We start from the raw sequence: 44804 nt of genomic DNA on the forward strand, positions 1-44804 counted from the left end.
CTCGGCACCGTCACCTTCGCCGCCGGCCAGACCTCGCGCACCATCCAGATCCGGGTCTGGGGTGACACCGTCCTCGAGCACAACGAGACGCTGTCGCTCGAGCTCTACAATCCGACCAACGGCGCCAGGCTCGCGGGCGGGGTCGCCACCCTTCGGGCCGTCGGCGGGATCATCGAGGATGACGGCAACCTGCCGGGCACCTCCGGCAACGACACCATCCTCGGCACGCCCTTCGCGGACTCGCTCTCGGGCCTTGCCGGCAATGACGTGCTCGAAGGCAATGACGGGCACGATACCCTGAGCGGTGGCTCCGGCAACGATGTCCTGCGCGGTGGCGACGGCATCGATACGCTCGACGGCGGCGACGGCTCGGACCAGATCGCCGGCGGTCGCGCGCCCGACCGGATCGATGGCGGAGCCGGCACGGACTATGCCAGCTACGCCTCGTCCAGCGCGGGCGTCTCGGTGAATCTGCTGACCGGGCGCGGCAGCAGCGGCGATGCCCAGGGGGACGTGCTTGCCGGCATCGAAAACCTGCTTGGCTCCTCCTTCGCCGACGTGCTGACCGGCAATGCGGGCGTGAACGGCCTGGACGGCGGCGCCGGGGCGGACCAGATGGCTGGCGGCGCCGGCAACGACACCTATGTCGTCGACAATGCCGGGGACGTCGTGACCGAGGCCGCCGGCGCCGGCGCCGACACGGTGCAGGCATCGATCAGCTGGTCGATCGGCACCAACCTGGAGAACCTGATCCTGATCGGCGCAGCCGCGCTCAACGGCAATGGCAACTCCGTGGCGAACAGCCTCACCGGCAACGCCGCGGCCAACATCCTGAATGGCGGCGCCGGGGCGGACCAGATGGCCGGCGGCGCCGGCAACGACACCTATGTCGTCGACAATGCCGGGGATGTCGTGACCGAGGCGGCGGGCGCCGGCACCGACACCGTGCAGGCATCGGTCAGCTGGACCCTGGGCGCCAACCTCGAAAACCTGATCCTGACCGGTGCGGCCGCGATCAACGGCACCGGCAACGGGCTGGCCAACAGCCTCAGCGGCAACGCCGCGGCCAATATCCTCAATGGCGGCGCCGGGGCGGACCAGATGGCCGGCGGCGCCGGCAACGACACCTATGTCGTCGACAATGCCGGGGACGTCGCGACCGAGGCGGCAGGCGCCGGCACCGACACGGCGCAGGCAGCGATCACCTGGAGTCTGGGCGCGAACCTGGAGAATTTGACGCTGCTCGGCAGCGGCGCGATCAACGGCACCGGCAATGCGCTGGCCAATGTGATCACAGGCAACAGCGGGGCCAACGTGCTGCGGGGCGGTGCGGGGGCCGATGTGCTGAACGGCGGCGGCGGCTCGGACACCGCCAGCTACTATGTCGCGACCGTCGGCGTGGTCGTCGACCTCGCGGCCGGAACCGGATCGGGCGGCGATGCCCAGGGTGACGTCCTGGTGTCGATCGAGAACGTCAATGGTAGCCTGGCCAACGACACCATCATCGGCAATGCCGGCGCCAACGTCCTGAACGGGTGGGCCGGCCGGGACGTTCTGACCGGCGGGGGCGGGGCGGACCGTTTCGTGCTGTCGTCGGCGTCGTACAGCCCGGCGGCGACCGCCACCCGCGACATCATCACCGATTTCACCCGGGCTCAAGGCGACCGGATCGATCTGTCGGCCATCGATGCGAACACGGCGGCCGCAGGCGACCAGGCCTTCGTGTTCATCGGCTCGGCGCTGTACTCGGCTGCGGGGCAGCTGCGCTTCGCCCAGGTGGGTGGGCAGACGGTCGTGGCGGGCGATCTCAACGGTGACGGCGCCTCGGACTTCCATATCGCGTTGAACGGCACGATCGCCCTGCTGGCCGCAGACTTCGTGCTGTAGCGCCGCGTGGCCCGGGCCGTCGGCTGTCGGGGAAGGCGCCGCCCCTACCCCGGCCGGGCGATCCGGTACAGCACATGCGGCCGCAGCGGGTCGCCGGGCGGGACGGTGACGTCCTCGAAATCGGCGATAGGGGCCAGGCCCAGCCGCTCCAGGGCGCGGCGCGACGGGGTGTTGATCGCCGAGGTGTAGCCGATCACCGCCGGCAGGCCGAACCGCGTCCAGGCGGCGTCGAGGCGGGCCCGGCCGATCTCGGTGGCGTAGCCCTGGCGCCAGAAGGCGCGGCCGAGGATCCAGCCGATCTCGGCCGGATGCTGCCCCGGCACCTCGGGGCCCGGGCGCGACAGCCCGCCGCCGCCGACCAGCGCGCCGTCGGCCTTGCGCTCGACCGCGACGAAGCCGAAGCCGTCCTCCGCCAGTCCGGCCGCCGCCTCGTCGATCAGGGCGTCGGTCTCGGCCGGCGTCAGCACGCTCGGGTGATAGTAGCAGCGGACCTCCGGATCGGCGTTGATCGCGGCAAAGGCCGCCCGGTCGCGGTCCTCCCAGGGACGCAGCAGCAGCCGGGGCGTTTCGAGTCGCATGATCCGATGCTCCGGCCGGCTGGAGACCAGGGCGGTCTCTTACTCCAGCATGCCGAGGGCCTGCTTGTAGAGATCGAGCAGCTCTTCCTGCTCGCGGCGGTCGTCCTGCTCCATCTTCCGCAGGCGGATGATCTGGCGGATGATCTTGGCGTCGAAGCCGGTGCCCTTGGCTTCGGCATAGACATCCTTGATGTCGCCCGCGATTCCCGCCTTTTCCTCCTCGAGCCGCTCGATCCGCTCGATGAACGACTTCAGGCGATCCGCGGCGATACCACCGACATCCGACATGGCTGGTCCTCAACAGGGTCTTTCAGGGCGCGGGACCATAAAGCGGCCGGGCCGGGCCGGCAAGCGGCCTGTCCCGGCCCAGCCCCGGCGCGGGACTCCGGCCGGCGGGGGGTGCGATTCCCCGCTCCGATTCGGGGGCCTGGCCAATCGCCCCGAGGTGGTCTCGTGTTGCCTCTCCCGCCTGGCGGGAGAGGCAAAAGGAAACGACCGTCAATGCTTGTTCGCCGCCTCAAACCCCTTCTTCTGGCCGGCCGAGGCTTCCTTCTGGTGCTTGGCCTTCCAGCTGTCATAGGGCTCGCCATAGACGACCTCGCGCGCCTCGGCATCCGGCAGCGGAATGCCGCGCTGCTCCGCCGCCTCGCGGTACCAGCGCGACAGGCAGTTGCGGCAGAAGCCGGCCAGGTTCATCAGGTCGATGTTCTGCACGTCGGTGCGCTGGCGCAGATGCTCGACCAGGGTGCGGAAGGCGGCGGCCTCCAGCTCGGTGCGGGTCTTGGCGTCGATTTCGGTCTTGGGGGACTCGGTCATGGCGGTGTCCACGGGTTCCGGAACTCGGGATGTGGGGTGTCAGGAGGCGGGCTGCAGCCCCTCCTTGGTCTCCAGGATCAGCCGGTCGACCACGCGGCGCAGCGCCTCGGCCTCGTCGGCACCCTGGGCCAGGGCCTGGTAATAGGCGGCGAGCTGGCGGTGGGCCGAGGTGCCTTGCGCCAGGATATTGCGCGCATGGGCGATCTCCGCCTCGCAGCCCAGCGCCGCCGCATCCTCCGCGACCATCGCCAGTACCTCCTCCAGCAGGTCGGCATAGGGTACCAGCTTGCCCTTGCCCCAGTCGATCAGCCCTTCCTCGAAGCCGTAGCGCATGGCGCGCCAGCGGTTCTCCTCGATCAGCACGCTGCGATAGCGGCGCCAGGCGATGTTCTGGGCCCGCAGGCGCCACAGCATGCGCAGCAGGCACTGATAGAGGGCGGCGACGGTCAGCCCGTCCTCGACCCGGGTGCAGACGTCGGTGACCCGCATCTCCAGGGTCGGGAAGCGGGCGGAAGGGCGGATGTCCCACCAGATCTTGCTGCCATCCTCGATCACCCCGGCCTGGACCAGCGCCGCCAGCGCCGCCTCGTATTCGCCGTAGCTCTGGAACTCCTCCGGCATGCCGGTGCGCGGCAGCTCGGAGAACACGGCCAGGCGGTAGGATTTCAGCTTGGTGTCGGTGCCCTGCCAGAATGGCGAGGAGGTGGTCAGCGACAGCAGATGCGGCAGGAAGTAGCGGATCTGCCGCATCAGGTCGATGCGCAGATTCGGGTCCTCGATCCCGGCATGGACATGGGTGCCGCAGATCAGAAGGCGCCGCACCGGCACGCCGAGATCGCGCGCCAGCTGGTCGTAGCGGCTGCGGTCGGTGTGCTTCTGCGGCCGCCAGGTGCCGAAGGGGTGGGTCGAGGCCGCGATCAGCGCCAGGCCGTGCCGCTCCGCCTCCTCCACCACCGACCGGCGCAGCCGGGTCAGCTCGGTCCGCGCCTCGGCGATGCTGCGGCAGACCGGGGTGCCGACCTCGACCTGGCAGCGGAAGAACTCGCGGGCGACGGCGCCCTCATGCCGGTTCTCCAGCGCCTCGACCAGCTCGGGCGGCGGGTCGGGCACCAGGTCGCGGCTGACCGGGTCGACCAGCAGGTACTCTTCCTCGATGCCGAGGGTCAGCGCGGGTTCGGTCATGCGACGGCCTGCAGCGGCTGGTACAGGGCCTGGTCGGCCAGGATCGGGGCGAAGATGTCGGCCATCCGGTCGGCCCAGGCCGCGGCCGCGGCGTCGGCGGCGATCAGGTCCTGCCGCATCTCGATCAGCACATGCGGCAGGCCGCGCGGCTCGGCGTGGTGGTGGATGGTGTAGCCATGCTCGTTGCGGCCGGAATAGGGCTGGTTGTCGCCGACCGTGATCTCCGGGTCGCGGCGCAGCGCCTCCATCAGCGGCAGCGGGATACGGCCGTCGTCGCGCCACAGCACCCCGACCTGCCAGGGCCGGGCGAAGCCGCGCATCACCGGCGTGAAGCTGTGCAGCGACAAGAGCGCCGGGGCCGGGCAGCGCGCCGCGATCCGGTCCAGCTGTTCGGCGATGGCGTCGTGATAGGGGTGGAAGAAGGCGTCGGCCCGGGCCGCCTCGTCCTCCCGGCTCAGTCTGGCGTTGCCCGGCACGATCACGCCGTCGCTGATGGCGCAGATCGAGGTCGGGTCATCGATCTGCCGGTTCGGGTCGAGGATCAGCCGCGAATAGCGGTGCAGCAGCAGCGGCGCGTCCAGCCGCCCGGCCAGGCGGCGGGAGAAGGCCTCGATGCCGATGTCGTAGGCGACATGGCGGTCGAGCGCCCCGGCCTCCACCCCCAGCGTGCCGAGGGACTTGGGGAAAGCCCGGCCGGCATGGTCCGCGACCAGCAGGGCGCAGGCCCTGCCGTCGGGGTTCACCAGCTCGAAGGGCGGCGGGTCGTCGGGTCCGAGGAGCGTCATCCCGGGCAGCCTAGCAGGGCGCCGTGGGGCTGTGGAGAGCGGCGCGACGCAACGCCAGGGTGCACGGCGGCGAATTGTCGGACATCATAGGACCTATCAACGCCATTCGAGGTAAGCCGATGACCCCCCTCCCCGTCTTCCCGGATCTCGCCGGCAAGGTCGTCCTGATTACCGGCGCCAGCACCGGCATCGGTGCCGCCGCAGCCCGCGCCTTCGGCCAGAACAGGGCCAGGGTGGCGGTGAACTACAACTCCAGCCGCGAAGCCGCCGAGGCCGTGGTCGCCGACATCAAGGCCGCCGGCGGCGAGGCGATCCTGGCCGCGGGCGACGTGACGAAGCCGGAGACGGCGCAGGCTCTGGTCGAGCAGACAGTGGCCGCCTTCGGCCGGCTGGACGTGCTGATCAACAACGCCGGTGCGCTGGTCAAGCGCACCCCGATCGCGGACTACACCGACGACTTCGTCGACGCGGTGCTGGACGTCAATGTCCGCCACGTCATCCGCTTCATGCGCGAGGGCTCGGCCCAGATGCGCAGGCAGGGCGGCGGCGGGTCGATCATCAATCTCAGCTCGATCGCCGCGCGGCATGGCGGCGGCCCCGGCTCGGTGATCTACGCCGCCGCCAAGGGCTTCGTCGCCGTCGCCACCCGCGGCTGGGCCAAGGAGCTGGCGAAGGATCGGATCCGGGTCAACGCGGTCTCGCCCGGCGTCATCACCACCCCGTTCCATGAGCGCTTCTCGACCCCGGAGCAGCTGGCGGCGATGCAGGCGACGATCCCGATGAACCGGCTGGGCGCGTCCGAGGACTGCGCCGCCGCCTTCCTCTACCTCGCCTCCGAAGCCGCCAGCGGCTACGTCACCGGCCAGATGGTCGAGATCAACGGCGGCCAGTACATGCCGTAGCTACTTCCAGTCGGCGGTGCTGCTCTCGCCGTTCAGGAAGGGCAGCACCGTCGCCGGCAGCTGCGGCGACAGGAAGATGTCGTAATGGGTCACGCCGGGCAGGATGGCCAGGCGGTTCTGCGACATGTGCTCGCGCTGCCAGCCGGCGTCGCGCAGCCCGCCGCCGAGCAGCTGGTAGAACGTCACCACATGCTCCGGCCGGTACATGTCGCTGTCGCCGAAGACCAGCATCACCGGCATGGTCAGCTTCGGCACATCCGCCGAAAAGTCATAGGGCTTGCGCATCAGCGCGCCCATGGCGTCGAGCAGCCGCGGGAAGTCGTCCGGCTTCGGCGCCACCGCGACATATGATTTGTACATCGGCGTGCCCTTCATCATCTCGGCCATGCCGGCGCCGACCGCGGCCTGCTGCGGCAGCATCTCCGGATAGAAGCCGTCCTGGGCGTAGCCGGCCGAGACCAGGGCCAGCCGGCGCACCATCTCCGGATGCTGCACCGCCAGCTGGAAGCCGACGCCGCCGCCCAGCGAATAGCCCAGCACATCCGCCTTCGCGACGCCGAGCTGGCGCAGGATCGTGGCCATGTCGGCGCCCATCGCCACCAGGTCGATCGGCCGGTCGCCCAGCGGCGTGCGGCCATGGCCCTGCAGGTCGACGGCGATGACCTGGCGCTTCTCCGTCAGCGCCGGCAGCAGCGGCGCGAACATGTCGATCGAGCCGAGCCCGCCATGCAGCAGCAGCAACGGCTCGCCCTGGCCGCGGACCTCGTAATAGTAGCTGATGCCGCCGGCCTCGGCATGGCCGCTGCGGACCGCCTGGGTCTGGGCGGCGGCGGGCACGGCGATCAGAGTCGCGGCCGCGAGAACCCCGGTCAGGATCGTCTTCAACATGTCGGGCTCCATCCCTGGCTGGCGGGTTGCTGTCCGCCATGATGCGCTGGCCCAAGGACGCCGCCGCCCGGGCAGCCCCGACATCCCGCCTCAAAAAAGTTCAGGGCGTCTCGTAGACGAAGATCCGCGAGGTGCCGTCCTCCGGCATCGCGGTCAGCCGCAGGCCGCTCCGCGTCGCCTCGACCAGCACCGGGTTGCGGGTCATGGCCGTGCCGTCCTCGGTCCACAGCAGCACCGGCACCTGGAAGGTCGGCCGGCCGGTGGCGAGGTCGACGATCTCGATCCCGCCCAGGCCGAAGACCGGCGCATCCGGCGTGCGGCGGAACTCGGTGATGCCGGTGCAGATGGCGCGGCCGACCGGCAGATAGGCGCAGTCCTGGTAGTCGAGATAGTGCTCGGGATTCAGCGTGACCGCAGGCGGGGTGGAGGCGTCGATCCTGCCCTCGGCATCCAGGCGCCAGGTGTAGAAGCGGCGCGAGCCCCAGCTGACGCCGTGCAGCGTGTTGTGGTCGGTGTCGTGCACCAGGCCGCCGATATGATCGTCGACGCGGCCGACCGCGACCGCCTCCAGCGTCTGCGGATCGACCCGGTACAGGATCGAGCGGCTGTTCGGCCGGTATTCGGCCACCGGCACCCACAACCAGCGCCCGTCATAGTCGATGCCGCCGGGATGGTAGATCGAGCCCTCGCCGAGCGTGACATGGCCGATCTGCCGGCCCTGGGCGTCGAGCTTGAACAGATGTCCGGTGCCCTGGCCGGTGTCGCGGTCCATGCCGTCCTGCGGCTGGGCATAGCGCTTGGTCGGCACGGTGATCTCGACCGAGGAGGCGAAGATCGCGTCGCCGGCCCGGGCGAAGCCCTGCGGGTGATAGGTGTCGAACGGCACCGGAATGGTCTCGACCAAGCGCCACCGGGTCGAGCGCGACAGCCCCTCGATCCGCTGGCCCAGATCGTCCGGTGCTGCGACGGCGGCACCGGCGGCGACGGTCAGGGCGATGGCGAGTCCGGCACGGCGAAGCATGGCGATTCCCCTCGAATGGCGGCGCGCGCATCCTGCCGCCGCGCCGTGACGGTTTGATGATGGTCCCGCGCGGCGCGCCGGTCTCCCCTGCGCGCCCCGCCATGGCCCGGGAAGGGTGGGGCAGACTAAGCTCCGGCCACCATGAGCGACGCCGTTCTGTCCCCCTCCCCTGCCCAGCGCCTGGCGCTGCCCGCCCTGATCCTGGGCGGGCTGGCGATCGGCAGCTCGCCGATCTTCGTGCGGCTGTCGGAGGTGGGACCGATCGCGACGGCGGTCTGGCGCGTGGCCCTGGCGCTGCCGATCCTGTTCCTGTGGTACCGGGCCGAGCGCGCCAAGGGCGAAGCGGCGCGGCCGCAGAGCCTGGCCGATTGCGCCGCCCTGGCCCTGCCCGGCCTGTTCATCGCCGCCGACCTGGTGGCCTGGCACTGGGCGCTGGCCATCACCTCGGTCGCCAACGCGACGCTGCTGGCCAATCTGGCGCCGATCTTCGTCACCCTCGGCGCCTTCGTCCTGTTCCGCACGCCGATCCGCCCGGTCTTCGCGACGGGGCTTGCGGTGGCCATCGCCGGGGTGGTGGTGCTGAAGCGCGGCGGCTTCGGCGACGGCGCGCTGGCCGGCGACGCCCTGGCCGCCCTCGCCGCCGTGTTCTACGGCGGCTACATCCTGGCGGTCGGCCGGCTGCGCGACCGCTTCTCCGTCGCGACCATCATGCTGTGGACCAGCGCCATCGCCGCCGCGGCGACGCTGCCGCTGGCGCTGCTGATGGAACCCACCCTCCTGCCGCCGACGCTGTACGGCTGGGCCATCCTGATCGGCCTGTCCTGGGTCTCGCAGGTCGCCGGGCAGAGCCTGATCACCTATGCGCTGGCCTGGCTGCCGCCGGCCTTCTCCTCCCTCACCCTGCTGATCCAGCCGGTCGCGGCCGCGGCCCTGGCCTGGATCGTCCTGTCCGAGCCGCTGGGGCCGGCCCAGGGGCTGGGCGGCGCCCTGGTGCTGGCCGGTATCCTGATGGCCCGGAAGGCCTGACCGCCATGGCCGAGACCCGCCTCACCTTGAGCCTGCTGCCGGAAACGCTGGCCGTGGCCCGGCTGCCGGCGGGGGCGGCGCTGCCGGGCTGGGTCGACTGGTCCGATCCCTTCGTCACCGTCAGCCGCACCCGCGACGAGCTGTCGGTGGTGTGCCTCGAGGCGCGGGTGCCGGCGGAGGCGCAGGCCGAGCGCGGCTGGCGCGGCTTCAAGGTCGAGGGTCCGCTCGACTTCGCCCTGACCGGCATCCTGGCCCGACTCGCGGCGCCTTTGGCCGAAGCCGGCATCAGCATCTTCGCGATCTCGACCTACGACACCGACTACCTGCTGGTCCGGACGGCCGACCTGGAGGCCGCGACGGCGGTGCTGCAGCGGGAAAACACGGTGCGTGTCTGACCCGCAACACCGGCCCTGAAGCCGCGCATTTCCGCGCGGATCGGGCGGTCGACGAAATATTAAGTCCGCGTAATATCCGAATCTCCGCGCACATTCGACGTTGGCGAAGGGCCGCGGATGTGATTTCTTCCCGCCCGTCGGCGCGGCGGGTTTGGGGATCGTCGTGCCCGGGCCCTGCGCCGACACGTGATCCGGGAGTCCAGCCATGCCCAAGAAGCGCCCGTCGTTCCGCCGCACGCGCCAGACCAAGATCGTCGCCACGCTGGGCCCCGCCACCAGCTCGGCCGAGGCGATCCGCAAGCTGTTCGAGGCGGGCGTCGACGTCTTCCGCCTGAACTTCAGCCACGGCAAGCAGGAGGACCACGCCGCCCGGCTGGCCCTGATCCGCGAGGTCGAGCGCGACTTCGACCATCCGATCGCGGTGATGGCCGACCTGCAGGGGCCGAAGCTGCGCCTCGGCACCTTCGCCGAGGGCCCGGTGAAGCTGACCGAGGGCCAGAGCTTCCGCCTGTCGCTGCAGCCGCGCACCGGTGACGCCACCGGCGTCACCCTGCCGCATCCCGAGATCTTCGCCGTCCTCGAGCCCGGGCAGATCCTGCTGCTGGACGACGGCAAGGTGCGCCTCAAGGTCGTCGATTGCGGCCCGGACTTCGCCGACACCGTGGTCGAGGCCGGGTCGCGCCTGTCCGACCGCAAGGGCGTCAACGTGCCGAATGCGGTGCTGCCGCTGTCGCCCCTGACCGCCAAGGACCGCGAGGATCTGCGCTTCGCCCTCGACATCGACGTCGATTGGGTGGCGCTGTCCTTCGTGCAGCGGCCGGAGGACGTCGCCGAGGCCCGCAAGCTGATCGCCGGCCGAGCCCAGGTGATCGTGAAGCTGGAGAAGCCGGCGGCGATCCAGCATCTGGACGAGCTGGTCGAGCTGACCGACGCGGTGATGGTCGCCCGCGGCGACCTCGGCGTCGAGATGCCGGCGGAGGACGTGCCGTCGCTGCAGAAGCGGATCATCCGCGCCTCGCGCCAGGCCGGCAAGCCGGTGATCGTGGCGACCCAGATGCTGGAGAGCATGATCATGGCCCCGACCCCGACCCGGGCCGAGGCCTCCGACGTCGCCACCGCCGTGTTCGACGGCGCCGATGCGGTGATGCTGTCGGCCGAGACCGCTTCGGGCGAATACCCGATCGAGGCGGTGACGATGATGGACCGGATCGCCCGGCGGGTGGAGACGGACCCGATCTACCGCACCATCCTCGACGCGGTGCATTACGACCCGGAGAGCACTGCGGCCGACGCCATCACCGCGGCGGCGCGGCAGGTGGCGCACACCATCGGCGCGGTGGCGATCGCGACCTACACCACCTCGGGCTCGACCACGCTGCGCGCGGCGCGCGAGCGGCCGGAGGTGCCGATCCTGTGCCTGACCTCGAACCTGCAGACCGCCCGCCGCATGGGGCTGTGCTGGGGCGTGCATGCGGTGCACACCGAGGATGTCAACAACTTCACCGAGATGGTCGGCAAGGCTTGCCGCCTGGCCAGGCATGACGGCTTCGGCGGCGCCGGGCAGCGCATCGTGGTCACGGCCGGCGTGCCCTTCGGCACCCCCGGCAACACCAATGTGCTGCGCATCGCCTGGATCGAGGATTGACCGGCCGCCGATGACCAATTCCCCGATCGCCGCCAACCAGGCCTTCTATGCCGCCCTGGCGCAGGGCGACGCGGCCGCCATGGAGGCGCTGTGGTCGCGCCGCCAGCCGGTCGCCTGCATCCATCCGGGCTGGCCGATGCTGGCCGGGCGCGAGGCGGTGATGAAGAGCTGGGCGGCGATCCTGAAGGATCCGCCGCGGATCACCGCCGAGGCGGCGCGGGTGCTGGACTATGGCGACACCGCCATCGTGCTGTGCATCGAGAAGATCGGCGACAACCGGCTGGCGGCCACCAACGTGTTCAGCCGCGAGCCCGAGGGCTGGCGCCTGGTGCACCACCAGGCCGGCCCGACCCGCGAGGCCGCGCCCGCCCCCGCCAAGCCGACCGGCACCATCCACTGACCGGCTACCGGTCTCGGCGGACTGCTGGCCGGGATCACACCTCCGCCAACGGCAGGCCGGGCAGCAGCTTGTCGAGGGTGATCGGGAAATCCCGCACCCGCACGCCGGTGGCGTTGTGGACGGCATTGGCCACCGCCGCCCCGGCGCCGCAGACACCGAGCTCGCCCAGGCCCTTGGCGCCGAGCGGGTTCGCCCGTTCGTCGGGCTGTTCCAGGAACACGACCTCCAGCTCCGGCACGTCGGCATGGACCGGGACGTGGTATTCGGCGAGGTCGCGGTTGACGAAGCGGCCGTGGCGCGGATCGAGATGCGTCTCCTCCATCAGCGCCGCGCCGAGGCCCCAGGTCATGCCGCCGATGACCTGCGACCGCGCGGTCTTGGCGTTGAGCAGGCGGCCGGCATCGATCACCGCCAGCATGCGCCGCAGCCGGACCTCGCCGGTGTCGATGTCGACCGCGACCTCGGCGAACTGGGCGCCGTGGGAGTGCTGCGAGTAGGCCTTGTAGTCCGGGTTCGCGGTCATCGGGGTCGACGCCCCCTCGGCCTCGAGCCCGTCCGGGGCGACGCGGGCGAGGAGGTCCGCCGACGGCGTGCCGTCGCCCGTCCCCGCCGCCTCGGCGATCTTCGCCCGGAGGGCGAGGCAGGCCTGGTGGACGGCGGAGCCGGAGCTCGCGGCGCCCCAGGAGCCGCCGGAGCCGGCGGTGCGCGGGAAGCGGCTGTCGCCAAGCTCGACCGTCACCGCCGAGAGCGGCACGCCGAGCCGTTCGGCCGCGATCTGGGCCAGGATGGTGTAGGTGCCGGTGCCGATGTCGGTCATGTCGAGCTGCACGGTCACCCGGGCGCGGGCGTCGATCGCCACCCGGGCGGTCGCGGCGCCGAGGTAGTTGGGCCGGATCGCCGCCGCCACCCCCATGCCGATCAGCTTGCGGCCCTCGCGGCGCTGCCCCGGCACAGCGCTGCGGCGGTCCCAGCCGAAGCGGCGCGCGCCCTCGCGCAGGCAGCCGACCAGGTTGCGGCTGGCGAAGGGCACGCCACGTTCCGGATCTTCGGCCGGCTCGTTGCGGAGCCGGAGCTCGATCGGGTCGAGGCCGAGCCGTTCGGCCAACTCGTCCATGCCGCATTCGAAGGCCATCAGCCCCGGCGCCTCGCCGGGCGAGCGCATCCATTCGCCGCGGCGGAGGTCGACCGGCACCAGCCGGTGCCGGGTCAGCCGGTTCGGGGCGGCGTAGAGCGACCGGGTGACGACCGCGGTCTGCTCGCAATACTCCTCGATCCGGGAGGTGGCCGAGCAGACGTCGTGGCCGAGCGCCGTCAGCCGCCCGTCCCGGTCCGCCCCGAGGCGGACCAGATGCATCATCTCCGCCCGATGGCCGGCATTGCCGAACATCTGCTGCCGGGTCAGCGCGATCTTGACCGGACGCCGCAGCACCCGCGCGGCCAGGGCGGCCAGCACCGTGTCGGCATGCACCGTCAGCTTGGCGCCGAAGCCGCCGCCGGTGAAGGGGCTGACGATCCGGACGTTTTCCGGCGGGATGCCGAGGGTGTTGGCGATGCCGGCTCGGAAATTCGCCAGGGTCTGTGCCCCGGTGCGGATCGTCACCGTGTCGCCGGACCATTCGGCCAACGTGGCGTGCGGCTCCATCGGGTTGTGGTGCTCATACGGCGTCCGGTACAGCGCCTCGACCTTGACGGGCGCGGCGGCAAAGGCGGCCTCGAAATCGCCGACGGCGCTGTCGGTCTGCAGGCCGGCATTCGCCCGCGGCGGCGCATAAGCCTCGGCCAGGCGGCCGGCGAGATCGAAGGCACCGGCCTCCTCCTCATATCGGACCCGGATCAGTGCGGCCGCGGCGCGGGCGGCCTCGAAGCTCTCGGCCACCACCAGCGCCACCGGCTCGTCATGGAAGCGCACGCGGTCGTCGGCAAGCATGGGCCGGGCCCGGGTGAACACCTCAGGCGGCGTCGGCGTGACCGGTGGGCCGAAGGCGGCCTGCGCCGGCGCGTTGCGATGCGTCATCACATGCAGCACGCCCGCCGACCGCTCCGCCTCCGCCGTCTCGATCGCCGCGATCCGCCCGCGGGCGATGGCGGCGCCGAGGATGACGCCATAGGCCGGCACCTCGGCCGGCACATGCTCATAGGCATAGGTCGCGCGACCGGTGACCTTGAGGGGGCCGTCGACCCGGTCGACCGGCTTGCCGATCACGGCGCTGTCGTTTGCCATCATTCCCTCACGCGCGCTCGACGGCCGCGGCCAAAGTGTGCCGCAGCGTCCGTTGCGCCAGCTGGATCTTGAAGTCGTTGCCGGGGCGCCCTTGCGCATCGGCCAGGGCGGCTGTGGCGGCGTCGCTATAGCTGCCGTCCGCCGCGGCGGCGCCGGCCAGCACCCGCTCCGCCTCCGCCACGCGCCACGGCTTCGGCGCCACCCCACCCAGGGCGATGCGGGCGCTGCGGATGCGGCCGTCTTCGGCCTCGACGATCGCGGCGACCGAGACCAGGGCGAAGGCGTAGGAGGCACGGTCCCGCACCTTGCGGTAGATCTGCCAGCCCGGCGGCGGCGGCGGCAGGACCACCGCCGTGATCATCTCGCCGGGGCCGAGCGCGGTCTCGACATCCGGGGTGGTGCCGGCCGGCCGGTGCAACTCGCCGACCGGGATCGCGCGCGTCCCGCCGTCGGGCCGGATGGTCTCGACCCGGGCGTCGAGCGCGGCCAGGGCCACCGCCATGTCGGAAGGGTGGACGGCGATGCAGTCGTCGCCCGCCCCGAGCACGGCGTGCATGCGGTTGAAGCCGTCCAGCGCGGCGCAGCCGGAGCCGGGGCTGCGCTTGTTGCAGGGCAGCGCCAGGTCCTGGAAATAGGGGCAGCGGGTGCGCTGCAGCAGGTTGCCGCCGGTCGAGGCTTTGTTGCGGATCTGCCCCGACGCCCCGGCCAGCAGCGCCTGCGCCAGCACCGGATAGCGCTGCCGCACCGCCGGGTCGGCGGCGAGATCGCCGTTCCGCACCTGCGCCCCGATCCGCAGGCCGCCCCCGGGCGTCGGCTCGATCCGGTCGAGCGGCAGCCGGCTGATGTCGACCAGATGGGTCGGCCGCTCGACCCCCAGCTTCATCAGGTCGAGCAGGTTGGTGCCGCCGGCGATGAAGCGGGCCCCGGGCCGGGCCGCCACCGCTGCGGCCGCCCCCTGCACGTCCACCGCGCGCTCATAGGTGAAGGGCTGCATCGCTCACGCCTCCGCCACGTCGCGGATCGCCGCGACGATGTTGGGATAGGCGGCGCAGCGGCAGATGTTGCCGCTCATCCGTTCGCGGATCTCGGCATCGCCGAGCTCGACGACATCGGCGCCGGCGTGGCTCGGCCAGCCGGAAGCGGCCTCGCCCAACATGCCGATGGCGGAGCAGATCTGCCCCGGCGTGCAGTAGCCGCACTGGAAGGCGTCGCGGGCGACGAAGGCGGCCTGCATCGGGTGCAGCGCGTCGCCCTGCGCCAGGCCCTCGATGGTGGTGATCTCGTCACCCTCATGCATCACCGCGAGGGTCAGGCAGGCGTTGATCCGCCGGCCGTTCACCAGCACGGTGCAGGCACCGCACTGACCGTGGTCGCAGCCCTTCTTCGACCCGGTGAGGCCGAGCGTGTTGCGCAGCGCGTCGAGCAGCGTCGTCCGGGTGTCCAGCTCGACCGCCCACTCCTGCCCGTTGATCGACAGGCGGAGCGCCGCCGTCCGGATCGGCGCCGACTGCTGCGCCGTGGCAGGCGCGGCGGCGGTGAAGACCAGGCTGGCCGCCGCACCAGCCTCCAGCACGGAACGGCGCGTCGGCCCGGTGTTGCCGTCAGCTGCGGCCATGGAGCATCCCCGTCTGCGGGACGAGGCGGCGCAAGCCGACCCTCGTCGATACCGGGGAGGTGGGGGCGACGCGTCCCGGCTGCTGTCAGGAAACCGGGCGGCCTGTCAGGATTCGGGAAGAATCCGCATCCGGTGGGTCCGGGGGCAGGTGCCACGGAGACGCCGGAAGGTGGCGGTGAAGTGGCTCTGGCTCGAGAAGCCGAGGCGGATGGCGATGGTCCCGATCGGCAGGGCGGCGTCGGCGAGCAACGCCTCGGCCCGGCGGATCCGCTCCTCCAGCACGAAGGCGTAGGGTGCTGTGCCGGTCGTGGCCTTGAAGCGGCGGGCGAAGCTGTCCGCGCCCATGCCGGCGGCTTCGGCCATGCCGGTCAGCGAGATGTCGTCGGCGATGTGGGCGTCGACATAGTCCCGGACCCGCGCCAAAGCGCGGCGGCCGAGCCGCCCGTGGCGGGACGGCGGCGGCGGGGCGTGGTCCAGCGCCGCCAGCCGGAACCCCAGCAGGGCCAGAAGGTGCTCGACATAGGCGGCATCGGGCCGGCAGCCCAGCGCAATCTCGGCCTGCAGCGCGCCGATCAGCGCGCCGACCACGGCGTCGTTGCGGTTCACCAGGATCGGCAGGTCGGCCAGGCGGTCGGCGCGATCCCAGGCGGGGTCGATCCACAGGGCGGAATAGCGTAGGTCGGCGTCGCGGTAGACGCCGGTCCGCTCGGCCCCGGCCGGGACGAAGGTGAAGACGCCCGGCCGGTCCGGGCCGTCGAACAGGAGCCTGCCATCGGCCTGGACGCGGGTGCCCGCGGTCCGGCCGGCATCGGTCAGGACCAGGAGGTGCCGCGGCGCGGTCCAGCACATCTCCACCTCCCGGCACACCCAGCGCCGGTGGTCGAACAGCACCCTGGAGCCAAACCAGGAGGCCCGGTGCAGCTGGACCGTCGCGTCCTCGCGGGTCCGGATCTGCCCGTCGCCGAAGATGGGGCGGATCGACATGGCGGCTGGATCTCCCGTGGCGGCGCAGATGCTTCCGATGTGGGAGCACGGACGTCCGGTTGAACCGGTCGCGTCGGATCGCCGCGCCGGCGGCGCTAGATCGGGTCCCCGGCCTGGAGCTTCTTCAGCCGCTCGATCTGGGCGTGGGCGGTCGCCATCTGCGGGTCGATGACCAGGACCCGCTGATAGGCGTCGATCGCGCCCTGGATGTCGCCGAGCTTGATCCGGCACAGGCCGAGGCCCGACAGCGCGCCGAAATGGCGGGGCTCGCGCGCCAACACTTGGTCGATGTCGGCGATCGAGCCCTGAATGTTGCCGCGCAGATAGCGCACGGTGGCTCGCCGGTTCCAGCCCTCGGCATAGGCCGGGTCGCGCTCGATCACCGCGGTGAAGGCGGCCTCGGCCACGGCGTGGTCGTCGCTCGCCATCGCGGTGTTGCCGCGCTCCATCAGCCCCGGGACGTCCGGGTCCTTGCCGTCATAGGCGAACCAGAGCTGCCAGATCCGGATCTGCAGCCCCGGCTCTTCCTCCGGCGCCGCCGTCTTCAGCTGGTCGAACAGCGCATCCAGCCGCGCCGCCCTGTCCTGGGCCCCGGCCGGGCCGGCCAGGACGAACAGCACCATCGGCAGCAGCAGGGCGAGAATGCGGCGCATGGCATGGAGATCGGTCCGGCCCGGCCGCTCGGCAAGTGGCGAGCCGGGTCAGAGCGGGTAGCCGGCGAGATATTTGCGCATCAGCGCCGCCTGGCTCCGGGCCGGGGCGTAGTGCGGGTCCAGCGCCAGCACCCGCTCGAAGGCATCCAGCGCGGCCTGGTGGTCGCCCTGCAGGGTCCGGCAGAGGCCGAGGCCGAACAGCGCCCCGAAATGCCGCGGCTCCAGCACCAGGGTGCGGTCGATGTCCCGGACCGCGCCGTCGCAATCGCCGCGCATGAAGCGCACCACCGCCCGGCGGTCCCAGCCCTCGGCGAACTCCGGCGCCCGCTCGACCACCGCGGTGAAGGCAGCTTCCGCCACGGCGTAGTCGCGCTGCAGCAGGGCGGCGTTGCCGCGCCGCAGCAGGTCCGGGACCAGCGGGTCGGTCCCCTCATAGCTCAGCCACAGGGTCCAGATCTGCCGCTCCAGCCGCTGCGCCTCCGCCGCATCTTCGGTGGTGCGCAACTGGTCGAGGAGAGCATCGAGACGAATCGGCGCATCCGCCGCCGAGAGGGTCCCGCACGGCGCCGCGAGAACGGCCATGACCACGGCCAGGATGCGCAACGCCTTCATAATCAGAAGATTGGGGCCTGTTCCTGAGAAGACAACATCAAAGATTGCAATAACCGGGAGGCGGCTGCGCGTCCGATGCAAGGTGTCGGGCAGCGCATTATTCGACATCGCGATCGGGACCGCTATGGTGATCGGATCGATCGCAGGCGGCCGGGCGCGCGGCGTTCCGTCGCGGTGTAAGGTATCAGCGCAGCGGAACAAACCGGCTCTTCCCACCTTCCCCGGCATGACGACACAGCGGAGATCGACATGGCGTCACTGACAGGGCAACCGGATGCAGTCCCCACCCCGGCCGCCGACGGCGCCGAGGGCCGTGCCACCGGCAAGCAGCCGAAGGTGCGCACCGAGGGGCGCTTCACGGGCCCGGCGGGGCGGATCGAGGACTACGCCATCATCGGCAACTGCCGCACCGCGGCCCTGGTCGGGCGCGACGGGTCGATCGACTGGCTGTGCCTGCCGCGCTTCGATTCCGAATCCTGCTTCGCCCGGCTGCTCGGCGATGTCGAGAACGGCCATTGGCAGATCGCGCCGGACGACCAGCTCGCCGCCCGCAGCCGGCGCCGCTACCGCGGCAACACGCTGGTGCTGGAGACCGAGTTCGAGACCGACACCGGCACGGTCGCGGTGATCGACTTCATGCCCCTGCCGCACCGCGAGGACGAGCTCTCGATCATCCGGCTGGTCGAAGGCCGCGAGGGCAGCGTGCCGATGCGGCTGGAGGCGGCGTTCCGCTTCGACTACGGCCGCATCGTGCCCTGGGTCCGGCACCGTCCGGACGGCATCGTCGCCATCGCCGGCCCGGACGCCCTGCGCTTCCGGTCGCCGATCGCGCTGCACGGCGAATCGATGAAGACGGTCGGCGACTTCACGGTCGAGGCCGGCGACCGCCTGCCCTTCATCCTGACCTGGTATCCGTCGCATCTGCCGGAGCCGGGGGTGATCGACCCGTTCCGGTCGCTGATCGACACCGAGACCTGGTGGCAGGGCTGGGCGCACAGCTGCACCTATGACGGCCCCTATCGCGAGGCCGTGCTGCGCTCCGCCCTCACCCTCAAGGCGCTGACCTATGCCCCGACCGGCGGCATCGTCGCCGCCGCCACCACCTCGCTGCCCGAGGAGCTGGGCGGCGAGCGCAACTGGGACTACCGCTACTGCTGGATCCGGGACGCGACCCTGACCCTCTACGCCCTGCTCGGCGCCGGCTTCACCGAGGAGGCGACGGCCTGGCGCGACTGGCTGCGCCGGGCCGCGGCCGGGCGGCCGGAGCAGCTGCAGATCATGTACGGGCTGGCCGGCGAGCGCCGGCTGACCGAGCTGGAGATCCCCTGGCTCTCTGGCTACGAGGGCAGCAAGCCGGTCCGGGTCGGCAACGGCGCCCATGCCCAGCTGCAGCTCGATGTCTATGGCGAGCTCTTGGACGCGATCCACGTCGCCCGCAAGAAGCGCCTGACCCACCCGCACGACGCCTGGCGGGTGCAGCGGGTGCTGCTCGGCTATCTCGAGAAGATCTGGCACAAGCCGGATGAGGGGCTGTGGGAGATCCGCGGCCCCCGGCGGCACTTCGTGCACAGCAAGGTGATGGCCTGGGTCGCCTTCGACCGGTCGATCAAGGCGGTCGAGCAGTTCGGGATGGAGGGGCCGGTCCGGGTCTGGCGGGCGCTGCGCGACCGCATCCATGCGGAGGTTTGCGCCCAGGGCTTCTCCGAGCACCGCAACAGCTTCGTCCAATCCTATGGCTCCGAGATGCTCGATGCGGCGCTGCTGCAGATCCCGATGGTCGGGTTCCTGCCGCCGGACGACCCGCGGGTGATCGGCACCGTCGAGGCGATCGAGCGCGAGCTGACCGTCGAAGGCCTCGTCCGGCGCTACGAGACGGATTCGGGCGTCGACGGCCTGGCCGGCGAGGAGGGCACCTTCCTGGTCTGCAGCTTCTGGCTGGCCGATGCGCTGGCCATGATCGGCGCCGTCGACCGGGCCACGGTGCTGTATGAACGGCTGCTCGGCCTTGCCAACGATCTCGGCCTCCTGGCGGAGGAGTACGACCCGATCGTCGGGCGCCAGCTCGGCAACTTCCCGCAGGCCTTCAGCCATATCGGGGTGATCAACACCGCCCTGAACCTGGCCGAGCTCCGCGGCCCGGCCGAGGATCGCAGCCAGGACGGGCATGACGCCCCTGCGACCGAAGCGCAGTGAAACTGGCGGAAACCTGCGCTAGGCTGCCGCATCGACCTTGGAAGCCTGCACGATGACCGCCCTGTTCGACGCCGAGACCGAAAGCACCGCCGAGCTGATGCGCCGCCTGGGCGCCGCCGCGCGCAGCGCCGCTGCCGCGCTGGCCCTGGCGCCGCGACCGCAGAAGGACGCGGCGCTGACGGCGGCGGCGACAGCGATCCGCGACGACCGCGACCTGATCCTGGCGGCCAATGCCGAGGACATGGCGGAGGCGCGACGGAACGGCGTCGCCGGGTCCTTCCTCGACCGGCTGGCGCTGGACGAGACGCGGATCGAGGCGATCGCCCAGGGGCTGGAGGCCGTGGCCGCCCTGCCCGACCCGATCGGCACGGTGCTGGCCGACTGGACCCAGCCGAACGGGCTGCGCATCCAGCGGGTGCGGGTGCCGCTCGGCGTCGTCGGTGTGATCTTCGAGAGCCGGCCCAACGTCACCGCCGACGCCGCCGCGCTGTGCCTGAAGTCCGGCAATGCCTGCATCCTGCGCTGCGGGTCGGAGAGCTTCCGCAGTTCCACCGCCATCGCCGCCGCGGTCGGGCACGGGCTGAAGAAGGCCGGGCTGCCGCGCAGCGCGGTGCAGGTGGTGCCGACCCGCGACCGCGCCGCGGTCGGCGAACTGCTGGGCCTGACCGGGTTCGTCGACGTGGTGATCCCGCGCGGCGGCAAATCGCTGACCGCCCGGGTGGCGGCGGACAGCCGGATCCCGGTGCTGTGGCACCTGGACGGCATCTGCCACACCTATGTGCACGAAGCCGCCGATCCGGAGATGGCGCGGCGGGTCGTCTACAACGCCAAGATGCGGCGCACCGGCGTCTGCGGCGCCACCGAGACGCTGCTGATCGACCGCAGCGTCGCCGGGACGATGCTGCGGCCGATCCTGGACGACCTGATCGAGGCCGGCTGCGAGATCCGCGGCGACACCGTGGTGCAGGCGATCGACCCGCGCGTCCTCGCCGCCTCCGACGACGACTGGGACACCGAGTATCTCGACGCCATCCTGTCGGTGAAGACGGTGGACGGGCTGGACGCCGCGATCGAGCACGTCAACCTGCACGGCAGCCACCACACCGACGGCATCGTCACCGCCGACGAGGCCGCGACCGATGCGTTCCTGGCCCGGGTCGACAGCGCCATCGTGCTGGTCAACGCCTCGACCCAGTTCGCCGATGGCGGCGAGTTCGGCATGGGCGCCGAGATCGGCATCGCCACCGGCCGGCTGCACGCCCGCGGCCCGGTCGGCACCGAGCAGCTGACGAGCTACAAGTATCTCGTCCGCGGCGCCGGCCAGACCCGGCCCTGACGGCCGGCGGGATCACCATCGATTGTACCCATCCGCAATGCCCTTTCGATCCATTCTCCCCCTCCCCTTGCGGGAGAGGGCAGGGGGAGGGGTGTCCCTCCGCATGAGCTGGTGGACAGTCGACTTCGGACATTCGCAGGTATCGAGCCATCTGTTTGGCCTTAGACAGCCCCCTCCCCCTGCCCCCTCCCGCGGGGGGAGGGGGAGCATTGATGATACGGCCATAGTTCCCGCGGGTGGGCTTGCGCCATGCTGACCCCGCCCAATTCCCGGCATGGCCGGATCTGGGACGGCTGCCGCGTCGGGCTGCTCGGTGGGTCGTTCAACCCGGCCCATGACGGGCACCGGCACATCAGCCTGGAGGCGATGAAGCGGCTGGGCCTGGATGCCGTGTGGTGGCTGGTGTCGCCGCAGAACCCGCTGAAACCGGCCGACGGCATGGCGCCCTTCGCCGAGCGGATCGACTCCGCCCGCCGCGTCGCCCGCCACCCGCGCATCGTCGTCACCGGGATCGAGGCCGAGCTCGGCACCCGCTACACCGCCGACACGCTGCGGGCGCTGACCGCCCGCTTCCCGCGGACCGAGTTCGTCTGGCTGATGGGCGCCGACAACCTGGCGCAGATCCGCCACTGGCAGCGCTGGACGAAAATCTTCGAGACCGTGCCGGTTGCCGTCTACGACCGTCCTACCTATTCTCTAAGGGCGTTGTCGGGATTGGCGGCGCAGCGGTTCGCGCGGGCGCGGATCGACCAGGATCACACCCGGGCTCTGGCCGGAACGGCCGCGCCGGCCTGGGTGTTCTTCCTGGCGAAGCGTCATCCGGCCTCGGCCACGGCGCTGAGGGCCGCGCGGCAGTTTCGTCCCGACCTTGGCGACGCCGCGGCGCATAAGCGCCGTGCCGCCGCACAACCTTGAGGTGAACGCCATACGACCGAACACCGAGACGCCCCGGGCCGAAGCCGGGCGTCTGCCGCCGGGCCTCGCAGCCAGCCTTGCCCGGCCTCTGCTCGAGACTGCTCTGACGTCGCTCGACGACGACAAGGCCGAAGATCTGGTCGTGATCGACCTGACCGGCCGGTCCTCCATCGCCGACAGCCTGATCATCGCCACCGGCCGCTCCTCGCGCCAGGTCGCCGCCATGGCCGACCATCTGCTGGAGAAGCTGAAGCCGCTGGTCCCCGGCCCGGTTCAGGTCGAGGGCCAGGCGCGCGGCGACTGGGTGCTGATCGACGCCGGCGACGTGGTCGTCCATCTGTTCCGCCCCGAGGTGCGCGACTTCTACGCCCTCGAGAAGATGTGGGACGACGACGCCGAGCGGGTGACCCGCATCGGCACCGCCTGAGCGGGTCCTGACGGTTCCGCGATGCGGCTGACCATTGCCGCGGTCGGCCGCGCCCGTCCGGGGCCGTTGCGCGATCTGTTCGACGACTATGCCGGCCGCTCCATCTGGCCGCTGACCCTGCGTGAGGTCGAGGCCCGCAAGGGCCTGTCCGGCTTCGCCCTGAAGCGCGAGGAAGCTGCGCTGCTGCTGGCCGCGGTGCCGGCCGGGGCCGCCGTGGTGGCGCTGGACGAGCGCGGCCGCGACCTCGACAGCGTCGCCTTCGCCCGCCTGCTCGGCCGCTGGCGCGACGAGGGGCGCGGCGAGTTGGCCTTCCTGATCGGCGGCGCCGACGGCCATGACGATTCGGTGCGCGATCGCGCCGAGCTGCTGCTGTCCTTCGGCCGCCTGACCTGGCCGCACATGCTGGCCCGGACGATGCTGGCCGAGCAGATCTACCGCGCCCAGACCATCCTGAGCGGGCACCCGTATCATCGGGCGTGAACGCGTGACGAAAGGGGAGCGGGAAAGACCATGTCGCTCGCGCCGCTGCTGGACGCCCCGCTCGCCATCCAGATCCATGTCGCCGCGGTCTGCATCGCCGTCATCCTGGCGCCGCTGCAGTTGATCCTGCCGAAGGGGACTCCGCGCCACCGCGCCATGGGCCGGGTCTGGGTCACGGCGCTCGTCGCCGCCTGCCTCAGCGCGTTCTTCATCCTCGACCGTCCCCTGCCGCCACATGTCGGGCCGGTGAGCTGGCTTCGCCTCCTGGCCGTGCTCACTCTGATCAGCCTGTGGTGGGCGGTCAGCGCGGCCCGTCGGCACGACATCGAGCGCCACCGCCGGATAATGCGGAAGATCGTCTACTTTGCTCTCGGGATCCCGCTGATCGCCGCCTTCGCCGTTCCCGGCCGCATCATGTTCCGGGTTCTGTTCGGGTCCTGAGATGCGCCGAGGCCGGCGCCGTCACCCCGTCGCCGCGAAGTTGCGATAGCTGCCGATCAGCTCCTCCACGGGGCCGGAGCGGCAGCCGCGCTCGCGGGCCAGGCTGGCGGCGTCGCGCTCATTCGCGGCACGCCGGCTCCCGAGCTCCTGCCAGACCGCGGACTCATTACCCGGAGCGCCCGAGGCGCCGGCGAGCTGCCCGGCCGCTTCGGATTCCGCCTGCGACAGCACCTGTCCGAAGCGCTGCTCCTGCTGCGGGTCGAGCCGCACCCGACAGGACCGGGCGGCGGATTCGGCCCGCACCATGGCGTCGTAGCGCTGCAGCGCATCGCCGGCATGGCCCGCCTGCTGCGGCACCCGCCCCGCCCCGGAATAGCTGGAATAGCCGGGGTAGCCGGAATTGCCGGGGTACCCGGGATCGATATAGCCTTGCTCGTTGCAGCCCGCGAGGGCGAGAACCGCCACCACCGCGGCCAATCCGAGGCGCGTGATGCGCATCGCTTCCTCCGTCATCGTCGTCAGGTCAGCCCTGACCGGCGGACAAACGCTCGGCGAGGGCGATCAGATCCATGATCTGCGGATCGGAGCAGCCACGCGCTGCGACCGCATCGCGCACCACCCGCTCCTGCTGCGTGCGGCGAGACGCGATGTCGCCCAGCACCTCCGGATCGGTCGGCACCGTGCCCTCCCGCTTGGCCAGAGCTTCGGTCGCCTGGCGCTGGGCCTCGACCATGGCGTCGGACAGCCGGGCCTCCCGCCCCTCCTCCAGCGCCGCGCCGCAGACGTAGCGCGCGGCATTGGCCCGCAGCGCCGCCTGCCAGCGGTCGACCGGATCCTTGGTGTCATAGGCGGCGCCGACCACCGGGCCGGCACAGCCGGCGAGCAGCAGGGCCATGGAAAGCCATCGGGTGCCGAACCTTGCCATGCCGCCTCCGTTCCGGGCCGCCCTGGGCGAAACGCCCTTGTGCCGGCGGCGCCAATCGATACATGAAGGGCGGATTCCGAGAAAGGACATGCGATGAGCGCAGCGACCCCACCCCGTCCCGTCGTCCTCTGCGTCCTCGACGGCTGGGGCTGGCGCGAGGAGGAGGCGGACAACGCCGTGCGCCTGGCCGACACGCCCAATTTCGACCGGCTGTGGGCCGAGGAGCCGCACGCCTTCCTGCAGGCCAGCGAGGAGGCCGTCGGCCTGCCGCACGGCCAGATCGGCAATTCCGAGGTCGGGCACATGAATCTCGGCGCCGGCCGGGTGGTGTTCCAGGACCTGCAGATGATCTTCAACGCCATCGCCGACGGCTCGCTGGCCAGGGCCAAGGCGCTGCAGAAGCACATCGCGGCGCTGAAGGCCTCCGGCGGCACCTGCCACCTGATGGGCCTGCTGTCGCCCGGCGGCGTGCATGCCCATCAGGACCAGATCGCGGCGCTGGCCAGGATCGTCGCCGAGGCCGGGGTGCCGGTGGCGATCCATGCCTACACCGACGGCCGCGACACCCCGCCGCGCGCCGGCGCCGACTATCTGCGCCGCTTCCTGCAAGACATCGACGGGCTGTCGAACGCCCGCGTCGCCACGGTCGACGGGCGCTACTACGCCATGGACCGCGACAAGCGCTGGGAGCGGGTGGAGAAGGCCTACCGGGCCGTTGCCGAGGCCAAGGGCGAGGCGGCGCCGGACCCGGTCGCCGCGGTCGAGGCCGCCTACCGCGCCGACACCGGCGACGAGTTCATCCTGCCGAGCGTGATCGGCGACTATGCCGGCATGAAGGATGGCGACGGCGTGCTGTGCGCCAATTTCCGGGCCGACCGGGTGCGCGAGATCCTGCAGGCGCTGCTGGACCCGGCCTTCGACGGCTTTGCCCGCACCCCGGTCCGCTTCGCCGATGCCTGCGGCATGGTCGAGTATTCCGACCTGCTGAACCGCTTCATGTCGGCGATCTTCCCGCCGAAATCGATCGACAAGGGCCTGGGCGAGGTGGTGGCCGAGGCCGGCAAGACCCAGCTGCGCACCGCCGAGACCGAGAAGTACCCGCATGTGACCTTCTTCTTCAACGGCGGCGAGGAGACGCAATTCCCCGGCGAGGACCGGATCCTGGTGCCCTCCCCCAAGGTCGCGACCTACGACCTGCAGCCGGAGATGTCGGCGCCGCAGGTGTGCGAGAAGCTGGTCGCGGCGATCGACAGCGGCAAATACGACCTGGTGGTGGTCAATTTCGCCAACCCGGACATGGTCGGCCACACCGGCATCCTGGCGGCGGCGATCAAGGCCTGCGAGACGGTCGATACCTGCCTCGGCAAGGTCGAGGCCGCGGTGCGGCGCCAGGGCGGCGCCATGATCGTCACCGCCGACCACGGCAATGCCGAGCTGATGCGCGACCCTGTCACCGGCGGCCCGCACACCGCGCACACGCTGAACAAGGTACCGGTGATCCTGGTCAACGAGCCGGAGCCGCGCCGCAGCCTGCACGACGGCAGGCTGGCCGATGTGGCGCCGACCCTGCTGGCGCTGATGGGGCTGCCGCAGCCGGAGGAAATGACCGGCCGCAGCCTCGTCGACGCCTCCTGAACGCCGCAATCAGGGCGGCAAGGTGACGCGAAACCGCAAAGATGGACGTCAGGTAACTTGATCCCGCCGAAACCCGGCAGATATCATCGATGGGCGTCCACCCTGGCCAGCCGCCTCTCCGGTTCCGGAGACGGCCGGTCGGCCGATTGACTCGAGCGCCTGGCGACCCGCCGCCAGCGAGGGCAAGCATGAAGAAGCACCTGAACGCCGTCGCCATCGGGGCCCTGATGGGCCTGGCCTTCGTCGGCGGGCACACCCTGACCTTCCAGGGCTGGGCGCAGGACAAGGCACCCGACAAGGCCGCGACCAGCAGCGACGCCACCGACACCTACAAGCAGCTCGACCTGTTCGGCGAGGTGTTCGAGCGGGTGCGCGCGGAATATGTCGAGCAGGTCAGCGACAAGCAGCTGATCGAATCCGCGATCAACGGCATGCTGACCTCGCTGGACCCGCACTCCAACTTCCTGAACTCCGACGAGTTCCAGGACATGCAGTCCCAGACCCGCGGCAGCTTCGGCGGCCTCGGCATCGAGGTGACGATGGAGAACGGGGTGGTGAAGGTGGTGTCGCCGATCGACGACACCCCGGCCGCCCGGGCCGGGGTCCAGGCCGGCGACCTGATCATCGCCATCGACGGCAAGCCGATCGTCAATATGAGCCTCAACGAGGCGGTCGATAAGATGCGCGGCCCAGTGGGCAGCAACATCGTCATCACCGTCCGCCGCGGCGACGCGGAGCCCTTCGACCTGACCCTGGCGCGCGCCACCATCCCGGTGGAATCGGTGCGCTGGCGGACCGAGGGCGACATCGGCTACATCCGCATCACCAGCTTCACCGAGCGCACCGAGGACGGGCTGAAGCGCGGCATCGCCGACATCAAGAAGAAGCTCGGCGACAAGCTGCAGGGCTATGTCCTCGACCTGCGCAACGACCCGGGCGGCCTGCTGGACCAGGCGATCGCCGTCTCCGACGCCTTCCTCGACAAGGGCGAGATCGTCTCGACCCGGTCGCGCAAGGCCGACCAGGCGCAGCGCTACAACGCCACTCCGGGCGACCTGGCCGACGGCCTGCCGCTGGTGGTGCTGATCAACGGTGGCTCCGCCTCGGCGTCGGAGATCGTGGCCGGCGCGCTGCAGGACCACCACCGCGCCGTGCTGATGGGGACGCAGAGCTTCGGCAAGGGCTCGGTCCAGACCATCATCCCGCTGCCGGGCCATGGCGCGATGCGGCTGACCACGGCGCGCTACTACACCCCGTCGGGCCGGTCGATCCAGCAGCTCGGCATCACCCCGGACATCGAGGTGCAGCAGGCCCGGATCGAGGAGATCGCGCAGATGCGCGGCTACCGCGAGGCCGACCTGAAGGGCGCGCTGAACAACGACAACAAGCAGAACGTGCCGGGCGAAGGCGGCACCGACCAGAAGGCCCCGACACCGCCGCCGGGCGGTGGCGCCCAGACCGACAAGCCCGCCACCCCGGGCCAGGACAAGGCGGCGTCGCCGCCGTCCGACGGCGCGGCCGATGCGAACAAGCCGGCGGATGTCGACTACCAGCTGTCGCGGGCGCTCGACCTGCTGCGCGGCTTGGCGCTGTTCCAAAAGGGGCAGGCGGGCTGAGCCGCCGCGCCATGCCGACGCCGGACAAACCAAGGGACTCCCTGCCCTACCGGCCCTGCGTCGGCATCATGCTGCTGGACCGCGACGGCCGCGTCTTCGTGGCGCGCCGCCGCGACACGCCCGATGGCTGGCAGATGCCGCAGGGCGGCATCGACAAGGGCGAGACGGTGCGCCAGGCCGCCTTCCGCGAGATGAAGGAGGAGATCGGCACCGACCGGGCCGAATTCCTGGCCGAGGCGCCGAAGTCGGTGCGCTACGATCTGCCGGACCATCTTGTCGGCAAGGTCTGGGGCGGGCGCTACCGCGGCCAGGAGCAGCGCTGGGTGGCGCTGCGCTTCCTGGGCGAGGACCGCGATATCGACCTCGAGACCGAGCACCCGGAGTTCGACGCCTGGCGCTGGTCGGCGCCGGACCGGGTGCTGGCCGAGATCGTGCCGTTCAAGCGCGATGTCTACGCCACCGTCCTGGCCGCCTTCGCTTCGCTGCTGAGGGGGGCCGGCACCTAAGCCAGCTGATGGCCATCCTCGCCCTGCACCACGTCAACCTGACCTTTCCGGCCGAGCTGGAGGCCGAGACGGTGCGCTTCTATGTCGAGACGCTGGGGCTGGAGGTCCTGCCAAAACCGCAGGGGCGCCGCAGCCAGGGCGCTTGGCTGCGGGTCGGCGCCGCCGAGATCCATCTGTCGCCGGACGCGCCCGGCCGCGCCGAGCAGATGGCGGCGGACCGCCATCTCTGCCTGATCGTCACGGATCTGGACTCCGCCGAAGCCCGGCTGCGCGCCGCCGGGGCACCGATCGAGCACGATCCGCGGCCGCCGGTCGGCTATCGCCGCCTGTTCACCCGCGACCCGGCGGGCAACCGTCTGGAGTTGAGCGAACCGCCGCGGTGACCGGCGCCGGCTGGGCCTGACACGTCGACCTTCCTTTTCCGCGTATGGATAACGATATGTTATCGTATTGATAGCAGATCCGTGCCGTGGAGACGATGTCATGACGCTGCAGATCCGTGATGACCGTGCGCGTGCGCTCGCCCGGGAACTGGCCGCCAGACGCAAGGTGACCATGACCGAAGCCGTCATCCAGGCTCTGGAAGGCGAGCTGCGCCGCGAGGCGCAGAAGGAACCCCTCGCCGATCGCATCGCACGGATCGCGGCCATTGCCGCCGCGGAAGCCGGACCGGGCGGGCGTGCCATGACCAAGGACGAGATCGATGAGATGTGGGGCCATTGATGTTCGTCGACACGTCGGTGATCGTCGCCCTGATCGCCGATGAGCCGGATGCGGCTCGCTTTGTCGACCTCCTGGCGAGAGCCGAACGGCGCCTGACCTCGGGCCTCGTGATCCTCGAGGCGGTGATGCGCCTCTCCACCCTGCTGCAACTCGCCCCGGTCCGGGCCGAAGCCCTGATCCATATGCTGCTCGACGAAGCAGGGATCACGGTCATCCCGATCGACGGCGAGACCGCGACCGCAGCCGTCGCCGCCTTCGCCGCCTATAACAAGGGCCGGGGCCATCCGGCGCAGCTCAACCTCGCCGACTGCATGTCCTATGCCTGCGCCCGGACGCATGGCGTGCCGCTGCTGTTCAAGGGCGACGACTTCTCCAGGACCGATATCGAGGTGGCCGGGGCCGCCTAGAGGAAGCTGTACGGGTCGATGTCGACCTGCACCCGCACCGTTCCCGGCACCTGCACCCGTGACACCCATTCCGCCACCAGCGGCTGCACGCCGATGCGGCGGTCGGCCTTCAGCAGCAGGCGGCGGCGGTGGCGGCCGCGCAGCATCGCCAGCGGCGCGTCGGCCGGCCCCAGCACCATCAGCCCGCCGCCCTGCGGCGCCGCCCGGCCGAGATCCTGCGACACCCGGTCGACCGCGCCGCGGTCGGGGCCGGAGACGATCAGCGCCACCAGCTTGCCGTAGGGCGGCAGGCCGCGTGACCGCCGCGCCTCCGCCTCCGACGCCAGGAAGCCGTCGCGGTCGTCGGCCACCAGGGTCTGCATCACCGGGTGGTCCGGCATGAAGCTCTGCAGCAGCACCCGGCCCGGCTTCTCGCCGCGCCCGGCCCGGCCGCCGACCTGGTGCAGCAGCTGCCAGGTCCGCTCCGCCGCCCGCAGGTCGCCGCCGGCGAGGCCGAGATCGGCGTCGACCACCCCGACCAGGGTCAGGCCCGGGAAGTTGTGGCCCTTGGCCAGGATCTGGGTGCCGATCAGCAGGTTGACGGCGCCGCTGTCGAGGTCGGCGGTCAGGTCGGCGATCGCCTGGGGCCCTGAGAAGGTGTCGGAGGCGACGATCTGCCAGCGCGCCTCCGGCAGTGTGGCGTCGACCTCCTCGGCGATCCGCTCCACCCCCGGGCCGCAGGCGGCGAAGCTGCCCTCGGCATGGCAGGATGGGCAGGCCTTGGGCAGCGGCGCGCGGTGGCCGCAATGGTGGCATTCCAGCCGCCCGGCCAGGCGGTGCTCGACCAGCCAGGCGGTGCAGTGCGGGCATTCCAGGCGATGGCCGCACTGCCGGCACAGGGTCAGGGGCGCGTAGCCGCGGCGGTTCAGGAACAGCATCGCCTGCTCACCCGCCGCGAGCGTCTCGACCACCGCCTCGCGCAGGGTCGGCGACAGGAAGCGGCCCCGCGGCGGCGATTCGCGGCGCATGTCGATCGCGCTGACCGCCGGCAGCCGCGCCGCGCCGTGCCGCGACGGCAGTTCCAGCGCCGCATATCGCCCGGCCTCGACATTGGCCAGCGTCTCCAGCGACGGGGTGGCCGAGGCCAGCACCACCGGGAAGCCGCCGAGATGGCCGCGCAACACCGCCATGTCGCGGGCCTGGTAGACGACGCCGTCCTCCTGCTTGAAGGCGCTCTCATGCTCCTCGTCGACCACGATCAGGCCGAGATCGGGATAAGGCAGGAACAGGGCCGAGCGGGCGCCGACCACCACCCGCGCCTCGCCGAAGGCCACCGCCCGCCAGTTGCGCCGGCGCTGGGTCGAGCTCAGCTCCGAATGCCATTCGGTCGGCCGCACGCCGAAGCGGGCGGCGAAGCGGTCGAGCCAATGCGCCGACAGCGCGATCTCCGGCAGCAGCACCAGCACCTGCCGGCCGGCCGCCAGCGCCGCCGCCACCGCCTCGAAATAGACCTCGGTCTTGCCCGAGCCGGTGACGCCGTCGAGCAGCGTGGTCGAATAGCCGCCATCGGCGACCGCGTCGATCAGCCGGTCGGCGGCCTCGCGCTGGGTCTCGCCCAGCACCGCCCGCGGCCGGGCGAGGTCGGGCTGCGGCACCGGGTCGAAGCCGGGCAGCAGCACGGTCTCCAGCAGCCCGGCCTCGGCCATGCCCTTGATCACGCCGGAACCGCAGCCGGCCTCGCGCGCCAGCTCGGCCGGCAGCCGCGGCGGCCCGTCCTCCAGCACCGCCAGCACCCGCCGCCGGGCACCGCTGAGCTTGGCTCCCTCCGGCAGAGATTCCGCGCGGCGATAGGCCGTGATCGGCTTCGGCGGCTCCAGCGCCCCGGTCGAGGACAAGGTCATGCGCAGCACCGCGCCCGGCGGCGACAGGGTGTAGCGGGCGACCCGGTCGATGAAGCCGCGCGCCACCTCCGGCAGCGGCGGCAGGTCGAAGCGGTGCAGCACCGGCTTCAGCCGGGCCCTGGCGACCTGGCCGGTGCCCGGTCCCCAGACCACGCCGATCCGCCTGAGACGGCCCAGCGGCACCTCGACATAGCTGCCGGGCGCAAGATCCATGCCCTCCGGCACCGCGTAATCGTAAGCTTCTGCCAGGGGCAGCGGCAGCAGCACCCGGACCGTGGCGATCGCGCCACTCTCCTCCGCGACCGGCGTCGCTGCTGTGGCCTCGGACTCCGCCATGGGCTAGACTTGCTCCCGCGGGCCGACGCCGGTGCCGCGCATCGGCCCGAAGCGACCGCTGGCCATTGGAACGAGGCCCATGAAGTTCTTCATCGATACCGCCGACTTCAACGAAATCCGTGACCTGGCCTCCACCGGCCTGGTCGATGGGGTGACCACCAACCCCTCCCTGATCGCCAAGTCCGGGGCCAAGTTCCTGGACCTGATCCCGCAGATCTGCGAGGTGGTGAAGGGGCCGGTCTCGGCCGAGGTCGCCGCGACCGATTTCGACACCATGATGGCCGAGGGCCGCAAGCTGTCCAAGATCGCGAAGAACATCGCGGTCAAGGTGCCGCTGACGCCCGCCGGGCTCAAGGTCTGCCGCACCTTGTCCGACGCCGGCACCATGGTCAACGTCACGCTGTGCTTCTCGGCCGGTCAGGCGATCCTGGCGGCGAAGGCCGGCGCGACCTTCGTCTCGCCCTTCGTCGGCCGGCTCGATGATGTCGGCGAGGACGGCATGGCGCTGATCGCCGACATCGTCCAGATCTATCGTCAGTACCCGGACATCAAGACCCAGGTGCTGGTGGCGTCGATCCGCGGCCCGCGCCACGTGATCGAGGCGGCCAAGCTCGGCGCCCATGTCGGCACCCTGCCGCCGGCGGCGCTGCGCGCCCTGTTCAGCCACCCGTTGACCGACAAGGGCCTGTCCGCCTTCGTGGCCGACTGGCAGAAGACCGGCCAGAGCATCCTCGACGAGCACGAGCTCGCCGCCGTCAAGAAGATGGCGTGAGGACGGCCCGTTGGCACAGGAAGTGAAGCGGCCGGACGCCCCCGCGCTCACCGCGGCGGACGTCTCGGCTTGGCTGCTGGCCCATCCGGACTTCCTGGTCCAGCACCCGGATCTGCTGGGCCGGCTCGCGCTGCCGCCGCGCGATCGCGGCGACGGGGTGATCGACCTGCAGGGCTTCCAGGCCGAAAGGCTGCGCGGCCAGGTCGACCGGCTGAAGGAGCAGCAGCGCGCCTTCATCGGCGCCAGCCGCGCCAATCACAACACCCAGAACCGGGTGCATGCGGCGATCCTGTTCCTGCTCGATGCCGAAAGCTTCGAGCAGTTGATCCACACGGTGTCGACCGACCTTGCCGTGCTGCTCGACCTCGACGTGGTGACGCTCTTGGTCGAGGCGGCGGAGGGCGAGGAATCGCCGCCGCACAGCGCCGAGGTCCGCATCGTCGGGCCCGGCGAGGTCAGCCGCCGCCTGGGCGGGCAGGAGCTGATGCTCGAATCGGACATCGCCGGCGAGGAGGCGCTGTTCGGCGCCGGCGCCGGGCTGGTGCGCAGCCAGGCGCTGGTCCGCCTGAACGTGTCGCCGGAGGTGCCGCCCTGCGTCCTGGCCCTCGGCAGCCGCGACCCGGAGATGTTCCATCCCGGCATGCGGACCGAGCTGGTCGGCTTCCTCGGCCGGGTGCTGGAGCGCTGCATCCGCTCCTGGCTGACCGGCCCCGGGCAGGATTAGGACCAGCCCGATGGGCGCCCCGGGCGATACGGCGCCCATTCCCTTATCGGACTCCATGGCCGGCTGGCCGGCGGCGGCGGATCTGCGCGACGCCGCCGGCCGCTGGCGGGTCTGGCTGGAGGACGAGAAGCGGGTGTCGCCACACACGCTGCGCGCCTATCTCGGCGATGTCGGCCGCTTCGTCGGCTTCCTGGCCGATCATCTCGGCCGGCCGCCGAGCCTGAACGACCTCTCCGCCGCCGCCCTGTCCGACCTGCGCGCCTTCCAGTCGCGCCGGGCCGCAAGCGGCGCCGGCGCCGCCACCCGGGCGCGCGGCCTGTCTGGCGTCCGCAACTTCCTGGCCCATCTCGACCGCGCCGGGGTGCTGCACAACGCGGCGATCGGGTCCCTGCGCAACCCGAAGCTGCCGAAGCGCCTGCCGCGGCCACTGGCCGTGACCGACGCGCTGGCCGCGGTCGACACGATCGAGACCCTGAGCGACGAGGAGTGGATCGGCCTGCGCGACCGCGCCCTCCTCTTCCTGCTCTATGGCTGCGGCCTGCGCCTGGGCGAGGCGCTGGGGCTGACCCGGCGCGAGGCCCCGCAGGGCGACACGCTGGTGGTCACCGGCAAGGGCCGCAAGCAGCGCATGGTGCCGGTGCTGCCGGCGGTGCGCGAGGCGGTCGACGCCTATGTCGCCGCCTGCCCCTTCCCGCTCGCCGCCGCCGGGCCGCTGTTCCTGGGCGCCCGCGGCGGCCCGCTGAACCCCGGCGTGGCCGAGCGCCAGATGCGCCAGCTGCGCGCCGTGCTGGGCCTGCCAGATTCGGCGACGCCGCATGCCCTGCGGCACAGCTTCGCCACCCATCTCCTGGCCGGCGGCGGTGACCTGCGCACGATCCAGGAGCTGCTGGGCCACGCCGCCCTGTCGACTACCCAGCGCTACACCGAGATCGACACCGAGCGGCTGATGACCGTCTATGCCGACGCCCACCCGCGTGCCCGGCGCAGCGGGGGCTGAGGAAGCGTCTTCAATTGCCTCTCCCGCTTGGCGGGAGAGGCAAAACACTCCGGCCTTAACCCATCCGGCCCTAGCCTGGCGGCAAACCGTTCTCGAAGCAGTAATGGATCGTCGGGAAGCTGTGGCGCAGCGCCACCGCGTCGGGCCGCACCGCTTCCGGCGATTCACCACGCACCAGCACCCGGGCGATCAGCTCGGCGATCGCCTCCATCTCGCGCTCGCGCATGCCGAAGCGGGTGACCTCGATGGTGCCGATGCGCAGGCCGCCGGGATAATCCCAGTCCTCCTTGCGGTCGGCCGGCAGCAGGTTCTTGTTCACGATCAGGTTGGCGCGCTCCAGCGTCTGCGCCGCCGCCAGGCCGCGGCCGAAGCCGCGGGCGTCGGCGATCGCCTGATGCGTGGTGGTGAAGCCCTTGTGGGCGCCGAGCATCGGTACGCCGCGCTCCTGCAGCGCCCGCGCCAGGGCCTGGGCATTGGCGACGATCTGGGCCTGCAGCTCGGCGCCGAACGCGATCGCCTCCGCCGTCGCCAGGGCCAGCGCCGCCACCCGGTTGACCTGGTGCGTCGCCGCCCAGACCGGGAAGACCGCCGTCGTCACCGCCTCGGTGATCGTGGGATCGTCCCACAGCAGGATGCCGGATTGCGGCCCGGCGAAGGTCTTGCCGGCCGAGCCGGTGATGATGTCCGCGCCTTCCTTCAGCGGGTCCTGGAACTGGCCGCCGCCGATCAGGCCGAGCTGATGCGCCGCGTCGAAGAAGAAGCGCCCGCCCCACTCCGCGATCACCTCCCGCATCGCCGCCACCGGCTGCGGGAACAGCGTCATCGACAAGCCCAGCGCGACCAGCTTCGGCCGCGCCAGCGGCGCCGCCCGGCGGAACAGGTCGAGGTCGACCACCAGCTCCTCGGGGTCCATCGGGATGTCGACGATGGTGCGGCCCATGGCGCCGGCCGGCCCGTCGAACCGGTTCGAGGAATGTCCGCCGGTGGGCTGCGCCGCGGTCATCACCACGTCACCCGGCGCGGTCAGCGCGGTGTAGACCACGGCGTTGCCGATCATCGAGGCGCACAGCCGGTGGTCGGCATAGTTGCAGCGGAAATGGCGCTTCAGCAGCTCGACGCACAGCGCCTCGACCTCGTCGATATGGCGGGTGCCGGCGAACCAGCGGTTGACCCGGCCGATATGGCCCTCCGCCGCGCGGGTACCGATCTCCGCCGCCAGCAGGGCCCGCACGCCCGGGCTGGTCGGGGCCTCGGGCGCCAGCAGGTTGATGCAGTCCTCGCCGCGCCACTGCGCGTTGCGCCCGACCGCCGCCTTCACCGCCTCGCCCATCGCCGCCGGATCGGCGCAGGCATCCAGCACGGCCCGGGCCGTCGCCAGCGCTTCCCGGTCATGCACCTCGATGCGGTTCGACATATCCGGTGAGTCCATGGTCGCCTCCTGTTCGTTCCAACGAGGCTATGACGAAATCATCGGCAACGGATTTCGATTTGCACAACCGGAATTTCCGTTATGGAATGTCCGAATGTCGCTTCGAGGAAATCCATGAAAAGCCCGAACCGTCCCGCCTCGATCGAGCTCGACGCCATCGACCGGCGCATCCTCGATGCGCTGCAGGAGGACAACCAGATCACCAACCTGGCCCTGGCCGAGCGGGTCGGCCTGTCGCCGCCGGCCTGCCTGAAGCGGGTGCGGCGGCTGCGCCAGGAGCGGGTGGTGGTGCGCGACGTGGCGCTGGTCGACCCGGAGAAGGTCGGCCAGACCATCGTCGCCTTCGTCGGGGTCGAGCTGGACCGCCAGCGCGAGGACGTGCTGGCCGCCTTCGAGCGCAAGATCTCGGCCGAGCCGGAGGTGCAGCAATGCTATTTCGTGTCCGGCGAGACCGATTATCTGCTGGTCGTCACCTGCCGCGACATGGAGGCTTACAACCTGTTCTGCCGGCGCGTGCTGGCCAACGAGCACAACATCAAGCGCTTCCGCACCAGCTTCAACCTGTCGCGGGTGAAGTACGAGACCAAGGTGTCGATCGGGGCGTGACGCCGGTCAGCGAGTAGGAACCGGCACGTCCTTCGAGTAATCGTAGAAGCCGCGCTTGGTCTTGCGGCCGAGCCAGCCAGCCTCGACATATTTCACCAGCAGCGGACAGGGCCGGTACTTGCTGTCGGCCAGGCCGTCATAGAGCACATTCATGATCGACAGGCAGGTGTCGAGGCCGATGAAGTCGGCCAGCTCCAGCGGGCCCATCGGGTGGTTGGCGCCGAGCTTCATCGAGGTGTCGATCGCCTCGACCGAGCCCACCCCCTCATAGAGGGTGTAGACCGCCTCGTTGATCATCGGCAGCAGGATGCGGTTGACGATGAAGGCCGGGAAATCCTCCGACACCGCCGGGGTCTTGCCCAGCTTCAGCGCCAGGTCGCGGATCGCCTCATAGGTCGCGTCATCGGTGGCGATGCCGCGGATGACCTCGACCAGCTTCATCACCGGCACGGGGTTCATGAAATGCATGCCGATGAAGCGCTCGGGCCGATCGGTCGTGGCCGCGAGGCGGGTGATCGAGATCGAGCTGGTGTTGGTCGCCACCATCGCCCGCTCGTTCAGATGCGGCACCAGCTGCTTGAAGATCTCGCGCTTGATCGGCTCGCTCTCGGTCGCCGCCTCGATCACCAGGTCGCAATCCTTGAACGCCTGGTACTCGGCGGCGGTGTGGATCCGGGCCAGGACCGTCGGCTTCTCCTCAGCGGTCAGCTTGCCGCGGCCGATCAGCCGGTCGACATGGCCTTCGATGGACTCCCTCGCCCGCTCCAGGGCCTTCGGATCGACGTCCAGGAGCCGGATGGTGAAGCCGCTCTGGGCGCCGACCTGGGCAATGCCGCTGCCCATTTGCCCTGCGCCGATGACGCCGATCGTCTGGATCATGCCTGGGTTCCGCTCCGAACGTCCCTGTCCCGCCGGCCGCCCGCATTGGTGCGGTGCAGCAAAGAGGTCGAACGATAGTGATGTCCGACAGAGCTTGTCAACGCGACTGCCGTCCACGCAAGCATCTTGCCCAAGCTGTGGGCAGACGGGCTCACCGATGCGCCCCGGGGACCCACAATACATCCTCCTTGCCGTCGCCATTCATGTGGCGGGACAGGACGAACAGATGGTCCGACAGGCGGTTGGCGTATTTCAGTGCCTCGCGGTTGACCGGCTCGACAGCCATCAGGGCCGAGACCAGCCGCTCCGCCCGCCGCACCACGGTGCGGCCGTGGTGCAGATGGGCCGAGGCGGCGCTGCCGCCTGGCAGCACGAAGCTGTTCAGCGGCGCCAGGGACGCGTTCATGGCGTCGATCTCGCGCTCCAGCCGCTCCACCTGCGCCGCCGTCACCCGCAGCGGCGGATACTTGGGATCAGGCTCCTCCGGCGTCGCCAGGTCGGCGCCGAGATCGAACAGGTCGTTCTGGATCCGGCCGAGCATGGCGTCGGCCTCGCCTTCGGTGTGCAGCCGGGCCAGACCGATCACGGCGTTGGCCTCGTCCACCGTGCCATAGGCCTCGACCCGCAGGTCGTGCTTGGCCACCCGCCGGCCGCCGACCAGCGAGGTCTCCCCGGCGTCGCCGCCGCGGGTGTAGATCCGGGTCAGCGTGACCATGGCTGCCGCATATCCAGGTCGCTCAAGCCGTCCACAGGGCCAGCAGGAAGAACAGGATGGCCAGGGCCTGGAAGCCGATGCGGGCCTGCATCAGCTTGTTGCCCCATTTCCGGTTGAACGGCCCGTTCTGCGCCATGCCGAAGACGCCGGTGGCAAGCGAGGCGACCACCCCGAGCATGCAGATCACGGCCAGGACAAGAAACACGATGTTCATGCAAGGATTATAGGGCGCCCCCAAGGCGTCGCCCAGGGTGATTGCACGGAACTGTCACGCCGGCAGTTCAGCCGGGACGACGCCGCGGCACCGGCACATCCACCGCCGCGGGCGGGGGCGGCCGGGTTGCGGGCGGCGCGACGCCCTGGGCCGGACGGGCCGCGGCCACGACCGGCCGCGACCGCGGCGGCGGCACGGTGAAGGGCGCCGGCACCGTCGTGTCTGTCCGGGGCAGCAACGCCTCCACCGCCGGGGTCTGGGCAAAAGCGGTGGGCGGCACGTCGATCAGCGATTCCGGCGCCTTCGGCACGGGGGCTGCCGCCACCGGATTCGGGACGGGCGAAGCGGCCGGCGCCACGGCCGCAGCCGGCGCCGTGGATGGAGCCGATGCCGGGGGCGCGGCAGCGGGTGCCGGCTCGGCCGGCGCCGCGGCGATGGCGGCAGGCTGGGTCGAACCCGGACGGGGCAAAGGCGGCGGCACGGCCGGCGGCGAGGTCAGCACACGGAGGCTGGGGTCGATCTCGACCACATGCGGCGCGGCGGGCGGCGGGGCCACGGTCGCGGCGGGTGCCGGGCCGCCGACGGTCGGCCGGGCCCGCGGCACCGGTGCCTGGGTCGGCCCCGCGGCTGCCGGCTCCGCGTCGGGAGTATCCGGCCGCGCCAGGGGCCGGGGCGCCTGGAACGGCGCCCGCGGCAGCGCCGCCACCTGGGTTTCAACCGACGCCCTGCCGGCGTCGGGCGCCGGCGGCGCGATTCGGGCCGGGGCCGCCGGTGCGGGCGTCGCCCCGGCCTCCTCCACGCCGTCGTCTTCCGAATTCTGGACCGGCCGCGACTGGGCCACCACCCTCGGCCGCACCGCCACCGGCTCCTGCGGCGACGGCTCGACCGGAACGGCCTGTGCCGCGTCGATCGAGGCGTTCAGCGCCCAGCGCTGGGCGCCGATGCGGCACCCCACAGCCTGGCCTTCCTGGCCCTGGCGGCCGATGCGGAAGATGCGACAGACGCGCGGGGAGGTCTGGGTCTTGATCACGGTCACGGACAGGCCCGAGGGCAGGCGCTTCGACGCGTTGGTCCGCTCGGTCTCGAGGATGCGCTGCAGCGCCCGCATGTCGTCGGCCGACAGGTTGCCGAGATCGACCGCTGCCGCGGCGGGCCCGGCCAGGGCCAGCAGCAACAGCGCCACCCCGCCTGTCGTCGCGATCCGACCGATCCCCAACTGCCGCACCCGCAACTCCTCCATCCCCGAACTGGCCTCGATGCCGAGGCCCGCGGTCGCGCCAAGGTAAGCCTTCCTGCCGCCGGTTGCACGCCTCGCGTGCCGGCCCGGTCGGCACGCCGGAGGATCGCCGTTTCCCGATCGCCCGACATGCTCTAGACCGAAGCCATGAGCCTGCTCGACCGAATCCGCACCTGCACCGCCCACGATCCCGCCCGGCTGCGCCCTTGGCGGATCGGCGACATCGTGGCCGGCTGGGTCACGCCGCCCGTGGCCGATCTGCTCGACCGCCGGCCCGGGCCGCTGCGGCCTGAGGGAAGCGGCTGGCGGCTGGACGAGCGCCTGGCCGGACCGGAGGCGCGGGCCGCGGCGCTGGAGGAGGTCACCGATCGGCTGATCGAGGCCGGGCTGGTGCGCAAGCGGCGGAACGAGCGCTATCCGGTGCTGGCCGAATGGGGCGCGCCGCTGCTGGCAACGGTCGACCGCGGCGCCGCGGTGGCGCTGGGCATCAAATCCTTCGGCATCCATCTCAACGGCGTGGTCGAGACGGCCGACGGCCCGCTGCTGTGGATCGCCAGGCGCGCGGCCGACCGGGCGCTGGCGCCCGGCAAGCTGGACAACATCGTCGCCGGCGGCCAGCCGGACGGGCTGAGCCTGGCCGAGAACGTGGTCAAGGAATGCGCCGAGGAGGCCGCGATCCCGCCGGAGCTGGCGCGCCAGGCGGTGCCGGCCGGCGCCATCACCTACATGATGGACACGGCCGAGGGGCTGCGCCGGGACACGCTGTTCGTCTACGACCTTGCGCTGGCGCCCGGCTTCGCGCCGCGCAACACCGACGGCGAGGTCGAGAGCTTCGAACGCCGGCCGCTGGCGGCGGTGCTGGAGCAGGTGCGCGACACCGACGACTTCAAGTTCAACGTCGCCCTGGTGATCATCGACCTGGCGATCCGGCGCGGGCTGATCGGGCCGGAGGAGCCGGATTATCTGGCGCTGTGCCGCGGTCTGCGCGAGCCTACGGATCCGCCCTCCGGCAGCGGTGCCCGCTGACCGGAACAAACACTGCCGCGTGGCGTTCAACAGCCATTCTCGACCCTGGAGCCTCCATGCGATTCCTGCCGCTCGCCCTCGCCCTCGGACTGACCCTTCCGGTCGCCGCCTGCGGCGGCAGCAGCCACACGCCGCCGCCCGGCCCCGCGGGGGCGACGACCGGGCAGGAGCTGATCGACCTGGACAACGCCTACCGCCAGGGCGCGATCACCCAGGACGAGTATGAAGAGCAGCGCGAGAAGATCCTGGACAAATAGGCCCGAGGGGCCGGGCCGTCACAGCCGCCCGCGATAGACGACGAAGCCGGAGCGATCGGCCACCTGGTCGTAAAGCCGCATCGCGGTCTGGTTGGTCTCATGCGTCTGCCAGTAGACCCGGGTGACGCCGGCCGCCCTGGCTTGCTCGTACACGCCCTCGATCAGCGCCTTGCCGATGCCCCGGCCGCGTGCCGCCGCGCTGGTGAACAGATCCTGCAGATAGCAGGTCGGGCCCAGCATGGTGGTGCTGCGGTGGAACAGGTAGTGCGTCAGGCCGAGCAGCCGGCCGTCCAGCTCCGCCACCAGCGCGTGCACCGGCTCATAGGCATCGAAGAAGCGCGCCCAGGTGGCCCGCGTGATCTCCGCCGGCAGCGCGGTCTCGCCGACGCGGCCGTAGAACTCGTTGTAGCCGTCCCACAACGGCAGCCACTGGTCGAAATCGGCGGGGCGGGCGAAGCGGACGGTCGGTAAGGCGGTCATCTCGGCTCCGGAATCGGTGGGTCCCGCCGCCGATGCTAGTCCGGAAACCCCGCCAGCGCCCGCAGCTCGGCGGCGGATCTGCCCTGCGCCCGACAGGCGCGGATTGACGCCGCGTCGCTGCGCTTGGCCAGGCGCTTGCCGGCCGAATCGGTCAGCAGCGCGTGATGGCGCCACGCCGGCACCCGGTACCCGAGCAGCGCCTGCAGCAGCCGGTGGACATGCGTCGCCTCGAACAGGTCGCGGCCACGGGTGACCACGGTGACGCCCTGGATCTCGTCGTCGACCGTCACCGCGAGGTGATAGCTGGTCGGCGTGTCCTTGCGCGCCAGCACGACGTCCCCCTGCCGCTCCGGCCGAGCCGCCTGCTCGCCGGCCACCTCGTCGGTCCAGCCCAGCGGCCCGGCGCGTCGCATCGCCTCGGCCATGTCGAGCCGGAGCGCATAGGGCCGGCCTTCGGCCAGACGGTCGGCGCGCTGCTGCGGCGACAGGCGGCGGCAGGTGCCGGGATAGAGCGGCGTGCCGTCGGGCGTGTCCGCCGGGCCGTGCGGCGCGCTCTGCATCGCCGCGATCTCGGCCTGGATCTCGCGCCGGGTGCAGAAGCAGGGATAGATCAGCCCCTGCCCTTCCAGCACCGCCAGCGCGGCGCGGTAGTCCTCCCAATGCTCCGACTGGCGCCGCACCGGCCCGTCCCAGTCGAGGCCCAGCCAGGCCAGATCCTCCAGGATCGCCGCCTCGAACTCCGGCCGGCAGCGGCCCTGGTCGATGTCCTCGATCCGCAGCAGGAAGCGGCCACCCGCCTGGCGCGCGCGACGCCAGCCGGCCAGCGCCGAATGGGCGTGGCCGAGATGCAGGAAGCCGGTCGGGCTGGGGGCGAAGCGGGTCACGACGGTCATGGCTGACACAGCACTAAGGAAGCCCGGCCGCGGTTGACAAGAGACGGCAGCGCCGGGACAGATGGCGCATGGATACAAATCGTCCCTCCTCCGGCCCCGCCCTCTTCGGCCCCCGCCTCGCCCCGGCCAGCGGCCGCGCCCCCAAGGCCCTGGTCGTCCTGCTGCACGGCGTCGGCGCCGACGGCCAGGACCTGATCGGGATGGCGCCGCATTGGGCCCGATACCTGCCCGAGGCCGAGTTCCTGGCGCCGGACGGACCCCAGCCCTGCGACATGGCGCCCTACGGCCGGCAATGGTTCAGCCTGCAGGACCGCACGCCCTCGGTGATGGAGGCCGGGCTTCAGGCCACGCTGCCGATCGTGAACGGCTTCCTCGACCAGGTGCTGGCCGAGCGCGGCCTGACCGATGCCGACCTGGCGCTGGTCGGCTTCAGCCAGGGCACCATGACCTCGCTCTACACCGCGCTGCGGCGGCCGCGACCCTGCGCCGCGGTGGTCGGCTATTCCGGCGCGCTGCTCGGCGCCCCGACCCTGGCCCGCGACATCGTCTCGCGCCCGCCGGTGCTGCTGGTGCACGGCGAGGTCGACCCGGTGGTGCCCTTCCCCGCCCTGGCCGCGGCGGCCCAGGCGCTGCGCGGCGCCGGGGTGGATGTCGAGACCCTGGCCCGCCCCGACCTCGGCCACGGCATCGACCCCGAGGGGCTGGTCGCCGGCCTCGACATGCTGCGCCGCCATCTGCCGCAGGCGGTGGGCGGGGCGGCGTGACGAGATCGTGACATTTCCTGGGGTTTCGGCGCAGGATATTGCGGTCAAGTGGAGTTCTTCGGTATACCCATGGCATCCGCGGAGGGTCCGCGGACAGAGATGAAGGCGAAGGAGTGGGATGGTGTCTCCCCCACCCGAAAACTGCCCGGCTCTCGTCCTCAACGCCGACTTCCGTCCGTTGAGCTACTTCCCCTTGTCCTTATGGCCCTGGTACGAGGCGATCAAGGCGGTCTTCCTCGACCGGGTGAACATCATCGCCGAATACGACCGGGTGGTGCGCAGCCCGTCCTTCGAGATGCGGCTGCCCAGCGTGATCTCGCTGAAGGAGTACATCCCCTCGGCGCGGCGCCCGGCCTTCACCCGGTTCAACGTATTCCTGCGCGACCGCTTCAGCTGCCAGTATTGCGGCGAGCGCCTGCCGTCGCAGGAGCTGACCTTCGACCATGTGGTCCCGCGCGCCCGCGGCGGGCGCACCAGCTGGACCAACGTGGTCGCGGCCTGCTCGGTCTGCAACCTGCGCAAGGGGCACCAGTTGCCCAGCCATTGCGGCATGCACCCTTTGACGCCGCCGCAACAGCCGACGACCTATGAGCTGCAGGAGAATGGGCGGGCGTTTCCGCCCAATTTTCTGCACCAGAGCTGGCGCGACTTTCTGTACTGGGACACCGAGCTGGAACATTGATGGGTTGGGTTCGCGGCGCGCGAACCCAACACTCACTTGCCCGGCGCCGCCTCTTGTGCCCAGGGCATTACAGGCACGGCCGCGACGCTGTTCATCGGCGAGCCGTCGACCAGCTTGGTCGAATAGGACAGGTAGACCAGCGTGTTGCGCGGCCGGTCGTACATCCGCACCACCTGCGTCTCCTTGAACAGGATCGAGGTCGCGCTGTCGAACACCTCCTTCTGCCGGTCGATACGGTCCGGCAAGGTGATCGGGCCGACCTGGCGGCAGGCCAGCGCGAAGCGCGACGGATCCTCGGCCAGGCCGAGCCAGCCGGAGACGCCGCCGGTGCGGGCCTGGCTGAGATAGCAGGCCACGCCGGGGATGTCGGGGTCGGTGAAGGCCTCGACACAGACCTTGTGGTCCGGGCCGATCAGCTTGAAGGCGGTGTTGACGCAGCCGACATCCTCGGCCCGGGCTCCGGACGCGGCCAGCAGCGCCGCCGCGGCGGCAAGGAGAGCAGGAAACCGCATCGCCGTCAGACCCGTTCGGACAGCCAGATCGCGGTGCGCGTCGCCGCCTTCACCGCGCCGGAGAGCAGGCGATAGCCCGGCGCCTGCTCGGCCTCGTGCTCGAGGCCGATGGCGCGATGCTCCAGCTCCTCGGCCCGGAAGCGCTCGATCACCGCCTTCAGCTCCGGCTCGTCCTCGCCCAACGCCTCGGCCTGGCGGGCGTAGTGGTCGTCGATCACCTCCTCGACCGCCACAGTGCAGGCCATCGCCGCGCGGTCGCCCAGCAGCGCCGTGGCCGCGCCCATGGCGAAGGCGCCGACATGCCACAGCGGGTGCAGCAGCGTCGGGCGCACGCCGCGCTCCGCCACCAGCCAGTCGAAGGTGTCGAGATGCTCGCGCTCCTGCTCCGCCATATGCTCGATCACCGGCCCCTTGGGGCCGCGGCCGAGCACGGCCAGCTGGCCTTCATAGATCCGCTTGGCGCCGTATTCGCCGGCATGGTCGACCCGGATCATTCGGGCGATCCGCTCGCGGCGGGGCAGGTCGCCCGGCAGGGCGCGGCGGCGGGAGACGGTCATGCGGCCCTCGTGCTGCCCGAACGGATCGCGGCGGCCAGCAGGACCAGCCCCGCGACCACCGACAGGATGGCGTTATACCCCGCCATCGAGATGCCGAACAGGACGAAGCCCGGCACGTCGCAGCGCACCACCGGCGCGTTCAGCAGCTGATCGCGCAGGGCGCCGACGTCGCTGGTGCCGAAGGAGATAGCGCCGGTGCAGGCGGTGAAGCCCGGAAACCAGCCATACTCGACCCCGGCGTGATAGGCGGCGAGCAGGCCGCCGAGCAGGATCACCAGGCCCGCAAGCAACACCAGGACGCGCCGGGCCGGGCGAATCACCGCCGCCAGCACGCCGAGCGCGATCGCCGCCCCCCAGGGCCAGCGCTGATAGAGGCAGAGCTCGCAGGGCTGCAGCCCGCCGAGATACTGCGAGGCGAGGACAGTGCCCAGCACGACGACGCCAAGGGCAGCCGTGAGCCAGGAGAGGAGATCGAGGCGGCGCAACATGGCACGGATCATGCCGTGCGGCCGATGCGCCGCCTAGCGCCCAAATGTCGCGAGGCTGGAGGGTCTGCGCCACCCTGGCGCCGGCCCCCCACCCCCACCCCCCCCCCCCCCCGCCGGGCCCCCCCCCCCCCCCCCGCCGCCC

52 protein-coding genes are annotated in these 44804 nt (G+C 71.3%); 26 read left to right on the forward strand and 26 right to left on the reverse strand.

Features of this window, described 5'->3' with window-relative positions; all coding sequences use genetic code 11:
* The coding region (locus AAHM41_RS13670) for a beta strand repeat-containing protein (RefSeq protein ID WP_342237099.1) at positions 1-1887 on the forward strand (1887 nt) is incomplete at its 5' end.
* Positions 1888-1931: 44 nt separating this feature from the next.
* On the opposite strand, the gene AAHM41_RS13675 is transcribed toward AAHM41_RS13670, so the two are convergent.
* The 5 genes from AAHM41_RS13675 to AAHM41_RS13695 form a co-directional block, all read right to left on the reverse strand.
* Complete coding sequence (locus AAHM41_RS13675) at positions 1932-2465, reverse strand: GNAT family N-acetyltransferase (protein ID WP_342237100.1); 534 nt, start codon at positions 2463-2465, stop codon at positions 1932-1934.
* Between the two features lie 39 nt (positions 2466-2504).
* Complete coding sequence (locus tag AAHM41_RS13680) at positions 2505-2753, reverse strand: DUF2312 domain-containing protein (RefSeq protein WP_034834984.1); 249 nt, start codon at positions 2751-2753, stop codon at positions 2505-2507.
* Positions 2754-2963: 210 nt separating this feature from the next.
* Positions 2964-3281 carry a DUF1244 domain-containing protein gene (locus AAHM41_RS13685; protein WP_342237101.1) on the reverse strand — a complete coding sequence of 106 codons (318 nt, stop codon included), beginning with the start codon at positions 3279-3281 and terminating at the stop codon, positions 2964-2966.
* Between the two features lie 39 nt (positions 3282-3320).
* Positions 3321-4463 (reverse strand): carboxylate-amine ligase, encoded by a 1143-nt coding sequence (locus tag AAHM41_RS13690; RefSeq protein ID WP_342237102.1) that lies wholly within the window; start codon positions 4461-4463, stop codon positions 3321-3323.
* A complete protein-coding gene (locus AAHM41_RS13695) occupies positions 4460-5248 on the reverse strand; it encodes an N-formylglutamate amidohydrolase (protein ID WP_342237103.1) in 789 nt (262 codons plus the stop codon). Before AAHM41_RS13695 ends, AAHM41_RS13690 begins: the two co-directional genes overlap by 4 nt.
* A 119-nt stretch (positions 5249-5367) precedes the next feature.
* Here AAHM41_RS13695 and AAHM41_RS13700 point away from each other — a divergent pair, with 119 nt between their 5' ends.
* Positions 5368-6150, forward strand: a complete 783-nt coding sequence (locus AAHM41_RS13700; RefSeq protein ID WP_342237104.1) for an SDR family NAD(P)-dependent oxidoreductase — start codon at positions 5368-5370, stop codon at positions 6148-6150.
* Here the strand turns inward: AAHM41_RS13700 and AAHM41_RS13705 are convergent, their stop codons facing one another.
* Positions 6151-7038 carry an alpha/beta fold hydrolase gene (locus AAHM41_RS13705; protein WP_342237105.1) on the reverse strand — a complete coding sequence of 296 codons (888 nt, stop codon included), beginning with the start codon at positions 7036-7038 and terminating at the stop codon, positions 6151-6153.
* Positions 7039-7138: 100 nt separating this feature from the next.
* Positions 7139-8059: a DUF6454 family protein gene (locus AAHM41_RS13710; RefSeq protein WP_342237106.1), complete on the reverse strand. Its 921-nt coding sequence runs from the start codon at positions 8057-8059 to the stop codon at positions 7139-7141.
* Between the two features lie 141 nt (positions 8060-8200).
* Here AAHM41_RS13710 and AAHM41_RS13715 point away from each other — a divergent pair, with 141 nt between their 5' ends.
* The 4 genes from AAHM41_RS13715 to AAHM41_RS13730 all read left to right on the forward strand — a co-directional run bounded on the left by AAHM41_RS13715 (position 8201) and on the right by AAHM41_RS13730 (position 11525).
* Complete coding sequence (locus AAHM41_RS13715) at positions 8201-9085, forward strand: DMT family transporter (RefSeq protein ID WP_342237107.1); 885 nt, start codon at positions 8201-8203, stop codon at positions 9083-9085.
* 5 nt (positions 9086-9090) lie between these two features.
* Positions 9091-9480, forward strand: coding sequence for an ACT domain-containing protein (locus tag AAHM41_RS13720; RefSeq protein ID WP_342237108.1), 390 nt, complete (start codon positions 9091-9093; stop codon positions 9478-9480).
* 205 nt (positions 9481-9685) lie between these two features.
* Positions 9686-11125 carry a pyruvate kinase gene (gene pyk / locus AAHM41_RS13725; protein WP_342237109.1) on the forward strand — a complete coding sequence of 480 codons (1440 nt, stop codon included), beginning with the start codon at positions 9686-9688 and terminating at the stop codon, positions 11123-11125.
* A gap of 10 nt (positions 11126-11135) precedes the next feature.
* Positions 11136-11525 (forward strand): nuclear transport factor 2 family protein, encoded by a 390-nt coding sequence (locus AAHM41_RS13730; RefSeq protein ID WP_342237110.1) that lies wholly within the window; start codon positions 11136-11138, stop codon positions 11523-11525.
* Positions 11526-11559: 34 nt separating this feature from the next.
* Here the strand turns inward: AAHM41_RS13730 and AAHM41_RS13735 are convergent, their stop codons facing one another.
* The 6 genes from AAHM41_RS13735 to AAHM41_RS13760 all read right to left on the reverse strand — a co-directional run bounded on the left by AAHM41_RS13735 (position 11560) and on the right by AAHM41_RS13760 (position 17610).
* Positions 11560-13746 (reverse strand): xanthine dehydrogenase family protein molybdopterin-binding subunit, encoded by a 2187-nt coding sequence (locus AAHM41_RS13735; RefSeq protein ID WP_342237111.1) that lies wholly within the window; start codon positions 13744-13746, stop codon positions 11560-11562.
* A 7-nt stretch (positions 13747-13753) separates the two neighbouring features.
* Positions 13754-14740: an FAD binding domain-containing protein gene (locus tag AAHM41_RS13740; protein WP_342237112.1), complete on the reverse strand. Its 987-nt coding sequence runs from the start codon at positions 14738-14740 to the stop codon at positions 13754-13756.
* Between the two features lie 3 nt (positions 14741-14743).
* Complete coding sequence (locus tag AAHM41_RS13745; protein ID WP_342237113.1) at positions 14744-15361, reverse strand: 2Fe-2S iron-sulfur cluster-binding protein; 618 nt, start codon at positions 15359-15361, stop codon at positions 14744-14746.
* A gap of 105 nt (positions 15362-15466) precedes the next feature.
* A complete protein-coding gene (locus AAHM41_RS13750) occupies positions 15467-16345 on the reverse strand; it encodes a helix-turn-helix transcriptional regulator (protein ID WP_342237114.1) in 879 nt (292 codons plus the stop codon).
* 95 nt (positions 16346-16440) lie between these two features.
* A complete protein-coding gene (locus tag AAHM41_RS13755; protein WP_342237115.1) occupies positions 16441-16998 on the reverse strand; it encodes a tetratricopeptide repeat protein in 558 nt (185 codons plus the stop codon).
* A 48-nt stretch (positions 16999-17046) separates the two neighbouring features.
* Positions 17047-17610, reverse strand: coding sequence for a tetratricopeptide repeat protein (locus AAHM41_RS13760; protein WP_342237116.1), 564 nt, complete (start codon positions 17608-17610; stop codon positions 17047-17049).
* A 249-nt stretch (positions 17611-17859) separates the two neighbouring features.
* On the opposite strand from AAHM41_RS13760, the gene AAHM41_RS13765 reads away from it, so the two are divergent.
* The 6 genes from AAHM41_RS13765 (at position 17860) to AAHM41_RS13790 (ending at position 23402) form a co-directional block, all read left to right on the forward strand.
* Positions 17860-19803 carry a glycoside hydrolase family 15 protein gene (locus tag AAHM41_RS13765; RefSeq protein ID WP_342237117.1) on the forward strand — a complete coding sequence of 648 codons (1944 nt, stop codon included), beginning with the start codon at positions 17860-17862 and terminating at the stop codon, positions 19801-19803.
* 52 nt (positions 19804-19855) lie between these two features.
* Entirely contained in the window at positions 19856-21139 is a 1284-nt protein-coding gene (locus AAHM41_RS13770) for a glutamate-5-semialdehyde dehydrogenase (RefSeq protein ID WP_342237118.1), read from the forward strand.
* Positions 21140-21388: 249 nt separating this feature from the next.
* Positions 21389-22054: a nicotinate-nucleotide adenylyltransferase gene (locus AAHM41_RS13775; RefSeq protein ID WP_342237119.1), complete on the forward strand. Its 666-nt coding sequence runs from the start codon at positions 21389-21391 to the stop codon at positions 22052-22054.
* Positions 22035-22481 carry a ribosome silencing factor gene (gene rsfS / locus AAHM41_RS13780; RefSeq protein ID WP_446719449.1) on the forward strand — a complete coding sequence of 149 codons (447 nt, stop codon included), beginning with the start codon at positions 22035-22037 and terminating at the stop codon, positions 22479-22481. Before AAHM41_RS13775 ends, rsfS begins: the two co-directional genes overlap by 20 nt.
* A 21-nt stretch (positions 22482-22502) precedes the next feature.
* Complete coding sequence (gene rlmH, locus AAHM41_RS13785; protein ID WP_342237120.1) at positions 22503-22961, forward strand: 23S rRNA (pseudouridine(1915)-N(3))-methyltransferase RlmH; 459 nt, start codon at positions 22503-22505, stop codon at positions 22959-22961.
* Between the two features lie 30 nt (positions 22962-22991).
* Entirely contained in the window at positions 22992-23402 is a 411-nt protein-coding gene (locus AAHM41_RS13790) for a DUF2306 domain-containing protein (RefSeq protein ID WP_342237121.1), read from the forward strand.
* 21 nt (positions 23403-23423) lie between these two features.
* Here the strand turns inward: AAHM41_RS13790 and AAHM41_RS13795 are convergent, their stop codons facing one another.
* A complete protein-coding gene (locus AAHM41_RS13795; RefSeq protein WP_342237122.1) occupies positions 23424-23900 on the reverse strand; it encodes a hypothetical protein in 477 nt (158 codons plus the stop codon).
* A 25-nt stretch (positions 23901-23925) separates the two neighbouring features.
* The gene (locus tag AAHM41_RS13800) at positions 23926-24297 is read right to left on the reverse strand and encodes a hypothetical protein (protein WP_342237123.1); all 372 of its coding nucleotides are present in this window, start codon (positions 24295-24297) and stop codon (positions 23926-23928) included.
* Between the two features lie 123 nt (positions 24298-24420).
* Here AAHM41_RS13800 and gpmI point away from each other — a divergent pair, with 123 nt between their 5' ends.
* From gpmI to AAHM41_RS13830, 6 genes are all read left to right on the forward strand, one after another.
* Positions 24421-25962, forward strand: coding sequence for a 2,3-bisphosphoglycerate-independent phosphoglycerate mutase (gene gpmI, locus AAHM41_RS13805; protein WP_342237124.1), 1542 nt, complete (start codon positions 24421-24423; stop codon positions 25960-25962).
* 188 nt (positions 25963-26150) lie between these two features.
* Positions 26151-27578: a S41 family peptidase gene (locus AAHM41_RS13810; RefSeq protein ID WP_342237125.1), complete on the forward strand. Its 1428-nt coding sequence runs from the start codon at positions 26151-26153 to the stop codon at positions 27576-27578.
* An 11-nt stretch (positions 27579-27589) separates the two neighbouring features.
* The gene (locus AAHM41_RS13815) at positions 27590-28084 is read left to right on the forward strand and encodes an RNA pyrophosphohydrolase (RefSeq protein WP_342237126.1); all 495 of its coding nucleotides are present in this window, start codon (positions 27590-27592) and stop codon (positions 28082-28084) included.
* Between the two features lie 8 nt (positions 28085-28092).
* A complete protein-coding gene (locus tag AAHM41_RS13820) occupies positions 28093-28467 on the forward strand; it encodes a VOC family protein (RefSeq protein WP_342237127.1) in 375 nt (124 codons plus the stop codon).
* A 100-nt stretch (positions 28468-28567) separates the two neighbouring features.
* On the forward strand, positions 28568-28807 hold the full coding sequence (locus AAHM41_RS13825; RefSeq protein WP_342237128.1) for a type II toxin-antitoxin system VapB family antitoxin: 240 nt from the start codon (positions 28568-28570) through the stop codon (positions 28805-28807).
* A complete protein-coding gene (locus AAHM41_RS13830) occupies positions 28807-29214 on the forward strand; it encodes a type II toxin-antitoxin system VapC family toxin (RefSeq protein ID WP_342237129.1) in 408 nt (135 codons plus the stop codon). Before AAHM41_RS13825 ends, AAHM41_RS13830 begins: the two co-directional genes overlap by 1 nt.
* Here AAHM41_RS13830 and AAHM41_RS13835 read toward each other — a convergent pair.
* On the reverse strand, positions 29211-31430 hold the full coding sequence (locus AAHM41_RS13835) for a primosomal protein N' (RefSeq protein ID WP_342237130.1): 2220 nt from the start codon (positions 31428-31430) through the stop codon (positions 29211-29213). The genes AAHM41_RS13830 and AAHM41_RS13835 overlap by 4 nt on opposite strands.
* A gap of 79 nt (positions 31431-31509) precedes the next feature.
* On the opposite strand from AAHM41_RS13835, the gene fsa reads away from it, so the two are divergent.
* Genes fsa through AAHM41_RS13850 form a run of 3 tightly spaced genes read left to right on the forward strand, consistent with a single transcriptional unit; the run spans position 31510 to position 33923 of the window.
* On the forward strand, positions 31510-32202 hold the full coding sequence (fsa, locus tag AAHM41_RS13840; RefSeq protein ID WP_342237131.1) for a fructose-6-phosphate aldolase: 693 nt from the start codon (positions 31510-31512) through the stop codon (positions 32200-32202).
* 10 nt (positions 32203-32212) lie between these two features.
* Positions 32213-32926 carry a DUF484 family protein gene (locus AAHM41_RS13845; protein ID WP_342237132.1) on the forward strand — a complete coding sequence of 238 codons (714 nt, stop codon included), beginning with the start codon at positions 32213-32215 and terminating at the stop codon, positions 32924-32926.
* A gap of 55 nt (positions 32927-32981) precedes the next feature.
* Complete coding sequence (locus AAHM41_RS13850; protein WP_342237133.1) at positions 32982-33923, forward strand: tyrosine recombinase XerC; 942 nt, start codon at positions 32982-32984, stop codon at positions 33921-33923.
* Positions 33924-33993: 70 nt separating this feature from the next.
* On the opposite strand, the gene AAHM41_RS13855 is transcribed toward AAHM41_RS13850, so the two are convergent.
* Entirely contained in the window at positions 33994-35352 is a 1359-nt protein-coding gene (locus AAHM41_RS13855) for a serine hydroxymethyltransferase (RefSeq protein ID WP_342237134.1), read from the reverse strand.
* A gap of 114 nt (positions 35353-35466) precedes the next feature.
* On the opposite strand from AAHM41_RS13855, the gene AAHM41_RS13860 reads away from it, so the two are divergent.
* Positions 35467-35958, forward strand: a complete 492-nt coding sequence (locus tag AAHM41_RS13860; RefSeq protein WP_342237135.1) for an Lrp/AsnC family transcriptional regulator — start codon at positions 35467-35469, stop codon at positions 35956-35958.
* A gap of 6 nt (positions 35959-35964) precedes the next feature.
* On the opposite strand, the gene AAHM41_RS13865 is transcribed toward AAHM41_RS13860, so the two are convergent.
* From AAHM41_RS13865 to AAHM41_RS13880, 4 genes are all read right to left on the reverse strand, one after another.
* On the reverse strand, positions 35965-36837 hold the full coding sequence (locus AAHM41_RS13865) for a 3-hydroxybutyryl-CoA dehydrogenase (RefSeq protein ID WP_342237136.1): 873 nt from the start codon (positions 36835-36837) through the stop codon (positions 35965-35967).
* A gap of 151 nt (positions 36838-36988) precedes the next feature.
* Entirely contained in the window at positions 36989-37552 is a 564-nt protein-coding gene (locus tag AAHM41_RS13870; RefSeq protein WP_342237137.1) for a cob(I)yrinic acid a,c-diamide adenosyltransferase, read from the reverse strand.
* Between the two features lie 22 nt (positions 37553-37574).
* Positions 37575-37766, reverse strand: a complete 192-nt coding sequence (locus AAHM41_RS13875; RefSeq protein WP_342237138.1) for a twin transmembrane helix small protein — start codon at positions 37764-37766, stop codon at positions 37575-37577.
* Positions 37767-37833: 67 nt separating this feature from the next.
* On the reverse strand, positions 37834-38991 hold the full coding sequence (locus AAHM41_RS13880) for a hypothetical protein (RefSeq protein WP_342237139.1): 1158 nt from the start codon (positions 38989-38991) through the stop codon (positions 37834-37836).
* A gap of 159 nt (positions 38992-39150) precedes the next feature.
* Here AAHM41_RS13880 and AAHM41_RS13885 point away from each other — a divergent pair, with 159 nt between their 5' ends.
* Entirely contained in the window at positions 39151-40029 is an 879-nt protein-coding gene (locus AAHM41_RS13885) for a DUF4743 domain-containing protein (RefSeq protein ID WP_342237140.1), read from the forward strand.
* Positions 40030-40085: 56 nt separating this feature from the next.
* Complete coding sequence (locus AAHM41_RS13890) at positions 40086-40286, forward strand: SHOCT domain-containing protein (protein ID WP_342237141.1); 201 nt, start codon at positions 40086-40088, stop codon at positions 40284-40286.
* A gap of 18 nt (positions 40287-40304) precedes the next feature.
* On the opposite strand, the gene AAHM41_RS13895 is transcribed toward AAHM41_RS13890, so the two are convergent.
* Together AAHM41_RS13895 and gluQRS are read right to left on the reverse strand one after the other, a co-directional pair.
* A complete protein-coding gene (locus tag AAHM41_RS13895; protein WP_342237142.1) occupies positions 40305-40766 on the reverse strand; it encodes a GNAT family N-acetyltransferase in 462 nt (153 codons plus the stop codon).
* 35 nt (positions 40767-40801) lie between these two features.
* Positions 40802-41659 carry a tRNA glutamyl-Q(34) synthetase GluQRS gene (gene gluQRS, locus AAHM41_RS13900; RefSeq protein WP_342237143.1) on the reverse strand — a complete coding sequence of 286 codons (858 nt, stop codon included), beginning with the start codon at positions 41657-41659 and terminating at the stop codon, positions 40802-40804.
* A 68-nt stretch (positions 41660-41727) separates the two neighbouring features.
* Here gluQRS and AAHM41_RS13905 point away from each other — a divergent pair, with 68 nt between their 5' ends.
* Both AAHM41_RS13905 and AAHM41_RS13910 read left to right on the forward strand, forming a co-directional pair.
* Entirely contained in the window at positions 41728-42423 is a 696-nt protein-coding gene (locus tag AAHM41_RS13905; protein WP_342237144.1) for an alpha/beta hydrolase, read from the forward strand.
* A 118-nt stretch (positions 42424-42541) separates the two neighbouring features.
* Positions 42542-43105, forward strand: coding sequence for an HNH endonuclease (locus AAHM41_RS13910; RefSeq protein ID WP_342237145.1), 564 nt, complete (start codon positions 42542-42544; stop codon positions 43103-43105).
* A gap of 32 nt (positions 43106-43137) precedes the next feature.
* On the opposite strand, the gene AAHM41_RS13915 is transcribed toward AAHM41_RS13910, so the two are convergent.
* From AAHM41_RS13915 to AAHM41_RS13925, 3 genes are read right to left on the reverse strand one after another with little or no spacing between them, the layout of a single operon-like run.
* A complete protein-coding gene (locus AAHM41_RS13915; protein WP_342237146.1) occupies positions 43138-43617 on the reverse strand; it encodes a CreA family protein in 480 nt (159 codons plus the stop codon).
* Positions 43618-43622: 5 nt separating this feature from the next.
* Positions 43623-44174 carry a demethoxyubiquinone hydroxylase family protein gene (locus AAHM41_RS13920; RefSeq protein WP_342237147.1) on the reverse strand — a complete coding sequence of 184 codons (552 nt, stop codon included), beginning with the start codon at positions 44172-44174 and terminating at the stop codon, positions 43623-43625.
* Positions 44171-44662 (reverse strand): disulfide bond formation protein B, encoded by a 492-nt coding sequence (locus tag AAHM41_RS13925; RefSeq protein ID WP_342237148.1) that lies wholly within the window; start codon positions 44660-44662, stop codon positions 44171-44173. Before AAHM41_RS13925 ends, AAHM41_RS13920 begins: the two co-directional genes overlap by 4 nt.
* Positions 44663-44804: the final 142 nt, after the last annotated feature.

The sequence above is a fragment of the Inquilinus sp. OTU3971 genome, assembly GCF_038440215.1.

Coding starts and splice junctions, on each gene's coding strand:
- AAHM41_RS13675 (WP_342237100.1), bottom strand. CDS start 2,465: ATGCGACTCGAAACGCCCCGGCTGCTGCTGCGTCCCTGGGAGGACCGC.
- AAHM41_RS13680 (WP_034834984.1), bottom strand. CDS start 2,753: ATGTCGGATGTCGGTGGTATCGCCGCGGATCGCCTGAAGTCGTTCATC.
- AAHM41_RS13685 (WP_342237101.1), bottom strand. CDS start 3,281: ATGACCGAGTCCCCCAAGACCGAAATCGACGCCAAGACCCGCACCGAG.
- AAHM41_RS13690 (WP_342237102.1), bottom strand. CDS start 4,463: ATGACCGAACCCGCGCTGACCCTCGGCATCGAGGAAGAGTACCTGCTG.
- AAHM41_RS13695 (WP_342237103.1), bottom strand. CDS start 5,248: ATGACGCTCCTCGGACCCGACGACCCGCCGCCCTTCGAGCTGGTGAAC.
- AAHM41_RS13700 (WP_342237104.1), top strand. CDS start 5,368: ATGACCCCCCTCCCCGTCTTCCCGGATCTCGCCGGCAAGGTCGTCCTG.
- AAHM41_RS13705 (WP_342237105.1), bottom strand. CDS start 7,038: ATGTTGAAGACGATCCTGACCGGGGTTCTCGCGGCCGCGACTCTGATC.
- AAHM41_RS13710 (WP_342237106.1), bottom strand. CDS start 8,059: ATGCTTCGCCGTGCCGGACTCGCCATCGCCCTGACCGTCGCCGCCGGT.
- AAHM41_RS13715 (WP_342237107.1), top strand. CDS start 8,201: ATGAGCGACGCCGTTCTGTCCCCCTCCCCTGCCCAGCGCCTGGCGCTG.
- AAHM41_RS13720 (WP_342237108.1), top strand. CDS start 9,091: ATGGCCGAGACCCGCCTCACCTTGAGCCTGCTGCCGGAAACGCTGGCC.
- pyk (WP_342237109.1), top strand. CDS start 9,686: ATGCCCAAGAAGCGCCCGTCGTTCCGCCGCACGCGCCAGACCAAGATC.
- AAHM41_RS13730 (WP_342237110.1), top strand. CDS start 11,136: ATGACCAATTCCCCGATCGCCGCCAACCAGGCCTTCTATGCCGCCCTG.
- AAHM41_RS13735 (WP_342237111.1), bottom strand. CDS start 13,746: ATGGCAAACGACAGCGCCGTGATCGGCAAGCCGGTCGACCGGGTCGAC.
- AAHM41_RS13740 (WP_342237112.1), bottom strand. CDS start 14,740: ATGCAGCCCTTCACCTATGAGCGCGCGGTGGACGTGCAGGGGGCGGCC.
- AAHM41_RS13745 (WP_342237113.1), bottom strand. CDS start 15,361: ATGGCCGCAGCTGACGGCAACACCGGGCCGACGCGCCGTTCCGTGCTG.
- AAHM41_RS13750 (WP_342237114.1), bottom strand. CDS start 16,345: ATGTCGATCCGCCCCATCTTCGGCGACGGGCAGATCCGGACCCGCGAG.
- AAHM41_RS13755 (WP_342237115.1), bottom strand. CDS start 16,998: ATGCGCCGCATTCTCGCCCTGCTGCTGCCGATGGTGCTGTTCGTCCTG.
- AAHM41_RS13760 (WP_342237116.1), bottom strand. CDS start 17,610: ATGAAGGCGTTGCGCATCCTGGCCGTGGTCATGGCCGTTCTCGCGGCG.
- AAHM41_RS13765 (WP_342237117.1), top strand. CDS start 17,860: ATGGCGTCACTGACAGGGCAACCGGATGCAGTCCCCACCCCGGCCGCC.
- AAHM41_RS13770 (WP_342237118.1), top strand. CDS start 19,856: ATGACCGCCCTGTTCGACGCCGAGACCGAAAGCACCGCCGAGCTGATG.
- AAHM41_RS13775 (WP_342237119.1), top strand. CDS start 21,389: ATGCTGACCCCGCCCAATTCCCGGCATGGCCGGATCTGGGACGGCTGC.
- rlmH (WP_342237120.1), top strand. CDS start 22,503: ATGCGGCTGACCATTGCCGCGGTCGGCCGCGCCCGTCCGGGGCCGTTG.
- AAHM41_RS13790 (WP_342237121.1), top strand. CDS start 22,992: ATGTCGCTCGCGCCGCTGCTGGACGCCCCGCTCGCCATCCAGATCCAT.
- AAHM41_RS13795 (WP_342237122.1), bottom strand. CDS start 23,900: ATGCGCATCACGCGCCTCGGATTGGCCGCGGTGGTGGCGGTTCTCGCC.
- AAHM41_RS13800 (WP_342237123.1), bottom strand. CDS start 24,297: ATGGCCCTGCTGCTCGCCGGCTGTGCCGGCCCGGTGGTCGGCGCCGCC.
- gpmI (WP_342237124.1), top strand. CDS start 24,421: ATGAGCGCAGCGACCCCACCCCGTCCCGTCGTCCTCTGCGTCCTCGAC.
- AAHM41_RS13810 (WP_342237125.1), top strand. CDS start 26,151: ATGAAGAAGCACCTGAACGCCGTCGCCATCGGGGCCCTGATGGGCCTG.
- AAHM41_RS13815 (WP_342237126.1), top strand. CDS start 27,590: ATGCCGACGCCGGACAAACCAAGGGACTCCCTGCCCTACCGGCCCTGC.
- AAHM41_RS13820 (WP_342237127.1), top strand. CDS start 28,093: ATGGCCATCCTCGCCCTGCACCACGTCAACCTGACCTTTCCGGCCGAG.
- AAHM41_RS13825 (WP_342237128.1), top strand. CDS start 28,568: ATGACGCTGCAGATCCGTGATGACCGTGCGCGTGCGCTCGCCCGGGAA.
- AAHM41_RS13830 (WP_342237129.1), top strand. CDS start 28,807: ATGTTCGTCGACACGTCGGTGATCGTCGCCCTGATCGCCGATGAGCCG.
- AAHM41_RS13835 (WP_342237130.1), bottom strand. CDS start 31,430: ATGGCGGAGTCCGAGGCCACAGCAGCGACGCCGGTCGCGGAGGAGAGT.
- fsa (WP_342237131.1), top strand. CDS start 31,510: ATGAAGTTCTTCATCGATACCGCCGACTTCAACGAAATCCGTGACCTG.
- AAHM41_RS13850 (WP_342237133.1), top strand. CDS start 32,982: ATGGCCGGCTGGCCGGCGGCGGCGGATCTGCGCGACGCCGCCGGCCGC.
- AAHM41_RS13855 (WP_342237134.1), bottom strand. CDS start 35,352: ATGGACTCACCGGATATGTCGAACCGCATCGAGGTGCATGACCGGGAA.
- AAHM41_RS13860 (WP_342237135.1), top strand. CDS start 35,467: ATGAAAAGCCCGAACCGTCCCGCCTCGATCGAGCTCGACGCCATCGAC.
- AAHM41_RS13865 (WP_342237136.1), bottom strand. CDS start 36,837: ATGATCCAGACGATCGGCGTCATCGGCGCAGGGCAAATGGGCAGCGGC.
- AAHM41_RS13870 (WP_342237137.1), bottom strand. CDS start 37,552: ATGGTCACGCTGACCCGGATCTACACCCGCGGCGGCGACGCCGGGGAG.
- AAHM41_RS13875 (WP_342237138.1), bottom strand. CDS start 37,766: ATGAACATCGTGTTTCTTGTCCTGGCCGTGATCTGCATGCTCGGGGTG.
- AAHM41_RS13885 (WP_342237140.1), top strand. CDS start 39,151: ATGAGCCTGCTCGACCGAATCCGCACCTGCACCGCCCACGATCCCGCC.
- AAHM41_RS13890 (WP_342237141.1), top strand. CDS start 40,086: ATGCGATTCCTGCCGCTCGCCCTCGCCCTCGGACTGACCCTTCCGGTC.
- AAHM41_RS13895 (WP_342237142.1), bottom strand. CDS start 40,766: ATGACCGCCTTACCGACCGTCCGCTTCGCCCGCCCCGCCGATTTCGAC.
- gluQRS (WP_342237143.1), bottom strand. CDS start 41,659: ATGACCGTCGTGACCCGCTTCGCCCCCAGCCCGACCGGCTTCCTGCAT.
- AAHM41_RS13905 (WP_342237144.1), top strand. CDS start 41,728: ATGGATACAAATCGTCCCTCCTCCGGCCCCGCCCTCTTCGGCCCCCGC.
- AAHM41_RS13910 (WP_342237145.1), top strand. CDS start 42,542: ATGGTGTCTCCCCCACCCGAAAACTGCCCGGCTCTCGTCCTCAACGCC.
- AAHM41_RS13915 (WP_342237146.1), bottom strand. CDS start 43,617: ATGCGGTTTCCTGCTCTCCTTGCCGCCGCGGCGGCGCTGCTGGCCGCG.
- AAHM41_RS13920 (WP_342237147.1), bottom strand. CDS start 44,174: ATGACCGTCTCCCGCCGCCGCGCCCTGCCGGGCGACCTGCCCCGCCGC.
- AAHM41_RS13925 (WP_342237148.1), bottom strand. CDS start 44,662: ATGTTGCGCCGCCTCGATCTCCTCTCCTGGCTCACGGCTGCCCTTGGC.